The organism is Mesorhizobium sp. M0018 (assembly GCF_040323955.1).
Taxonomy (GTDB): domain Bacteria; phylum Pseudomonadota; class Alphaproteobacteria; order Rhizobiales; family Rhizobiaceae; genus Mesorhizobium.
Genome location: NZ_JAMYVL010000023.1, coordinates 57,237 through 111,675, shown reverse-complemented (window position 1 = coordinate 111,675; position 54,439 = coordinate 57,237). Strand labels below are relative to the sequence as shown.

Genomic DNA, 54,439 nt, shown 5'->3' with positions numbered 1-54,439 from the left:
GGGATGGTTCAAAAAGGGCGGCGATCCGGAAAAGGCCAGTCAGCTGTTGAAGGAGGCGGGATATGCTGGCGAGAAAGTCGTCATCCTGCAGTCCACAGACTGGACGGAGGCAAGCAATGCCTCTCAGGTTGTAGCAACCGCACTGCGGAAGATTGGGGTGAATGCCGAGCTTGCGCCGAGCGACTGGGGCGGGCTTGTCGCCCGCTTGGCGAAGAAGGACCCCGTTGAGAACGGCGGCTGGAGCATGTTCATAACCACCCAAGATGAAGCGATCACCGGCACTGTAATCTCTGATCCCACCCTCATGATGGGCGCAAAAGGTTGGCGCGGCTGGCCGCAGAACGACCAATATGAAGCTCTTCGGACTAAATGGGCAGACGTGGGAGCGCTCGAAGAGCGCAAGGCGCTGGCCCGCAAGATGCAGCGAATATGGTGGGACTATGTGCCCCAGGTTCCTTTAGGTCAACACGTCGTACCGATCGCGCGCCGTAAGACCCTCACAGGCCTTATCGGCATGCCACAGATCGTTCCGATGTGGAACATGCAGAAGGTCTCGGCTTAGTGGCTGCGTACATCCTTCGCAGATTGGTTTCGGCCATCGCCGTCATGGCGATGGTCGGAGTGTTCATCTTTCTGCTCCTTAGGCTCGCACCGGGCGACCCGGCGGCGATGATCGCCGGCAAGTCAGCCACGGTGGAGATGATCGCTGGCATCCGTGAACAGCTGGGCCTGAACGATTCTATGCCGGTTCAGTTCATGCGCTGGGGGCGGGACATGCTCGGCGGCGATTTCGGCATCTCGATCTTTTCCGGGCGACCGGTCCTCGAGCTCATCTCGCAGCGGCTTGAACCGACCCTTTCCCTGTCGATCCTGACCATAATCCTTTCGGTGATGGTCGGGGTCTCCTTCGGCATTCTCGCCGCGTGGCGAACTGGCGGGCTTGTCGACCGCCTCCTCGCGGCGTTTTCGGCACTTGGTTATTCCGTCCCAGTCTTTGTCATCGGCTATTTTCTCATATACTTCTTCGCCATCAGGACATTCTGGCTACCGGTCCAGGGATATGTGCCGATTGATGGTGGCCTCGGGCCTTGGTTTGTGCACCTGATCCTTCCCACCGTGGCTCTTAGTCTTGCCTACATTGCATTCATCGCCCGGGTTACGCGGGCGAGCATGCTCGAGGTCCTGTCGGAAGACTATATGCGAACGGCCGCGGCCAAGGGCGCGTCGTCCTATGCCATGCTTTTCCACCATGCGTTGAAGAATGCCGGCGTCCCGATCCTGACCGTTATCGGCACCAGCTTCGCCTATCTGATCGGCGGGGTCGTCCTCACGGAAACGGTGTTCAATATACCCGGTATCGGTCGTCTGGTCGTGGATGCGATCAACAACCGCGACTATCCCATCATTCAGAGCGTGCTCATCCTGACTTCGGGTCTGTACGTCCTTATCAACCTCACGGTCGATCTTGCCTATACGCTGATCGATCCCCGCATCCGGTACTGATATGACCCTCCTCTCCGCACCAGTTGAAGCCGTGCCGATGGGTCGGCTGCAGCTATCCGATGTTCCCCGTCTGGCAATTCGGCACCCGCTGGTCCTGATCGGCGGCGGCCTCCTGGTGCTCCTGATCATTCTGGCGATCGCCGCCCCGCTTTACGCCGGCGATCCGGTGAACATGGATCCGTTCAAGCGTCTCCAGCCGCCTTCCGCCGAGATATGGTTCGGGAGCGACAATCTGGGCCGGGACGTGTTTGCTCGAACGATCTTCGGCGCGCGGATCTCGCTCATGGTCGGATTGCTGTCGGCAGCGACCGCGGCTGCGAGCGGACTCCTGATCGGCATTATCGCCGGCCACAGCCGCAGCTTCGACAACATCGTCATGCGGGTCATGGACGGCCTGATGTCGATCCCGACGATTCTGCTGGCGATTGCGCTCATTTCTCTGACCGGCCCCGGCATCGGCATCCTCATCGTCGCCATCGCGATCCCCGAGACGCCAGCCGTCGCGCGGCTAGTTCGTTCGGTGGTTCTGGGTGTTCGCGAGCGTCCCTATGTGGAAGCCGCGCTCTGCGGCGGTGCGCGCCTGCCCAAGGTGCTATGGCGGCATATCCTGCCGAGTACCATTCCTGCGCTGATGGTCCAGGGTGCTACTGTCTGCGCCAGCGCGATCCTGACAGAAGCGGGGTTGAGTTTCCTCGGCGTAGGCGTGCCGCCGGAGATTCCCAGCTGGGGCAACATGATCGCCAGTTCGCGCCTGTATCTCGCCATCGCTCCGATGACGATCTTCGCGCCCGGCATCTGCCTTGCCGTCACGGTCCTGGCCGTCAACCTGCTCGGGGACGGCCTGCGCGACCTGTTCGATCCCCGCGTCAAGCGGAGGCGCTAACATGCAGATGCATCAAACCGCAGGGAACGACGTGCTTCTCGACGTCCGAAATCTGGAAACGCATTTTTACGGCGAAGAGAGCATCACCCGCGCCCTTGGCGGCATCAGTTTCCAGGTGAAGAAAGGCGAAACGCTTGGTGTCGTCGGCGAATCCGGATGCGGGAAGAGCGTCACTGCCCTCTCGATCCTTCGCCTGCTGCCGAAGCTTTCCGCCAAGACTGTCAACGGTGAGGTCCGCTTTCACGGACGCGACCTACTTGAGTTGTCTGATCGGGAGATGCGCCAGATCCGCGGCGACCAGATCGCCATGATCTTCCAGGAGCCGATGACGAGTCTGAACCCGGTCTATACGGTCGGCCACCAGATCGCCGAGGCGGTGCAGATCCACACGAAAGCTTCCCGCTCCGTGGCCATCAAGAAAGCAGAAGAGATGCTCCGTCTCGTCCGCATTGCGGACCCCGAGCGTCGCGTCAGCAACTATCCGCATGAAATGTCGGGCGGCATGCGCCAGCGCGCCATGATCGCCATGGCTCTTGCCTGCTCACCGGATCTTTTGATCGCCGACGAGCCAACCACTGCGCTCGACGTTACCATCCAGGCGCAGATCCTGCGGCTTATCGTCGATCTGAAAGAGCGCACGGGAACGGCCGTCATGTTCATCACGCATGACCTTGGCGTTGTGGCCGAGACATGCCAACGCGTGATTGTCATGTATGCTGGCCGGATCGTTGAGCAGGCGACCGTAATCGATCTGTTCGCGCGCCCCGCGCATCCCTACACCCAGGGCCTGATGCGATCGGTGCCTGATCCGCGGCGAGGCCGTCAGCGCCGCCTTCCGGAAATCCCCGGCATGGTCCCAAGTCTGCGCGAGCCCATTGTGGGCTGCAGCTTTGCGCCTCGCTGCCCGTTCGCCATCGATATTTGCCGCGAGAAGACACCCGCCCTGCGTGATGTCGGCTCGGCCCACGTCGCAGCTTGCTGGCGCGCCGAAGAGGTGATGGGCGCATGAGTGGTCCTTTGCTGAAAGCCGAGAATCTGACCAAGCATTATCCGCTCGGTGCGGGATTCCTGAAGAAGACAATTCCGGTGATCCGGGCGGTGGAGGATGTATCCTTTTCCGTTGAGGCCGGCGAGACACTGTGCATCGTCGGCGAATCCGGCTGCGGCAAGTCCACCGTCGCGCGGCTTCTGATGCGGCTCGTGGAGCCGACGGGCGGGCGCGTGCTGATCGACGGGACCGATATTGCGAGCCTCAAGAAGGACGCGCTTCAGGCCTGGCGCCGGCGGATGCAGATGGTCTTCCAGGATCCTTACTCGTCGCTAAATCCGCGCCTTACCGCCGAACAAATCATCACCGAACCAGTCGAGAATTTCGAGCGCCTCAGCCGGAAGCAGCGCCAGGCACTTGCTGCGGACCTTCTCCGAAAAGTCGGAATGTCACCTGACATGATGCACAGGCTCCCGTCCGAATTGTCGGGCGGTCAGCGCCAGCGGCTCGGCATTGCGCGCGCCCTGTCGCTCAACCCCTCTCTCATCATCGCCGATGAAGCAGTGTCAGCCCTTGACGTCTCCGTGCAGGCCCAGATTCTGAATCTGCTTCTCGATCTCCAGCAGCAGATGGGCATCGCCTTCGTCTTCATCTCGCATGACCTCGGCGTTGTGGAGCATATCGCGCATCGCGTTGCCGTCATGTACCTGGGGCGGATCGTGGAACTCGCCCCGAGCGAGGCGCTCTTTGCCAAGCCAGTCCACCCTTACACCGAGGCGCTGATCGCGGCAGCCCCAATCCCGGATCCGACGCGAGTTCGGCTGGAGGTACCCGTCGAGGGCGAGGTGCCAAGCCCGGTCAATCCGCCGAGCGGGTGCGCGTTTCATCCGCGCTGCCAACTCGCCGTCGAGCGTTGTCGCATCGAAGTGCCGCCATTGGTGCCGATGGCAGACGGGCGCGTTGTGGCCTGCCACGTGCGCAGTCCGGCCACAGACACTCCAGTGCAACGGGCTGTGCTGGGCGAACATTCGTCCGCCCGTGTTGGCTCAGCCGGATGATCCGTTCGTAGTGCATTAGGGCGCAAGTATAGGACCAGCTGAATACACACACTGGAAAGTAGGAAATAATATGGACTTTCAAAAAGATAGTGACCATGCGATCCAGCAGGATGGTGGCTTTGATAGGGTCGGTTCGATCGAAACAAACGTAGCAGACGGTTTCACGATGGCGGCCGTCAAAGACCTTCTCTTGGCGCGGCCAGGGACAAAAGGCCAATATCCCGGCTTGGCCGATGTCCTGAAAATCTTTTACGATGCCGATGTCACTTTCGGCAACTTGGACACCAACATTTTGGATGCTCGATCTCAAGGGTGTCCACAGGCTGAGTACGGCGGTGCGTATGCATCAGCGCTCCCGAGCTCGGACCTGACTTGAAGGCGATGGGCTTCAATATGGTTAGTCGCGCGAATAGCCATACGCTTGACTGGGGCGTCGAAGGTGTGCGCGAGACGGGCCGGGCGCTTGAGGACAACGGGATCGTCCATGCAGGTGCCGGCGAGAATCTCGCGCAGGCCGGCGCTGCTCACCGCTCGCGGCGGTGTCGCATTAATGTCATTCACCACAACGTTCGAGCCTATGTCCCGTGCCTGCGACCCCGCAGGGGAGGCGCCGGGTAGACCTGGAGTTAAAACGCGCTTCGTTTCACGAAGAACTTCGTGGTCCCGGCGGAGAGCTGGCGAACTTGAGGCGGGTGCGCAATGTCTTGCCTGACAGTATCGCCTGCGTACAGAATCCGAGCCGGGTAGTAGTAGCTGGGGTGGCATTTAAACCTCCTAGGAGAAGCTAACAAATGCCCGCCAAATCGCTTGCCGTGGAATTCAACGAGAAGAAGACCGACGCTCGTCTTTCCTAAGTAGACGTATCGCCTGCAGACTGGCTGACCGTCTCCGCGCCCCGCCACTTGAACCGAAAGGCTCCCCTGATGACCGAACCCGATCTCATCCCCGTCTTCGACGGCCATAGCGACACCCTGCTCAAGCTTTATCGGTCGAAAGACGCGGATGTCGAAAAGCTGTTCATCGAGGGGTTGCCGGGAAGCCACATCGACCTGCCGCGGGCGAAGAAGGGCGGCTTTGCCGGCGGCATGTTCGCGATCTGGCCGACGCCGGTCGAGGAACCCAAGCGCAGCGCGGTGCCGCCGCAGCCTAGCGACAACGAACCGTTGGCGCCCGAGCTTCCCCGCGCCGATGCACTCGCCTCCACCATCGCCATGGCCTCGATCCTGTTCAGGCTGGAACGGGCTTCGGCGCTCAGCGTCTGCCGCAATGCCGGCGACGTGAAGAATGCCATGGCGCGCGGCTCGATCGCGGCGGTGTTCCACATCGAAGGCGTCGAGGCGATCGACCCGGAGCTCACCATGCTCGACGTGCTGCACGCAGCCGGCCTGCGCTCGCTCGGCATCGTCTGGAGCCGTCCGAACGCTTTCGGCAATGGCGTGCCGTTCCGCTTTCCGTCGTCGCCTGATACCGGACCCGGCCTGACCGATGCCGGCAAGGCGCTGGTCAAGGAGTGCAACCAGCTGAAGATCATGATCGATCTCTCGCATCTCAACGAGAAGGGTTTCCGCGATGTCGCTGCAATCAGCGACACGCCGCTGGTCGCCACCCACTCCAACGTCCATGCAATCTGTGGTCATTCCCGCAACCTCACCGACTGGCAGCTCGGTGCGATTCGCGAAACGGGCGGCATGGTCGGGCTGAACTTCGCTACCGGCTTTCTGCGCGAAGACGGCAACATGAACGCCAACGCCGGTCTCGACATCATGGTCCGCCATGTCGATTCCCTGCTCCAGGCACTGGGCGAGGACGGTGTCGGGCTGGGCTCGGATTTCGACGGCGCCATGATCCCGTCCGCCATCGGCGATGTCGCCGGCCTGCCGAAACTGATTGATGCGTTCGCCGCGCATGGCTTCGGCCGCGCGCTGATCGAAAAGATCGCCTATCGCAACTGGATCAGCATGCTGGAAAAGACCATTGGCTAAATGCATGTCGGCCGGCATGTTGGCTAGCGACCGGCAGTACATCGATCGAGCAGGGTTTTGATGATCTCGAGAAATTCCTCGACAAGACTGGCGGCTCCGGAGCTCAAGCCGCGGATGATCGCGGAGTCGAGAACATCAAGGCTGGCTCTCGAAGCGCGGGATCGAACGAAACGATGTCGACATGGTCGGCGCAGGCTTCACCGGCCTGTAGGCCGCGCATGAACGATTTCGTACTGCTCGAGGGGCGCGACCGCGTCGGCGGACGGATCGAGTCCAGGCTGAACGGGCTTGGCGAGCGGGTCGATAGCGGGGGCCAGTTCCTGTGCGAGGACATGCCGGAGCTGATGACGCTGGTCGAGACCCCATGTCGACGGCGATTTCGGCACCCAGCTGGGGATGAGCGAGAAGGAAGCCGAGCGAACCTACCTCGCCTCGATGGCGATCCGGGAGCGCATGAACGCGATCGCACCCAACGATCCGGCCATTGCCGGCTTGACCGTCGCCGCATGGCTCGACCGCCAGAACCATCCCGACGACGCTAAGGCGGCCTTTCGTTCGATGATCGAGGGCCGTGGTGCGAGGCGATGGAAAAGCTGCCGTTGTGGCACCTGATCAACAATGATCGCCGCATCACCAACGAAGTTGTCGGAGCTGCAGTATTTCGTGCGCGAAACCATGCACTCGCTGGCGGATGACCTGGCTTGCGATCTCGGTGACCGCCTGCGGTTGAATACACCGTCGGAACGATAGAGCGCGGATCGGGAGGGGTTCGTCTCGTATCGACGACGATCGACGCGCGAGCCGCACTGGTCGCGCTGCCGCCGATGATGGCCTCGAAACTGGATTTCGCGCCGCCGTTGCCGGCCGACCTGGAAAGAGCCCTCGGCGTCTGGCAAAAGGGGCGACAGGCGCCGGCCATCTGAAAACGCGATGGCACCGTCCCGGACATTATATTGGCGAACTCGCTGCCAAGTGGACATACTTGGCAGCAGGCAGATTAAACTGCAACCGTCCGCCAAAGCAGGGCGAAAAAATTGAGCGAGTGAAGTGCAGATCAAAGACGTCCTTCTCGCGCCAGGCACAGGCGCATTTTTCTATGACGATCAGGAAGCCATTAGGTCCGGCGCAATCCAGGATGGCTTCATTTATGTTGGCGAACCGATAACGCCCGGGTTCACGTCAATTCGCATTCCAGCATCTTCGCTCAGCGTCGGGCTCGTTCTTACCGACGAGACCGTTGTTTGGGGCGACATGATGAACGTCCAGTACTCTGGTGCTGGCGGACGCGATCCGCTGTTCGACACGATTCAAATCTCCGATTCGACGTCGCGGGTGGTGGTGCCGCGGCTTCTCGATGTCGATGCGTCTCGCTATCTTGACGCGTGCGCGAAGGTGTTCGAGCCCTTCGAACACAAGCGATTACCTCTCGCGATTGAGTATGGCGTCAGCCATGCGCTCCTTCGCGCAGCGGCCCATCTTCACCGTACGACGATGGCAGAGATCGTATGCAGGGAATTTGACCTACCGCTGCCAATGCGTAGGGTCCCGATTTACTGCCAGAGCGGTGACGCGCGCGAAATCAACGTCGACAAGATGATCCTGAAAGCGGTGGATGTGCTCCCCCATGGCCTGATCAATTCGCGCAGCAAATTCGGCGTCGACGGCCAGACCTTCATGGAGTTCGTGAAGTGGGTTGCAACGCGTACGCGCCAGATCGGCCGGCCGGGGTATCATCCGGTGCTGCATTTCGATGTGTATGGCTGGATCGGCCAGGAAATCGGCCTGGAGCCGCAACGCATCGCCGACTTTATCTGCAAGGTTGCCGATACCGTTTCGGATTTCATGCTCAACATCGAGTGCCCGGCGGATTTTGGTTCGACGCAAACTCAAATTGAGAACTACGCCAAGATCGTATCGATCTTGGACAGCCGGGGTTCCAGCGCGCGCATTGTCGTGGATGAGAGATGCAATACGCTTGAAGATATTCGGCTCTTTGCCGAAGCAAAGGCCACGCATCTCGTTCAAATCAAGACGCCCGATGTCGGCTCAATTGCCGACACAGCGCGCGCCGTTCTCATCTGCAAAGCGAACAAAGTAGGCGCATATGTCGGGGGGAGCTGTACTGAGACGGATCTTTCCGCCAAGGCTTCAGTCCACATTTCAGTAGCGACCCAGGCCGACATGATGCTGGCAAAGCCCGGAATGGGTGTCGACGAGGCATTTTCCGTCGTCGGGAATGAACAGAACCGATTGCTCGCGATGCTGAACCGTCGTCGAGCTCAAGCCGAAAATGTTGGATGAAAAGCACGGTGTCGCATGCGGAACTCTCTTGAGGGGATCACTGTCGTAGCCGTGGAGCAGGCCGTCGCCGCGCCTTACGCATCGTCTCGTCTTGCGGATGCCGGCGCCCGGGTAATCAAGATCGAACGGCCGGAAGGGGACTTTGCCCGAAGCTACGACAAATTGGTCCGGGGGCAGAGCGCTTACTTCGTCTGGCTTAACCGGGGCAAGGAATCGGTTTGTCTGGACCTGAGGCTTGAGATGGATCGCGAGGTCCTCGACACGCTCATTGCCGATGCCGACGTCTTTATCCAGAATCTGAAGCCGGGCAGTATCGAAAAACTGGGTTTCGGGTCTGCTGATCTCCGTCGACGTTATCCGCGGCTGATCACCTGCGACATCTCGGGTTTCGGGGAGAAAGGGCCATATTCCCACTTGAAGGCTTATGATCTCATCGTCCAGGCCGAAACAGGTCTATGCGCGATCACCGGCAACCAACAAGGGCCCGCGCGTGTAGGGGTCTCGGTTTGCGACATCTCGGCGGGCATGACCGCGCATAGCGCCATTCTCCAGGCCCTGTATCACCGCGAGGTCACCGGCGAAGGCACCAGCATCCAGGTGTCACTGTTCGATGCCGTCGCCGACTGGATGAATGTTCCGGTTCTGCAACACGACTACAGCGGCTATCACACGGTACGCGCGGGCGTGAAACACCCGTCGCTGGCGCCGTATGGCGCCTATGGTTGTGCCGATGGCAAAGAGGTCATCTTTTCGGTTCAGAATGACCGCGAATGGGTGAATTTCTGCGAGAAATTCCTGAAGCAGCCGGCGCTTACACGCGCATCTGGTTTTGCTGATAACATGGGGCGCCTCGGTCACCGTGCGCAACTTGATGAGATCATTGAAAGGCGATTTTCCGAACTGTCCTGCCTCGAAGCAATGCTTGAGCTTGAGGCGGCCGGTCTGGCGTATGGCCGACTAAATGAAGTGGCCGATGTTTCAAAACATCCACACGTTCGCAGGGTTGAGGTTGGCACACCTGAAGGAGTTGTAGACACGATAGCGCCGGCGGCGATCTTCAACTCCGAGCGGCCGTCGTTACGCCCAGTTCCGGCTCTTGGCGCCCACACAGAGGCTGTCCGCGAAGAGGTTCTGGGGCGTTTGCGCGAAAGAGCCGCGTCAGCGTGAGCCCGCATCTTGTCGATAAGGTGAGCGCGCTCGCGGTTTATAGAAAGCGTGCACACTTCGGGTCACCTCAGCACATCGACCGCCCAACAAGCTCAATGCCAGCGCCCTCGCAAAAATCGACCGCAGAGGCGACTTCATGATCAAGCACACCTTTCCGGCCACTGAAAACGCGATGTCTGTACCCCGCTGGAGATCCCTGCTCTTCGTGCCCGCTCACGTTCCGCGCTTTGTGGAGGATGCCCATGAGCGCGGGGCAGATGGCGTCATACTCGACCTGGAGGATTCCGTTCCCCAGGATCAGAAGGGCGGAGCACGGCGGCAGCTTCCAGAAGCCGTGGCAAAGGTGGCGCGCAAGGGCGCAGCTGTTTTGGTCCGCGTGAATCGCGGTTTGCGTGCCTTGGCGGCTGATCTCGATGCAGCCGTGATGGCGGGTGTTGACGCACTTGTTCTTCCCAAGACGGATTCGGCAGAGTGGGTTTTGGAAATCGCGAATGCGGTTTCAGAACTTGAACGAGAAAGAAATCTTCCGCTGGGACGCATCCGGTTCCTTGCCCAGATTGAGACGCCGGGCGCCTTGCAAAACCTCGCGGCCATTGCGTCGGCGCATCCCAGGATGGTTGCAATGGCGCTTGGTCCAGAAGACTTCACTGCCGCTGTTGGCGGCGCCCCGGAATTCGACCTTCTCTTGACGCCGAACCTTTCCGTTCTCTTTGCCGCCCGTGCGGCCGGATTGCTCCCTCTGGGCTTTGTTGGAAGCATCGGCGAGTTCTCGGACACCCATAAACTTTGTGAAGCCGCAGCGCATGCGCGGCGGCTTGGCTTTGCCGGAGCTTTGGCGATCCATCCGACACAGGTAGCCATATTCAATGAGGCTTTCTCGCCAAGCGCAGGGGAACTCGAGTGGGCCCGTAGCGTCGTCGCTGCGGATAACGATGCCGCCACGCGTGGACTGTCTGCATTCTCGCTTAATGGTAAGATGGTTGATCCGCCAGTAGTTCGGCGCGCCCACGAGATCCTGGCTCTCGCCAGCAATAACTGACCTGCCTTTAATCAGTGGCCGGACAGGCGCTGGGTTTCGAGACATGGCCCGATGGTTTGTCTTGCCTGCCATCTCGTTTCGAGATATATAAGAGGCACTTGGGATCATGCCCCGGTTGGATTTAGTCATTGTGGACATCAGACAGCTAAGATACTTTGTCGGCGTCGTTGAAGCCGGCAGTTTCACAAAGGCGGCTGCGATCCTCAATATTGCTCAAAGCGCTCTAAGCCTGCATGTGCGTCAACTGGAGGAAGGATTCGGCACCCAGCTGCTAGTACGAGACAGGACCGGCGTCAGCGTCACCGTGTCCGGAGCAAAATTGCTTGAGCGCGGTCGGAGTATCCTTAAGGAAATTCAGCTCACTGAGGCGGAACTGACCAACTCGGTGGCTGCTCCTTCCGGAGAGGTGACTATTGGCATTCCGTCCGGAGCCGCTCGCGTCCTTAGCGGTCCCCTGCTTGAATCGATGAGAAGCGAATTGCCGAGGATCTCACTTAAGATGATCGAGGGCATGACTGGACCGCTGGAGGAGTGGATGGCTGCTGGCCGCTTCAATCTGGCAGTCCTGTACCGCACTGCGGAGAGCGTGGGGCAAATGACGGTGCTGGCCCGCGAAGAGTTTTGCCTGGTGGTGCCTCCGGGTGAACCGCCTTTCAAAGATTCGATACCGCTCGCCGACCTGCATGCGTTTCCGCTGGCGGTTCCGATGCGCAATAACAATGTCAGGCGTTCGGTGGCTGATGTCGTTGCGCAACACGGTTGTGTGCTCGACGTAAGATTCGAAGTCGACTCCCTTTCTACGATCATCAATATGGTCATGGAAGGAAAGGCGTATTCTATTCTTACCCCATCAGCCATTCAGAAAGAGGCGTCTCAAGGCCAAGTCCGGACCGTTAAAATCATTGATCCAGTGATCACCCGTTCCGTTGTGCTTGCCGTCAACCCGAAAGATGAGCGCTCTCCAGCCGTTTCTGCGGTCCGCAAGCTGATCCTCAAGGTCGTCAGGACATTGATCGAGAGCAGGCACTGGTCGGCCACGGCTCCGGACCGGGCTTAGGCACATCCTTCAAACCAAGTTCCAGGTGCTATTGCTCCTCCGCGACTGCCTGAGCCGTATCAATCTGTATTCGAGATGGTTTTGGTCGAGATTCCATATTTGACCGGGCGTGACGATCGCGATGAAACTGCAGAGAAGCGAGCCTAGGTCCGGATATCGGCTGCCCTCGCACTGGCAGGAATTCAGTCAAGCGGAGCATGCGATGTCCTACGCCACGAGCTATCAGCTTTTCATCAATGGCAGGTGGCGAGCCGGAAGTGACGGAACTACTCTGCCGGTGATCAACCCGGCGACAGAGAAGGTATTTGGCTCGGTGGCCGCGGCTTCAGCGCCGGACCTGGATGAGGCCCTTACTTCGGCAGAGCGGAGCCGCAAGGCTTGGTCCGCACGGCCTGCAAAATATCGTGGCGAGATCCTCGTAGCAGCCGCCAGGATCTTGGCAGCGAAGCTTGGAGCGGCAGCCAGCGACCTGTCGGCCGAACACGGAAAGACAATTGCCGAAGCGACAGGTGAATATGCGCGCGCTGTCGAAACACTGGAGTGGAACGGCACCCACGCCGAAGAGCTGTCGGCCCCTATTCCGATGGGCCCGAACCGGATGATCGTCCCGGAGCCCCTTGGAGTCGTTGCTGCCTTTACGCCTTGGAACTACCCGGCCGTTCTCATCGCCCGCAAGCTCGCCCCTGCTTTGGCGGCAGGCTGCCCGGTGATCCTAAAAGGGGCTGAAGAGACACCAAGCGCGGCTGTCCATTTCGTCGAAGCCTTGCGACAAGCGGGTATCCCGGACGGCGTGGTCAATCTCGTCTTTGGCGTTCCGGTGCAAATATCCCGGCACTTACTCAGCTCGCCGATCGTCAAGGTTCTAACTTTCACGGGCTCTACCGAGGTTGGAAAACAGCTCGCCAAGCTCGCCGCGAACAACTTGCAGCGGTGCATTCTTGAACTCGGTGGGCACTCCCCGGTCGTTGTATGCGAGGATGCCGACCTAGCAAAAGCCATACCGGCAATTTCGGAATACAAGTTCGAGTGCGCGGGCCAAAGCTGTAATGCGCCCAGCAGAATTCTCGTCGCGCGGCCTCTCTATGAGGAATTCCTGTCCCGGATGACGGAAGCTGCCCGCAAGATCAAGATCGGCCCACCGGGCGACCCGGCGACGGAGATGGGCCCAATGGCAAACGCGCGACGAATCGAGGCCATGCAGCGTCTGGTCATGGATGCGGTCGATCGCGGTGCCCGCATCGAAACCGGGGGCACCCGCCTCGACCAGCCCGGTTTTTACTGGCCACCAACCATCCTGACAAGGGTGCCAAAGGATGCGAAAGTGCTTCATGACGAGCCGTTCGGGCCGATCCTCACCGTGGCGCCGTTCGACACCGTCGAGGAGGCGATCGAAGAAGCCAACGCCACCGAGTATGGCCTGGCCGCCTACTTCTTCACCGGCGCCGCCGATACGAAACAGGCGCTGATTCGCGGTCTTTCGGCAGGCGCCCTCAGTGCAAATTACCTGAAAGGGGTTTCCGCAGATGCACCGTATGGAGGCGTCAAACAGAGCGGCTATGGATATGAGGGCGGCGAACAGGGTTTTCGGAGCTTCCAGAACCTGAAACTGGTCAACGGGTTCGGGTCATTCGGATGAGATTTCGTGAATAAGAAAACACGGACCATTGCCGGCAAGGATATCACAAAGAGCGTCGCCGACGCCCTTCAGTACATCTCGTACTACCATCCGCCCGACTATATCCGGTACCTTTCGCAGTCATACGCGCGCGAACAGAGCCCGGCGGCTAAGAACGCCATCGGGCAGATTCTGCTGAACTCTCGCATGGCGGCCTTCGGGCGGCGCCCGATCTGCCAGGACACCGGCCTCGTGGTGGTCTTCGCAAAGGTCGGCATGGACGCCCGCATCAGATCAACGGCCAGTTTCGCTGACCTCGTGAATGAGGGCGTCCGTCGGGCATATCTCGACCCGGACAACCCCCTTCGGGCATCGATCGTTGCCGATCCGCTCGCCGGGCGGGTCAACACGCGTGACAACACGCCGGCGGTCATCCACATCGACCTCGTGGCCGGCAACCAGATTGAGATCACGATCGCCGCAAAAGGCGGCGGGTCGGAAAACAAGGCGCGTTTCACAACCCTGAATCCCAGCGCGTCCGTTGCCGACTGGGTGGTCGATACTGTTTCGACCCTTGGCAGCGGATGGTGCCCGCCCGGCCTGATCTCGGTCGGGATCGGTGGTAGCGCTGAAAAGGCGATGCTGCTGGCGAAGGAGGCCATGAACGAGCCCATAGACATTTCGGAACTGCTTTCCAGGGGGTCTTCAAATGCGGAAGAGGAACTGCGGATTGAGCTTTATGAGCGAATTAACGCGCTCGGCATCGGCGCCCAGGGCCTTGGTGGCCTAACGACAGTCGTTGACGTCAAGGTTGGGACTTTTCCTACTCATGCGGCATCAAAGCCCGTGGCGCTCATTCCGCAATGCGCCGCCAACCGGCACTTGAAGTTTACCTTGGACGGCTCGGGACCCATCGGGCTTGAGCCGCCCGACCTTTCAGAATGGCCTCAGATCGGTCATGAGGATTTGCACACGACCGGCGTCCGTCGGGTCAATCTCGATGCGCTCACGAAGGAAGAGACGGCATCGTGGCGCTGCGGGGAAACCCTTCTTTTGTCCGGAAAGATGCTGACGGGTCGTGACGCCGCCCACCAGCGAATGGTCGATCTGATCGATGCCGGCAAGCCGCTCCCGGTCGACCTGCGGGGACGCGTGATCTACTACGTCGGACCAGTCAGCGCGGTGAGGGATGAGGTCGTCGGACCGGCTGGCCCGACGACCTCCAGCCGCATGGATGGTTTTACTGAAAAGATACTCGCGGAGACCGGGCTATATGCGATGGTCGGCAAAGCGGAGAGGGGTCCAGTGGCCATCGAGTCGATTGTCAGACACAAAACGCCCTATCTCGTCGCAGTGGGCGGCGCTGCGTACCTGATTTCAAAATCGATCAAAGCGGCGCGGCTGGTTGCCTTTGAAGACCTGGGCATGGAAGCCATCTATGAATTCGAGGTGCATGACATGCCGGTCATCATGGCTGTCGATGTTGAGGGAAATTCTATTCACAATTCCGGGCCTCTTGAGTGGCGTAAGCGCATGGCGGCCGACAGCATCGCACGCAACATCGGCGTTTGAGTCTTCCGGCTGGGCGATCCGGCCAGACTCCATGTCGCGACATCGGGCCAGGAGCCGTAGCGGTAACACGAGCGGCATTTGCGGTGCCCAGGCCCCTCGGCGAGCCAAAGAAGAAAGGCCTTCAATTCATTCGAAGCCAAACGCGCCGATGTAGACACTGCCTCGACCATGCCGTCCGCGCGATCGATGCTCGGGTGCTGTCGAGGGTGGCAATCAGGTAAAGCAGCGGAAATTCAAAAGTGCGTTATCTATTTACGACGAGGTCGCCGCCGAAAGGCGACTATACCTCTCCAGATGCATCATCCCCGTTATACGGGGGGATAGCCTAATGCTTCTACAGCCTTTCCATGGTTCGAACCATCTGGCGCATTGCGGGCCGAGAATGGGCCGTCCACTACATTCGATCACTTGAATTAATGACAGAATTGGTTGGCACTGATTGCGCTGTCGACCACGGCTTGAGAGCAAAGGTCATGAAGTCGAAACCCGACCCTGTGCGACTAGACGCTTGGGACGTCCGGATTCTCTCAGAGATTCAGTCAGACGGCCGGATTTCGAAAAGCGAGCTCGCAAAGCGTGTTCACCTTTCCGCTTCGGCCTGTTCGGAGCGGCTCCGTGTGCTTCAAGCCGCAGGGATCATTGAGGGGTTCTATGCGCGATTAAGTCCAGCCCTCGTCGGGGGCATTGTTTTTGTGATGGTCGAGGTGGTGTTGGATCGCCACCGTCTCGAGGATCAACGACACTTCGAGGCTGCGATCCAAGACTTCCCGGAAATCCTTGACTGCTGGGCTATCGGGGGGCGGATCGATTATCTGATGCGCGTTTCAACTCCTTCTATGGCTGCGTATCAGGATTTCATGGAGGGACTGCTGCAGGCAGGCTTGGGTATCGATCAATACTACAGCCTTGTCGTGACAAAACCAGTGAAATCCAATTCACCGATCCCCTTGTCCGCCCTGAGGCTAAGATAAACTCCGAAGCCGTGATTTCCCCGGCGATCAGTGCCGATTCCGCGAATTCGTCGGCAAGAGACGTGTATTCCCGCGAAATTCGTCAGCTGTTTGCCGGTATGCTGACTGCTAGGGAGTCGGCTGAGTGTCCTCCGCCGACTAATCGCGAGGAGAGGAACGATGAGCGTGAGCAATCTGGGAACCGAGCAACTCCGGGAGAAGGATCGAAGCTTCGTCTTTCATCCGTCCACGCACTTAGCCAAGCACAGCCGTGGCGAGACGCCAAACCGGATTATGGCCGCCGCAGAAGGCGTCTACATCTGGGATACTGAAGGCCGAAAAAGCCTCGATGGTTTTGGCGGGCTCTATTGCGTCAATATGGGCTATGGCTGCACCGAGATAGCCGACGCCATTGCCAGGCAAGCACATGAACTGCCGTTCGCGCATGTCTATGCCAGCCAGGGCACGGCGCCGGTTGCCCTCTTGGCGGAGGCGGTCGTCCAATACTTTGGCCAGAACATGCGAAGGATCTATTTCGGTCTTTCCGGCTCTGACGCCAACGAAACCAACATCAAGCTGGTCTGGTACTACAACAACATCCTCGGCCGCCCTGAAAAGAAGAAGATCATCTCGCGGAATCGCGGATATCATGGGTCCGGACTTGTCACTGGTAGCCTGACAGGCCTGCCCTTCTTTCACGATTTCTTCGACCTGCCTCTGAATTTGGTGCGCCATACGACGACGCCGCACCATTACCGGCAGGCGCATGATGGTGAAAGTGAGGAAGCGTTCTCCAGGCGCTGTGCCAACGAACTTGAGGCCCTTATCCTGGCTGAAGGCCCGGAAACGGTTGCAGCTTTCATCGGAGAGCCGGTACTTGGGACCGGCGGCATCGTTCCGCCCCCGAAGGGATACTGGACCGCGATTCAGAGGGTGCTTGACAAGTACGATATCCTTCTTATCGCCGATGAAGTGGTCTGCGGGTTCGCGCGAACCGGTGAGAAATTCGGTTCCCATCTCTATGGCATGCGTCCGGATTTCGTAACGATCGCCAAGGGCTTGAGTTCAGCCTACCTGCCCATCTCCGGGTCAATTATCGGTGACCGCGTCTGGTCGGTGTTGGAACAAGGAACGGAAAAGCACGGCCCGCTCGGCCATGGCTGGACATATTCCGGTCACACGCTTTGCGCGGCGGCCGCGCTTGCCAATATTAAATTGATAAAGGAAAGAAACATTTTGGAACATGTTCGGGATGTCGGACCGTACTGGCAGGCCCGCATGAAAGCCGAACTCGAGGGACATCCCATTGTTGGCGAGGTTCGCGGCGTCGGCATCCTGTGCGCCGTGGAGCTGATGCTGGATCCTAAAGAACGGGTGCCATTCGAGCCCGGACTTCAGGTCGGCGTGCGCGCCGCCGCTGCTCTGTTTGAAAATGGTGTCATAGGCCGCGCGATGCCGCATGGCGATATCCTCGGCTTCGCCCCACCTCTGATCATTACCCGAAAAGAGATCGACATCATCGTCGACGCAACCGCGAAATCAGTCGATACGACCTATCGCGCGCTGAAGGCGGAAGGCGCGATATGATCTGACGTAACCGATGACGCCTCCCACTCGCATCGACCAGGATATCACCTCCGGGAGCCCAGTGGCGTCATGAGTTGGTGCGCGCAAAGCCACGCTCTTCGCTCTCAAAGGCAACTTGCGCGGAGGCTGTCCGAGCCGGTGCCGGAATGCACCCCAGTCCAAAAGCACAGTGCCGCCTTGGCGTCCGAGACGGCGTCGTAGGGCTGCTGCAGAATTGTAGAGGTGAGACTCTCACAGAGCGCAGACCGCAATCTACCGTGAGCCTGAGCTCTTCCAGGGAGGCAGCCTCAACAGCCTGCAAACAGACACCCCGACCCTGAAGTGCAAACCACCCAAGAGGACAACTGTCACGAGCACATATCGCCCTCCCAAGGCGCACAGGCCCGGCACGGAGCTCAGTCTCCGGCCGGGCCTTCTACTCTGAATGGTTGCGCTTTGGCCGGCCCGTCTTGGCTCGTATGTGAGGGGCGAGAACTCACTGCAGTTTAGCTATGCAAGACGCTTTTCATAGATTTGTAGAGCAGATCGCAGACAGCGCTGACGCGACGGACCTGCGCAACGCTCTGGGCGAGATTGCCTCTTCGCTCGATTTGCCGTCTTTTGCCTATCTTTTCCCGTCGCCTGGCAAGGGCCGCAAGGTGCGCCTGATTTCCACCTACCCTCAATCCTGGATATCTCACTACCTTCACAGTCGGTATGAAAAGATTGACCCGGTTATCCATCAGGCGCGTGGTGGTCAGGAACCATTCAACTGGGATGCGCACGGTGCTGATCTCGAACTGTCGACGCAGCAGCGACAATTGATGGATGAGGCGACGCAATTTGGCATTCACTGCGGCTTCACGATCCCGATCCATGACAGCACCGGTACGTTTGCAGCACTGACCTTCGCCTCGGATGAAAGGCGACCACTGTTCTTCCGCCTGATTGACCGATATGACCGCGTGCTGCAGCTCATCGCGGTCTTCTTCCATCTTCATGCCTGTCGCAAGTTGGCCGACGGCAGGATCGTGGATGGCGTTGCCCTATCGCGAAGGGAAATCGAGTGTCTGAAGTGGGCGGCTCGCGGAAAGACGGCGTGGGAGATCGGCCGCATCTTGGGAATCAGTCGGCACACCGCAGCCTATCATCGGGATAACGCCAGGAACAAGCTTGGCGTGAAGACGGCTATTCAGGCAGCCGTTCGGCTTGCACTATCCAGGCCATCTCTCTTCACCTGATCTCCGAAACCTAGGCACATGCACAGGTTGTATCAACTCCGGCCTTTACCTTCAATCGCAGGTGTTATCCATGCGAGGGAGAAAGGCCATCATGATGCAGTTGATCACGCCGGATTGCTACGCTGAGTTCAGCGACGAGCTCGAGCAGATGCACCGCTTGCGGTATCGCGTCTTCAGGGATCGACTTGATTGGGACGTTTCGTTCAGCGGCGGCTATGAGGTCGATCCGTTCGACGCGCTTCGTCCCCACTACCTGTTGGTGCGTGCGCCCACCGGGCGCATCGACGGTTGCGTGCGCCTGTTGCCGACCACCGGACCGACGATGCTGCGCGACAGCTTCTGCGCTCTCCTTGCAGACCGTTCGGCGCCGGAAGATCCGCGGGTTTGGGAAAGCAGCCGTTTTGCGCTTGATCTGCCGCCTTCCGCGCCGAAACAGGCGGGCATCGCTATTGGCACCTACGAGCTGTTTGCCGGGATGGTCGAGTTTGGGTTGTCACGTGGTCTGCGCAGCATCGTTACCGTAACGGATCTGCGCATAGAGCGGATCTTGCGTCGCGCCGGCTGGCCACTCGAACGGCTGTCTGATCCGCAAACAATAGGCAACACGCGCGCCGTTGCCGGATATCTCGACGTCTCAACAGAGAGCTTGGAAGCCCTCCATCGCAATGGCGGACTCAAGGGTCCGGTAATGTGGACACCGGTCATGAAGATCGCCTGAGCCTGGAATCCAACCTTTTCTTGGAAACGATGCAATGGACGAAATAATACCTGGCCCTGCCTGGCCGGACAGGCAAGATGATGGTGACTATGGCTATGTCGAGCGGCTGACCAGCCGAGGCTGGGCCTGGGAATTCCTCAGGCGCAATCCGGACTTCCAGAAGGATCTGGCGAACGCGCTGCGCGGTGCCGAACGCACGAACGCCCGGTCCGTGGATATTATCAGCCTGCCGTCGAACACTGTTGATCTCTCGCGGTGGGGCCTTCTTTTTTGCAAGCTCGAAAGGAACTGATGCGAGCGTCTTTTGGTGCCCCTGGCAATGTCCGCATGTTTTGCCGGTTGCTGCCGAAATGGCGGCGCGGCCGTGCGGGGTCGACGTGCTCGATCTCGCCGCTCGCTCCTGCCGCATCTCCATACTCGTCACGCAGGATGGGCATCAGCACGTCCTTGTTGAGGACAATGGCAGGAGCTTCCAGTTGGCTGCTTCAGGCGTCAGCCTCCTCGAACCTGTGCGATTGACTTCCTCCGTCCTCTGGTCGCCAGAGGAGCTGAAGCAACGCCTGAACGCGCTGGAATGTCTGAACAGCCTCCGTTCGACCGGCAGGCTGCAATCGGGATTCTTTCCGACCGAGCCCCGTCGCGCGCGGTTGCGCCGAGTCTTGCGTGCGCTCGACGGCTCCATCGCTGGCGCGCCACACCGCGAGATCGGCCTCGCCCTCTTCGGTAGACTCCGCGTCGAACGCGACTGGGCCGATCCCGGTGACCATCTTCGTGACAGCGTCCGTCGTGCAGTCAGACGCGGGCGCTCGCTTATGAACGGTGGTTATAAGCGGTTTCTTCTATAGCCATCGTCACCATCAGGCCTCTTGGCCAGAGAACAGCTCTTTGTACCCCGCGATCACCAGCCAGTGGGCGCGCGCGAGATGGCTGCGAACCGCCTTTTGGGCGCGAGCTGGCTCTTGCACTGGATCGATGCCCAATATCGCCTGGGCCATCTCTTCTTCGCTTGCATTGCCGGCGCATGCGTCTAAGAGCTTCAAATAAATCGTAAAGTGCTCATCGTCGTAAGCCGTCAGGCTCTCCGCCCATGGGACCTCGTCGGCAACAGCAGGTTTGAGCAATCTGTCTACCATTTCATGTCTCGCCGTAAGACCTATCCCGCACCCGCGCAGATCTTGACGGCACAATATCCTAAAATGGGATAATCCGAAACTGGGATTAGTCCATGAGCCGGTTCCTTCTTGGCCGGTTCGTCTGATGCCGAAATCCCTTCGATCAGCTCGCCAGCGCAGGCTGCTACAACGGCTGATTGCGGCGCGCAAAACCAAAGGGGTCACCCAGACCCAGGTTGCTGATATGCTGGGCCGCCCACAATCCTTCGTGGCCAAGTACGAGGGTGGTGAACGTCGGCTGGACGTAATTGAGTTTCTCGACGTTACCGAGGCTCTCGATATCGATCCTTGCGAGCTTCTGGCACAAATGCGTCGCTGCTCGTGACCTGTAGTTGGTGTTGCGCTTGGATTGCTCAACAAAAGCCCTCAACAGGGCCTCGTCCGCGATCTGCGCATTCGGTTCAGAGGTAACACCCTGTCCTATCTCCGAAAAATCGGTTCCGCGCAGCCGCCTGCTGGCGGATTGAGACCTCCAGTGTGGAATAGATATTATAGTTGATAAACTCAAGATGCCTAACCCGCTGACTTAGGCGGATGGACATGCGCCAGTTGGTCAGAGGGGAATGTGCAGTGGTTCAGGCAGGAGAACCATCTGACGCAGGAGCAGCTTGACGAGATCTCCGGCTTCAGTCAGCAGTACATAAGCGGTTTGGAGAAAGGCCGCAGAAATCCGACGATCGTCACAATCTACGAGTTGGCATAAGCCCTCGGCGTGAGCACATGGAACTCGTGCGGCCCGACAAACAGGCCTGAGAATTTCGCAGAGACCGGGTCTTTTTCGATCAAGATGACGGCGCACCCCGATCCCGCATGCGGGGGCGTAGAATTCCGACGATGCGCCGCTTCATACCGGTCAAGACAGACGACAACCAGCCGGCATTGCTGCTGGTTGACCTGCGCAATCCGCAATCGCACGCCACTCGCCAATGGCCATCCGCAACTATCCGACAGTATATGGGCTGATCGCCGCCAAAGAATGTGCAGATCGAACCGCTGCTCGAGCGTATCTTAGCAGATGGGGCGCTGCGCACACTACACGACAGTGGTGGCTGAAAGGTCGGGAATCAGCTGGAATGAAGGATTCATCTCGCCAAAGAAGGATCTTCCGAATGCCGTGCCGTCCCGACACTCTCCCTTCGACGCTATCGCGCCATGTTCCTCTGAGCAATCGCCGGCTTGAGACGCTAGTGGTTCTCGTTCTTGGCCTTGTTTGCGGGCGCACGGTGAACCTGATGTCATATTGCCGGTCATTTCCGCGGTCCGGCTCAGCTGAAGTCGAATTATCGGCGCCTTCAGCACTTCTTTCAGATCGTTCGGCTCGACGGAGACTGGTTGGCGCGCACGCTGCTGGCGCTGTTGAATCTGCGCCCACCCTTCCAGCTGTGCCTTGACCGGACCAACTGGAAGCCAGGCGTCAAGGACGTCAATCTGCTGGTTCTATGCATCGCGGCGCGTCGTGTTCGCATCCCCATCTTGTGGACATCGCATGACGCTGATGGAGCGCTATCTGGCGATCTTCGGCGTCGCCTCAATCGGGATGCTGCTCGCCGATCGCGAGTTCATCGGGAACGAGAAGGGGAAGTATTCGGTCGGTGCGGCCCGGCAGTATTGCCGCCAACTTGGCAAGCAGAACAACCGCCAGGTCGCGGTCAGTCTCCACCGACCAGGCGAGCCTGCCAGAGTAAGCGCTTGTCCGGCAAGATGGCGGACGATCCGGCTTTAAGCCGTAACGCGACGCCATGGCCTTTTAGGCGGTAGTGCATTCACTGCAGAAAACAAAAAGGCAACCTTTCGAGCTGCCTTCTTTAATCCAACCGTAAGTGGTAACTAACTGGCCGTCTCTGGGGATTCAGTCTCTCATCGTTCCAATGGTCTCTTACGTTCCCGATGCCAATTGCACGGCACGTTCAATGTGAGTAGAGATCGTGTCGATCACCACGCATTGATTAAGACGTTTCTTTATACCTAACAACGATAATTCAGTGCATCCCAATATAATGCTGTCAAGGTTAGGAAACGTCGACGTGTACGAGTAGAGCATATCAGTAAACAACTTTACTGATTTGTTGTGCAGTTTGCCCATACAAAGTTCGTTGTATATCATATCGTGAATTATTATTCGATCTTCTTCTTCTGGTGTGCGTATAACTCTGCCTTGACCAAGTAGCGCTGAGCGATAGAAATCTCGTTCCATTGTATATCTTGTCCCAACAAGAAGGCACTCCTTGAAATGGTTGCGATTTATGTATTCGGAAACACAATCAATCACATTAACGATGTTGCACGCCAAGTTACGGCCAATCGATTTTAATGTGCGGCTCGTCGTATTCGAGCACACCAATATAATCTCGCCGCCCGCGTTCACCGTACGACTAATTCCATCGCTAACTAGCTCGAGCTCTCTATCGACCAGATTTAGCTCTTGTGCTTCAAGTACCTGCTTGAAATTTAAATCCACTAAAACAATTCCCGGGTGTTCAGAACCAGCAAAAGTCAAGTGGAGGCGACGATAGTACTCAGCCGTTGAGGTCCAACTTACCCCGCCGACAAGACCGATTCGTAAAGGATTTTTACTTTTGATGTTAACCATTATTCCTGCCTCCTGTCCTCTACGTGGCAAAGAAACCTAGTCATACGTATCGAAACTCAAATGGTGATCTTTTCTGCGAAATTGGCTGGACTTCGATGAAGTCCATGAAATTAGGTCAATCACGGTCATGCCGTGGCCGATAAGCATCTTTGGGTAAATACTATTTTTCATTAGACCGGGAATATAGTTGCACTCTAAGAAATAGATTTGGTTGTCTGGCGATACCATGAAGTCGAAACGGCCCATATTATATAGAGGGATGGTAGAAGATATTGATACTGCTATCGATTGTAGCCGTCTTGCAATATCGTTGTCGCAATCAACTAAATGTTTATCTGCCTGGCCGGGATAGTGTTTTTCGTGATGACCGAAAAATTGTTCGCTTGTCTCGATTCTAACGACTGGAAGAGGTATAGTGGCGGATGAGCTCACCAGGCAACCGCAAGAATACTCGTCGCCATCAATAAATTCTTGAATTAGAGCAGCGCTATCATATCTAAATATGGTACGAAGGAGACTGGCAATGTCCGACTCCGACACCGCGGGGTCGCGAAATCGCTTCGCAAAAAGGGACGCCCCAAGCGAATTTGGTTTGACGACAATCGAGCCTTGAACTGACTTTGCAAATTGAATTGCATCGTCGATAAAGTCGGCCTTCACAAGCGTTGTCTTTGGCATCCTCACCAAGTCGTTAGGAAATAGCGAGCAAACGACCGTGGAGAGTGCGAACTTGTTCATGGTCAGTGACGCAGCGTGGGGGTCGCCAAACGTTCCGCTCAAACCCCAAAGCGCTGCGAGTGTCTGTATGCCCCCGTCTTCGCCAAACTGTCCGTGTAGCAAGTTCACGACGTATTGGTTTCGAGATGCGATTAAGTCTAATGCGACATGTATGCTGTGCCCGGAGCCAACGTCTGGACTGGAAATACGGGCCCTCAGGTCTGCCGAAGTAAATTGATCGTGGAAATCTATTATGCGTACGAGCCCGTCATCGCGGCTAAGGTGATACATGCATGCGATGGTAAAGGGGCGCTCATTTTCGGCGATAGACAGGTATGCAGAAATAATATTGGATAGCGAGGAAATCGATGCGTCGTACTCCGTCGATAATCCTCCGAATAGAAATGAAACGCTAAGGGACATTTATCCGCTCCGTTCTCGTCGCTGGAAAACCCATAAACTATTTTGGAACATGCCAGGAGCTACCTGATCTGGCAGCTTGACGGCGATGCGATTGCAGCACTTCTTGAACTTGAGGCCGTCAGCGCAAAGCATGGATAGTGGCGCCGGTATTTCGCGGCAGGTCGGCCAGTAGGTGCGCTGCGATCCAAGCGCGTAGTCCAGATATCTGAATAAAGTGGGCCGGACGCTTCCAGTCACTGACATTCCTCAGGCGGGGGCGGCATAGGGCACGACCTGATGCACGGCGGTATCTTCGGTCTTACTTGTTCGGGCTGATTTGGGGCTGCTGACCTGGAGTGCTCCCCGTTTCACCGGACAGTCGGCTAGGTTGAGATTCCCCTGATGAACTCCCGAGGAGAAGCCATTTTGAGCGCGGAGTGAGGGGTGGGATTCATTGTAATCTGTCATCCATCCATCGATCTGCCGGAGCGCGGTTTCGGCGTCCTGAAGGTTTGAGATGCGGACGTAGTCCCGCTTCAAGGTTTTGACGAACGCTTCGGACATGCCGTTGGACTGCGGGCTGGCGACGGGTGTGAAGCAGGGCGTCAGATTAAGTGCCTGAGCAAATAACCTGGTTTCCCGCGCCGTGTAGGGCGAGCCGTGATCGGACAAGTGCTCGATGGCATGCGGCGCTCGGGTCGCGCCGAAGCGTTTCTCGACAGCCTCCAGCATCATGTCGCGGACATTGGAGCCCGATATCCCGGCATTGGCGACAGCCGCCCAGGCGAGGCTTCGACTTGCCGTTCAGTCGCTCGACGAGGTTGGAGCGGGAGACACCCAAGGTATCGGCTACCGTCTTCATCGGGAACCGTCCTTCGACAACAAGAGCGGCCGCGAGATCGGTTTTTTTGACTGGGCTTTGGAAAGGGCCTCGCGCAGTATCTCGGCTTCCAGCGTCTTGCGGCCGAGCATGCGCTCCAGCTCGCGCACGCGTTCTTCGAGCTTCTTGACTTCGGAATTGCCGACGACAGGTTCGTCTGAATCCACGGCGGCTGCCCCTCCCTCGCTCAACAATCTGCGCCACCGATAAAGGAGATTTGGCGCAACCCCATGCCGGCGGGCGGTAGACGATACCGTCTCGCCCGCCTCAAAGCTCTCCTCGATGATCTGCAGCTTTTGCTCGGTTGTCCACCGCCTGCGGCGGACGTCGCCTGTTATCACTTCAATGCGTCGATACTCGTTGACATAAGCTTATCCCCAAGCCTGTGCTTGAGCCTTTCTGCTTATGCCGACTGTCCGGTCGAAATGGGGGGCACTTCAAACGGTAACGTTTGGCTCGATCAAAGTTGGCTGGAAGACAGGCGGAATTAGGAAATCAATTTGGCGAAAGGCTTAAAATGGCTTGTGGCCTGTGACCAAAATACGTTCCAACAACCCGAACACACGGCTGCCTGTCTCCGCCATGTCCACATGGGGATAGGTACGATAGGCGACCAATACGTCTGCTATCTCCACCATGTCTTTCGAGATGTTCCCGTGAGGGTCCAGTGCCGCGACAATCGGCACATTGGAGCCGACTGTCTGCCGCACGCGGCGCAAGATTTCTCCCTCTCCGTCCGGATAGTCCTCGCTGAACATCGCACCGTGTAAATCAAGAAAGACGGCGTTAAGCGGCGCCGCATCGGCGATGTGTTGGATGAGTTCGCCCACAATTGCTTCAAATACGGACCTGGGCACCGTGCCGGAAGGATAGGCGCCCGCACAAAGTGTAGGGACAGGTTGCCAATCAGGCAGGGATGAAGCTAAGCTGACAAGAAGCCGGCAAATGCATTATTGCCTTCACTCATGTGAGCGAAGATTTGCTCGCCGCGAAGCATACCATGCGCTCCGTTGTCTTCAACGAAGTCCGCCATCGTAGTAGGCGTTGATGAAAAGCTATTTGTCTCATGGCTGAAGCTTGCCACCGCAATTCGTAGTGCTGTCGATTTCATGCATTTAACCCCGCCAAATAGATGATTTTCTTGCTACAGATGAACTCGTTCAGAGCGACGTCGCCTTCATGTTTTCGATATAATCGGCCACTAGCGCGTCAATTGAAGCATCGGCTTTCAACCCAATATGTGTCGCTTTCTCCAGCGAAAACTGCGTCGGCCAAGTGGTGATTATGCCTCTCACGAACGGATCCGGCTGCCATCTTACCCGTTGCGCAACTTGAGCGCCCGCGACCCTTTCAAGGGCATCGACGAGCTCCCGCGCTGTGCAACTCAGCCCTGCCATCATAAGCGATCGATTCCGGCCCCAGGCTTCATCGGGAGCCTCATGTCCTACAATCAACCCCTCGATGGCCTTCGAAGGGGACAACAGGAAGCCTCGATCCTCGGGCGCAACTGGGCAATCATAGTCGACACCTTTAAGGGGCTCTCGTATTATGGCGCTTGCCCAGGATGAAGCGGCACTATTGGCTCCTCCTGGACGGACGGCGATGATTGGAAGTCGGAACGAGCGGCCGTTGACAAAACCCTTTCGGGTGTAGTCCTTCACAAGGAGCTCACCGATTGCCTTCTGGACGCCGTAGGAGCTTTCCGGTGTTAAGTGGTATTCGTCTGATACGACCTCCGGCAGGTCTCCCCCATAGGTTGCAATCGAGCTCGTAAAGACAAATCGCGGGCAAACGCCGGTACGCCTTGCCGCTTCGAGCAAGTGAAGCGTACCGGTCAGATTTGCCTTCATGCCAGCGTCGAAGTCCTGCTCGGCCCCGCCACTAACCAGAGCGGCCAAATGGAATACGCTCCCGGGATTGTTCGCAAACAGCAAAGCAACGAACTTCGGATCAGATATGTCGCCAGGGTGGTAGGATATTCTCTCGTCTGTAGGTAGATCGTGTGGCTCTGAAAGAATATCGGTGGCAACAATCCGCGAAACTGGAGTGGTCTCACCCATCGATCCAACTAAGTATCCCCGGATCAAGAGCGCTTCAATCAATTTTCTCCCGAGGAAACCGCAGGCGCCGGTTACAAGAACGTGCATTGTAAAATTACTCCTCAGTTCTGATTTGTCGCCGCATGGATTGTGGCCTGGGCTAACGCGAGACAGGGATCGACCAGCGGCACGTCGCTCTCCGCAATTGACCCGACCAGAGCGATTTCGGAGCAGCCGAGAACGACGGTTTCAGCTCCGCGCTTCGCCAGAGCACTGATCGTCGAGAGGATTTCGGTGCGGACCTTATTGCCTAGATCGCCGGACTTAATCCGAGTGAGCGCGCGCATCAGTTGTCCTTGCTCATCTGCTGTCTGCAACACTGGCGTGAGACCGCGGCGTAGAAATGCGTCCTGATAGAGCTGGGAGTGCAAGCAGCCGTTGGTTGCCAATAGGCCCACCTGCCTGCACTGCGGGAAATCGGACTGGATTCTCGTCACCGCTTCCTCAATCATGCTAATGAAGGGAACAGAAACCGACTGCTTCAACTCGCGTTCATAGACATGGACCGCATTGCAAACCATCACGATGAAGTTTGCTCCAGCAGTTTCGAGCCGCTTCGCGCTTTCAACAAGCGCAACCGCCGCGCTTGGACCTCTCCCGAGTATCGCGGCGTTGATGTCCGGAACTTTTGGATTGCAATCGACGATCATGTGGAGATGATCGCGTTCCCTCTTAGCAGGCGTGTGCTCCAGGACGGAGTTCATGAACGCAACGGTAGCCAAGGGGCCTAGCCCACCAATGATTCCGACCGTCTTTTGCGGCATGTCACCCTCCCCGGTGTAAGCGATCGGAAGGCAAAGGAGCGCACTCAGTTGCCGAGCACGTCCTGCAACCCTGCGGACGATCTGGGCTGATGGTAAACGGGGAAGATCAGTCGCGTCTAATTATCTTAGATGATGGCGGTCATTAGCCGATTTAATATTTTTAGCTAAGATCGCTCGTTAGTCTGTTTCGAAGCCATGTGATAAATTCCCGGACGTGCGGCGGCGGGTCCGACTGCGTTGAGACGAAATACTTCACGATATCAAGCGTCTGGTTTTCCACCAAAGGCACGAGCAAGCCCGATTCCAGGTAAGATTTGACGAGCAACGACCGCCCCAGAGCAACGCCCTCGCTGTTTATTGCTGATTGGTAGGCAAGATACGCGAGGTTAAAGAAGCGATCGCGCGTCGGTATTTCCCAAGGTATGCCGTATTTATGCTGCCACAATGACCACTCCTCAGCCGGGGCCAAGCAGTTTGGCCAAGGCGTCGCGTCATGTAAAAGAACGAGTTCACGTAATTCACCACGATCGAGACTACGTTTAAGATCCGGTGAAATCACCGGAAAAGACGGCTCCGCGCACTCAAAGACAACGTTTGTTCCTGCCAATGGAGAGGGACCATAGCGGATTACTATATCGAAATCCTCTGAGATCATGCGTGCTTTATCCAGCTGGCGCATCTCCACAAACATCTTGACATCGATATCGGGGCGCTCGTTGGTAAACTCGGCTAGCCGTGTCGTCAGCCAACCGAGTGTGAGCGATGGCGTACAGTTTATGCTGAGAGTCGGAAGCGACACGGATATCGCCAGTTCAGCAAGGCATTTCTCCATGTTTTCGAAGCCCGAGCTGCAGGCGCGAAAAAGCAGGGTCCCCAGATGCGTCGTCCGTATACCGCCTCGCTCCCGCTCAAACAGCTTGACGTTTAAGCGTGCCTCTAGGCGCTGAATGCGCTGAGTCACGGCACTTTGCGTGATCGCCAACGCGTCGCCGGTACGACTGAAATTCGCCGTTTCCGCGGCAATCCTAAACACCCAAAGGTCAGCAACGAGGCTGGCATCAAGTTTCTTCAACAATTCCTGCCCTCCAGCGAACCACCGGCGTGTTGACGCGAACCAACGCATCAAATCCTATGATACTAGGTGTGCTAATGCTGAGAAACGGGAATAGTAATTCGACCCACTTTTTCACGACGGTAATAGTCGACCAGTCTGGGACCCACTGCTGAATCCTGAACCCCAAGCTCTCCGTGCAAGGACGCCGATCACTGGTTGGTTCTGCATCACACGCTTGGGCTGATCCTTTACGAAAGGAATATGATGACTATAGCCTTCCTGCCATACCTTAGAAGGAAATTGGCTGCTCTCAAGGAGGCCGGACTCTACAAATCCGAGCGGGTCGTCACCTCGAAGCAGGCCGGCGAGGTTGCTATCGCTTCGGGCGAGCGGGTGCTCAACTTCCACACTAACAACTATCTGGGACTTGCCGACAACGAAGAATTGGCCGAAGACGGCAAGAAAGCGCTGGATCGGTACGGCTATGGCATGGCCTCCGTCCGCTTTATCTGTGGTACGCAGGAGGAGCACAAGCAGCTCGAAGCCCGCATTTCCTCCTTCCTGCGAATGGAAGACACGATCCTCTATTCTTCCTGTTTCGATGCCAATGGCGGGCTCTTCGAAACGCTGCTTTCCGAAGACGATGCGATTATTTCCGACGCGTGGAACCATGCCTCTATCATCGACGGGGTGCGGCTCTCCAAAACGAAACGCTTCCGCGACGGCAACAACGATATGAAAGCGCTGGAAGAAGAGCTGAAGAAGGCCGAAGGCAGCCGCTTCAAGATGATCGCCACCGACGGCGTCTTCTCGATGGACGGCATCATCGCCAACCTGCAAGGTGTCTGCGACGTCGCCGAAAAGTATGGTGCCCTGGTGATGGTTGACGACAGCCATGCCGTCGGCTTTGTCGGTAAGCATGGGCGCGGTTCGGCGGAATATTGCGGAAGGCCGCGTCGATGTCATCACCGGCTCGCTCGGCAAAGCGCTTGGAGGCGCTTCGGGCGACCGCCGAAGTCGTTGACTGGCTGCGCCAGCGCTTGCGACCCTATCTCCTCTCCAACACGCTGGCGCCAGTGATCGCGGCGGCCTCGCTAAAGGTCCTCGAACTGATCGAGAACGGCGGTGCGCTACGCGAACGCCTGGCGGCCAATGCGATGCTGTTCCGCTCCGAAATGACGAAGCTCGGTTTCAGTTTGGCTGGCGAGTATCATCCGATCATTCCGGTCATGCTCGGCGACTGGCAAGCTGGCGCAGGACATGGCGAAACTGCTTTATGTATCGGCTTCTCGTTCCCGGTCGTGCCAAAGCGCCAGGCCCGGATCCGCACGCAGATGTCGGCCGCCCATTTTAGGGGCGATGTAGAGCGCGCGATCGCAGCCTTTGCGGAAGCGGGACGAGAACTCGGAGTCATCTAGATGCCGTAATGGGCCCGGCCTTCGCGAGCATAGCCAGGTTGGGTGGCTGTCCCTCAGAATGATGGTGTTGAAACGGAGTCCGAGCGATCGGCTCCAGCATCATGAGAGGAACAGCCATGGAACACTATGTGGGAGTCGATGTCTCTCTGGAAGAGAGCAGCGTGTGCATTGTGGACGCGAGCGGAGCGATCGTGCGCGAGGTCAAGATCGCCAGCGAGCCGGAGACACTGGTCCGCTATTTCGACGAACTAGAATTGTCTGTCATCCGCATTGGGCTCGAGGCCGGGCCATTATCGCAGTGGCTCCATGCCAAGCTTGTTGCCGCCGGACGCGATGCGGTTTTGCTCGAGACACGGCACGTGAAGGCGGCGCTCTCGGCGATGCCGGTGAAGACCGACCGGAAAGATGCACGCGGGATCGCCCAACTGCTGCGGATGGGATGGTACCCCCCGGCATGCCTGAAATCCGCTATCTCCTGAGCACGGCTCCTGTTCCGGCCGCCGATCAGTACATCCTTTGTCATGAGCTGGTCGCTCTGGCGCAGACAATACTAGGCCGACGCCCTACAGTTGCGCATTTGACCATCGCTTGTAGTGCGCGATGGCGGCGTTCACTGTAGGACCGCCAAGGCGCCAGATGGCGCACAACCACCGGATTATATGGCGCCGATTCCGCGGACCGGTCGAGCTGCCAACTCGAGGAATGATTCGAGCTCAAGGTGTGGGGGCCGGCCTTTGATGCGCGACGAAGACTTTGAACCGAAGCCCCGTAAAAATGCGCGTCACCCGCGGCCGGAAATACCTCGAACGCTGCCGTCAGCCAATCTTGCTCGTGGTTGGGAAAGTCGCGGCAAGGGAACCTTCCATGGCACCGGGATCGGGCGCGGTGCCGGCGTCTGCAGCGAGCTTGCGTCGCGGACCGCTTCGCCGCCTTCCAGCCGCGCCTCGTCATCAAGTCCCGTGTCGTCAAGCTGGATGGAAAGGGACTTCAGTCGGCGCGCGCTCATCTGCGCTATATCCAGCGCGCTGGCATTCGATAGCAAGCCCGAGGAACTCTATGAATCCGGAGGATGGCACGACCAGCGACCGTCATCAGTTCAGCTTCATCTTTTCGGCCGAGGGACGGTGATCAGGATCTGGGCGTTTCGAGCCGAGGCCGGTCGCGACAGCCTCGTCCGCCCGGGCAAGGAAATGTTCGAGCAAGTGGAGTGTGTGTCTGAGCAGCGCAAGGCGCAGACGACGCGCATAGTTTGCAAAAGCTGACGCCTCACGAGCGCGCGACGAGGATCCGCCGGACGGAACCGGCTGTGAAAGGGCAGACCGCTATATTTTACATGCGGCTCGGGTGATCAGGCTTGCCTCCGTAACCGATGCACGGCTAGCCAAGTCAATACCCAGTCGGCGGTGGTATCAGAGCGGATGTCATAGGATTCGCCCGCAGGTAATTCCCCGCAAAGGGTTTGTGTTAGGTGCAGCCGCAAGCATCCGTTCGCAGGGGGCGTCCGTAGTTCAGCACAGTCGAACCCAAAAAAGCGCCGCACCACCGGGTAGAGTCCTTTGAAAAGTGTCTCCTTTGCCGAAAAGAGCAGCGTTGCCAGCCGATCTGGAGGGAGCGCCGTCTGTCGTGCAATCAAGGCACGTTCACGCTGGTTAGCCGTCATACTCAGGATCGATTCCAACGCGTGGCCGCTGGCTATTGCCTCGATGTCGACACCGGCTTGCCAGCCTGGATCGCCTTTGGCGAAACAGGCGCAATGCCCCGCGCATGGGTGATTGAACCAACTGAGCCTTTTGGCCAGACTGGGGCGCGGTCGGGACCGATGGGAATCTCAGTAGTAAGTTGGCCCAGCGCCTGCAACGCCGCGTCTGCCATCGCGCGACCGGCCAGAAATTCGGCACCGCGTAACGGTAGTGCCGTGCACAAGCTGGGAGGGAAGGGCAAGGCGAGCTTATGAAACAGATCTTCCGTGTAGCACTCGAAATCGAACCGGCCGTGCACAAGAACCGCATCGACGTATCCCGTGTCGTGCAAGGTCACGTCTTTAAGAAATCCAAGCGGACGGGCAGAAAGAGCAATGAGGTGCCTGAGGGCTGAGGCGCGGATGCTGGAGGCCGCGCTCACCGCCACAGGGCCCAGCCTAGACCCCATCGCCGTAGACAAACGCAAGGTTCTCCTTCGGCTCGGGAAAGCTCAGTTTTCGCGGTGGCGACCGCATGTTCGGCGAGCGTGATCATGGATGATTTCTCCTCAGTCCGTGCCGCAGCGCGTTTGGGGATAGCCCGAGCATGGGTCGTGCCAACTAGGAAAATCATTTCAGAACAGTGCGATCATTCTAATAGCACTGTCTCATGTCCGACATCGTCGAAGATCCGACAACGAGTCTAACCGTGACCGCCTGTCGGTCCCCTGTGCGAGCTCGGTGTGCGCCGCGGAAAACTCAACTCACCGCGAACTGGTCGAGTTGCATCCGAGGAATGACTCGATTGCAAGGTGTGGGCCGACCATTGCTGTGCGACGACGACTTTGAACCGAAACCCCTGAAACATGCGCGCCACCCGCAGCCGCAGATACTTGGATCGGGCGCTACCGTCAGTCAATCTTGCTCGTAAGAGGGGCGGTGAGAAAGTGGCGGCACAACCAACCTTCCATGCACCTGAATTTGGCCCGGCGCCGTCGTGTCCGAGTGCGTACGACCGCCGTTGCGGTCGTGTCGTTCTCGTTGCTAATGGGTACGTCGCCAACTTTGAGAAGTGTTGAAGGGTTGAAACCGCATTGAGGCGGCGATGCTGAACATCTATATCTTCGTGGGTCAATAGTATTTGCCCAACGCCAAAACTACAGCGTTTAAAACTCTGTTCATAGGCACGCATGAGTTGAACCTGATAACGGCGGCCGTTTGTTTCTCCTCAACTCACAGAGATCTGTCCAGATGGTTGAAGTGACTTGAGCCGACCGCGGCAGCACCAGACGTGACGATGATCACCTGCTGCCCGCGAGCGAAAAATCGGACGACATCCTCTATTAGTGTCTCAAGCCAAGAACCGCGTATTTATCCGGTTTCTGGATCGCCGATCAGTGCTGAGCCAATCTTCACTATCAGCCGGCGAGCCGAAACCAATCGGATCGAGCTTGTTGGTGCTGCCGCTGAGTGTTGCTGCACTGGAAGTGAAGACACGTCTCTCCAATCTCACCTGTCCTGAGCGTCACGGCTTTCGAGGGTATAAGGGCGCAGGAGGCGCCCTTGATTTCAGATCGGTTGTCAGCAAGCCGCGTCGCCTTTGGTATCAGAAACGGTAGGTGACGCCTGCGCCTATCAACCACGGATCGAGCGCAGCCTTCCCCGTCAGCTTCGCGCCGTCGACCGTGACGTCGAAGTCTGGCTTGAGGAAAAGCTTCTTCACGTCGAAGTTGGCCCCCCAGTGCTGATCCACCATGTAGTCGAACCCCACCTGCAGCGCGGTGCCGAACGTGTTCTTAACCTTGAGAGCATCGGCGCTGCCGGCATCCTGGTTATAGAAGATCGTGTAGTTCACGCCGGCGCCGACATAGGGCTTGAAAGCGCCGAAATTGGTAAAATGATACTGCAATGTGAGCGTGGGCGGCAGCAGCCAAACCTTGCCGATATTGCCTAGCCCGCCGATCGCTCCTTGGCCCTCGATGTTGGCATAGGTGGTGCCGAGTATGAGTTCGGCGGCGATGTTGTCCGTGAAGAAATAGGAGATATCGAGTTCCGGCGGCACCGTGTCCGAAAAGGAAAGACCGGAGCCGGGCACCGTATTAACGTTGCCCGAATCCTCAGTGATGACGCCCAACGCGCGCAGGCGGATCTGCCAAGGGCTTGGCGCTTCCGTGACCGAGGCTCCCGCCTGCGGGACGCTCCCCGCTTGCGCAAGGTCCGCCGCGACGGCCTGCTGTCCCACCACCATGAGGATGACGGCCGCTGTTACTCCCCGCGCCACGCGCATTTGGTTTCTCGCCATGATATTCTCTCCTTGCTCTTCAGAAAATGTGGACTGAATTACGGAAAATCTTGCTCGAATTGCTTGGGATTGGCGGAGCGCTCATGCGCGGTTTGTGTGGGACCGCGCACACATTATGCTCGCAATCATCGACCTGTACTCACTTATTGAAACATTGCCCTTTGTCTCCGCCCACCTATCGAACGCCATCGGGTTGCCAGCCGATCGCACTGCGAAGGAAATTGTTGCCCAGAGCAATGAATGCGGCCCGCTCCCGATTGTCCTTGCCGTAGCCGTGCCCGCCCGCGCCGGGCTCGTAGAAGTAAGCGGGATAGCCAAGAGCCTGCAGCTTTGCGGCCATCTTACGCGCGTGGCCCGGGCGGATACGGTTGTCCCGGCGTTGCGGCGTGATAAGTGGAGATTTCCTTTAGGAAAATCCATTCCTCCGGCTTGTCGGGATCGCCATATTCGTCAATCCAGCTCGCGCCCGCCAAAAGCTTGGTGTAGCGGCGCATGTCGACAAGCGGCATTTTGCAGAACAGCGCGCCGAAATTTTCAGGATAGCGGGTCAGCATATTGGCCATCAGGAGGCCGCCATTTGAGCCGCCCTCGGCGGCAATCCGCCTCGGCAGCGTAATGCCCCTTCGCACGAGGTCGGCGGCAACGGCGGCGAAATCGTCATGGGCGAGGCGCTTGCCCTCCCTGCGCCCGGCCTCGTGCCAACGGTGCAGAACTCGCCGCCGCCCCGGATGTTCGCCACCACGCACGTGCCGCCGCGTTCGAGCCACAGCTTGCCGAGCGAGGAGTTGTAGTGGGGCAGGAGCGATTTGCCGTACCCGCCGTAGGCGGTGAGGCGAACCGGGGCATCCCCGTTCCCGTTCGCCGGACCGGCCTGCATATAGGGGATCATCTCACCATCGGTCGAGACTGCCTCGTGGCGCGTGACCATCAGCCCGGATGCGTCGAAATTCTCCGGGTCGCGCTTCACGATTACTGGAGCGCCGAGAGGCGCCGCGGCATTGAGGTCCAATAGGAGACGCTTCGGCGGCGTGATCGGGTCCTGAGCCGAAATGAGGACCTCTCCATTGGTCTCGTGACGTTCAGCATCGAGCGACCGAAGGTGAACAGTCCCTTCGGTGGGCACGGTGTCCAGCGCTCGGCGCGTCCATTCCTGGCCCTCGGGGGTGAACATCTCGAAACGTGGATCGAGGTTGACGAGGTAGGAGATAACGAGCTTCCCGTTACTCCAGAAGAATGATTGGAGGGAGCGCCTGTCGCCTGGTTCAAAGAGGATGGCAAAACTGCGCTCGCCAGCGATGAAGGAGGAAACCGAGATGCCGATCAGCGCGTCCGCGGCAAGGGTCATCCCTCCCACTGTCCATAGCTTGCGCGGCTTTATCGCCATCCAGTCGCCGAAGCCGCTCCACCAGGCGTCCTGAGGAAGGTCGATCCGCATCTTCGGCCCGCTCCTGTCGCCGATTCGGACGATCTTCTCAAAGTAGGTCGACCGCTCGATGAACCAGAGGCGCTCGCTCTCGGCGGTGCGGTCCAGATGGCAGAACACGCCCATGGAGGGGGAACCGGTTTCGAATATTACCGGCGCGGTGAGCGGATCCGCGCCACGCTTCCACAGCCGCACGGTGCGCGCGTAACCGGAGCGGGTGGCCATGCCATCACCAAGCACACTAGAAAGCAGAAGCGTGTCAGGGTCGAGCCAATTAACCTCGCCCTTGGCCTCCGCGAGGTTGAAACCATCAGCGACAAAGCTAAGACATCCCAGATCGAATTCGCGATGCACGACCGCGTCGCTGCCGCCGCGCGACAGGCGCAGAACGGCTCTTTCCCGTCTCTCCGGCTCAAGGGACGCGCCGCCCCAGATCCAGTCCTCTCCGTCGCTAGCGGCGAGGGCGTCCAGATCGAGCAGTAGCTCCCACTGGGGAGCAACTTTCATGTAGGCGGCAAGGGTGGTCCGGCGCCACAGTCCGCGCGGATTTCCGGCATCTTGCCAGAAATTGTAGAGGTACGGGCCGCGGCGGGTGATCAAGGCAATCTTGTCAGGACGGTCGAAGATCGCTGTCAGGGGGTCACGGTCGCGATCGAACTGCGTTACACCGAAGTGCCCCAGGGTTCTGGCCGACTGGCTGGCGGCCCAGGCAAGTGCCCGCTCGCCTTCAACATTTTCTAGCCAAAGATAGGGATCACCGTCGGGAGCATTCAGCGTTGGGCGGAAATCGAACGCGGTCATGTCCGGATAACGTGAAGAATGATGTCGACTGGAAAACAATTTCAATGTTCTCCTTAGCCTCGGGAGAGCTCTGTTTTCGCGGCGGCGACCGCATGTTCGGCGCGCATGATCATGGGATGATTTCTCCTCTGTCCGTGCCGCAGCGCGTTTTGCGGACTGCGTTGCAGGTGTCGTGCCAAACGAGAAAATCATTTAACAACAATGACATGGCTCTGATCGCGGTTGTCTCATGTCCGACTTTGTCGGAGACCCGACAACGAATGCAGCCGTGACCGCCTGATAGAACCTCCCGTGCCAGATCGGTGGGCACTGCGGAATAAGCAGTGAAGCTCACCGCGAAACTGGCCGAGCTTCGGATCGACATCGGCGACGGGGCGATCGACGACCACTACGTCGCCGGTGTCGGGCGCGGCACAGCCTGAGGACTCCGCGGCGCGATCATCGAATAACTGCGTTTACGATGGCTCCATCCTGGCCCACCGGTGGGCGCGCAAAAGACTGCTTTGCGGCCTCATCCCTCCGCCTGGATTGAGTCGCAGGGACCGAATGGCGCACGTGCTTTTGAGACCGGCAGAGTGGTCATAACGCAATTGTCTTCCGGCTATCTTTACAGAGATTCGACAATCCAGTTGGTGAAGGTCCCATATCGCGCAATGATTGATGCGCTTAGGTCTGGGCATGCGCCCATCCGCAACCATCTGATCAAGAGCATCGATCCGACACCAACATAGAGAATTGCTTTCCCATGAGAGAGGCCTCGCGGCGGACATGAGATTGCGTCACTCTTCATGATCGCGGCCTCCGAGGATGTCGGGATCGAGCCAGCGCAACGGCACGATAGGGCGAAGGATCTGGCAGCTCTTGCAACTGTCGACCTCGATGGGAGAAGGCATATCGCGATCTGTCCGGCAGAGACCAGGTTCTGCACTGTCGGTGCATGAAGACTTCGTGCTGGTCTCCACGAGAGAAGTATTCTGGTGCAGAAGGTGCCCGACTAGCTATTCGGAAAAGACGACAGGGACGTGCAAATCGGGCGTCGCCGTGAGGCGTTCCCCTCAATGTCGGATTTCCGACAGGATCGCAAATCGGCCAACCTATTGCTTAATAAAAACTTTTCTTCTCTGGCACGGCCCATGCATGGGACTCTGCGAACGCATCAGCGAGACGTCGTCCATGATCATGCGCACCGAAAATGCCGTCGCCGCAGAAAAACCGCGCTCTCGCCTGCCATCAAGCCGCCGAAAGGCCGGCGAGTCATGGTTGAGGCGGGCGATTGCGCCGGCCTCAAACACCTTAATGGGCCTGGAAAGCGTCTCGCGTGACCGCGACGCGGGCATCCAGACGGGCGGAAAGGACATACGTCGTTGCCCCACGTCGCCGGCATAACCCGTCGATTGTCACAGCGCTGCAATGCTCGGGTTTACATTCGACCCGAGCGCGCTGGACAAATTCTCCAAACCCGGTCGGGACCGGGGCTCGAACGTCCGCGAGGGGGCCCAAGGCTATGGCCGATATTCGCCACGAACAAGCCGCCCAGTGGGAAGACTCTATAGGAGGAAAGCAAGTGGAGTTATCTTGCGTTGGGGTCGGTGCTGGGCCGTCCAATTTGAGCCTTGCGTGTCAGATACACGAGCAAGTTGGGCAAGGGGCACTGTTCCTGGATCGGCAGGTCGACTTCCGCTGGCATCCAGGCATCGCATTCGATTCCTCGGAGCTCCAGGTGAGCCACTTCAAGGATCTGGTCACACTGGTGAGTCCGCGATCAGCGTACACTTTCGTAAACTTCCTGCACGAGAACGGGCGTTTGTACCACTTCCTGAACGCACAGTTCGAGGCTGTGTTCAGAGCTGAGTTTGAGCAGTACCTGAACTGGGCCTTCCACAGGAACCCACTTGTCCATGGCGGCGAGACCGTGCACGAAATCCGCTTTGACGGCGCGTTTCGGGTGCGGACCGATAACGCGGTTCTCGGCGCCAGAAACGTCGTGGTCGGCATTGGCAAGCAGGCGCAAATTCCGCCTCAGTTTCAGGGCTGGACTGGACGCAACCTGTTCCACTCATCTGTTTTATTGCACGTCCATCCTGAGGTGCGGAGAAAGCATGTCTGCGTGGTTGGCGGAGGCCAGTCCGGAGCCGAGGTGATGTTGCACCTTGTCGGCCTGCCGAAAGAACGGCGGCCTGCCTCGATCACTTGGGTCTCGCAGCGTGAGAACTACCTGCCTCTCGACGACAGCCCGTTCACAAACGAGTTGTTCATGCCCTGCTTTTCGGATCGTTTCGCAGCGATGAGCGAGTCGCAGCGTAAGCTGCTCCTGCGGCGTTTCGTGCTTGCCTCGGACGGCATTTCGGAAAGCACGTTGCGCGCGATCTATCAGGCGCTGTACCGCCACGCATTTGTCGAGCCAAACCGATGCGACATCACACTGCGGCCAGGCTGCACCGTCTCGCACTGCATCAACGCCGGCGCGGGTCACAGGCTGACCCTGCAGCACGGCATGGACGAAGTCGAAGAAGTCACGGCTGACATCGTCATCCTGGCCACCGGCTACGAGAACGCGGTGCCAGACTTCTTGGAACCCATCGCGCACCGGCTGGAGCAGATCGACAATGAATTAGCTATTCGCGAGGATTTTTCGGTGAGCTGGGACGGACCGCGTGACAGACGCATCTTCGTACAAAACGCGAGCCTCGGGCAGCGCGGCCTGGCCGATCCGAACCTAAGCCTGCTGGCCTGGCGCGCGCGCCGCATCCTCGATAGCCTTCTTGGGCGCGCGCCATGCGCGAACCCCGAGCATCCTGGCTTCATCAGCCATACCTCGATCGAGAGCTGGCCCGCCCCCGCAGCCGAAGAAATGGGCAGCGGGATATGACTCGTAGACTTTTGATCATCGGCGGTGGCATCCTAGGAATGATGTCCGCCTCCGCTGCGGCGAAGGCCGGAGGCTTCTCCGAAATCATCGTGACCGAACAAGCCCTTGGACCAAGCGGCGCATCGCATTATTCCGGGGGCGTGTATTTCCCCTACGGTTGTCAAGACCGTACCAGGTCGCTCACTCGAAAGAGCGCCGTGGTCTTGGCGGCCATGGCTGGGTCGGCGGTCAGCGGATGGTGCCGGCCTTTAGCGATGCGTGTCGTGGCTGGACCGGGTGAAGCGATTGATCCGGCCCAGTTTGCGGAACCCCTGGACCCGGCTGAGCCTGACATAGGCAGTCTCGCGCCGAGCTTCTGCGGACAATATCCGCCGGAGCGGAACGCACTTAGCATCGCCGTCCCACATGACGTGAGTCCGTCTCCGTGGACCCGCAACTTGACCAGCGCCCGACTGCCCTAATCGGGATGTCCGACCAACCAGTCTTTCCAACAGGAGGCTTTTCGCATGTTGACTGATGCACAAAGAGAAAAGTGGCAGAAAGACGGATACGTCAGGCTCGAAAGCTTCTTCGCTCCAGCGGCTCAGAAAGATATCTCCAGTTTTGTCGAAGATATGTCACGCTGGGATGTCAGCAATGATAAATGGCTCATGTGGTTCGAGAAGACGACGGACAATCGAAAGATCACCTCCAAGATCGAGAATTTTCTCGACTTCCATGATCCATTGCGTCGTTTGCTCTTAGAAGATCAGCGTATAAAATCAGCGGTCGAGGATTTGCTTGGCGAAGATTCGCGCAGGCTCAAGGAGTTGCTGATTTTCCACTACCCCGACAGCGGCGGCTATCTCCCGCATCAGGACATTTATCACATTCCACACAAACTCCCCGACCGGATGGTCCATGCGGTGGTTGCCATAGGCATCGACGACTCCGACCCGGAAAACGGCGGGCTTTTTTTCAGCCCCGGCAACCACAAGAAGGGGGTGTTTCCCATGGATGCCGGTGGGGTGATCGATCCTCAAGTCGCCGAAATGTTTTCTTGGGAACCCGTAGTATGGAAGGCTGGCGACATCTTCATCTTCGACGATTACGCACCGCACTACTCACGACCGAACAAAAGCAATCGTTCTCGGCGGACACTCTACTTGGTGTTCCAGCGTGCTTCAACCGGTGGACCGACCCGCGCTGAATATAACGTGCTTAAGCGCGCCCTTAACCCGCCCGAGGGCAAAGTGGCCGATCTCGACAAACTCAAGCCCCCAAATGGCATTTTCTATCGCGATTGAGCTCACGCAGCCAGGCGGAGGCATGCACACGAAACTGATCGGCCGCTCAAAAATGCGCGGAGAGTATGGCGTTCTGATTTGCGGGCTCGCGGAGCATCGACCGCAGCCCGTTACGACGCTTCGGCACGTGGATTGTGGAGGTGGTCGCAGGGCGGTCTTCTATGACGCCTACAGCCCGACTGGCGCCCCCCTCGTTGCCCGCCTGGCGGCCCAGAGCCGCATTATTCTGGCCGGGGCCGCCAACGGGTTGGGCTGCCGCTTCTCAGCGCAACTTGCACAAGAGGCTGTTGCGTTGGCAGCCGAAGATCCCACTGCTTCAACAGCTTAGGTTCGTCATGCGCAAATACACGTTTTCTCGAACGGAGCTGTCGCGGGCGTTCGGTATCGACATGGCCACGCTTGGAACGGGAAGCGTCGGCACGGGTTTTTCGTTCGGTAGGCTGGCACCAGGCGTTACATCCGAGCCCCATCGGCACGACGAAATCGAGGCCTTCGTGGTCCTGTCTGGCGCGGGCAAGGTCACGACCGACCGTGGGGAAATCTCGGTCGAGGCGGGCGATGTCGTTCTGTTCCACCCTTTTGAAGCGCATGTGCTGCGCAACGACGGAAACGAAGACCTAGATTTCGTCGATGTCTACTGGCGAGACGGCGAGGCCGCCCTTGATGCCGCTGCAAAGACCACGGCTCCACGCGGGCCGATCTTCGTCTTCTCCACGCCGCCAACGCCAAATGGCGATCTGCATCTGGGGCATCTTTCTGGCCCCTATTTCGGCGCCGACGTCTATACTCGTTTCCTGCGCATGAAAGGAGTCGAAGCATATCACCTCACTGGAAGCGATGACAACCAGAGCTACGTCACGACACGCGCCGATGCCGATCAATCGACGCCTGCAAACGTGGCGCGCTACTACGCCGACGAGATTCGCGCCACGCTTGCACTTCTCGATTGTGACGTCCACAGCTTCCAACCCACAATGGGCGATGACGGTTACGGCGAGTTTCAAGCCGCGTGTTTCCGCAGTCTTCTGAGCAGCACGGCGGTAGATCTGCGCCAGAGCCCTGCGCTTTTCGATGCTGTGACAGGCCACTATCTTTACGAGCCGGATGTTAGCGGCCTCTGCCCCGATTGTGGCGGCTCCGCCGGTGGCAACATCTGCGAGGAATGCGGCGCCCCAAACCTTTGCCACGACTTGGGTGCAGCCCGGTCACGGCAGTCTGCCGAGGCGCCGCTGGTCGGCTCCGTCCGCCGCCCGGAACTTGCCTTGGACCGATGCTACGACAATATCGACCGGCATCTAAGGGCGTCGGGCGTCCCGCTACGGATCTTGGATCTCTTCGCGCGCCTACGCCGACGCGGCAACTTTTCAGTGCCCATTACCCACCCCTCGGACTGGGGCCTGCCGGCCGAAGGGTTCCCGGGCCAAGTGATCTGGGTCTGGCCGGAAATGGCCTTCGGTTTTCTTTACAACATTCAGGCGCTCGGCCGCTTGCTGGGTCGCGACTGGAAGGCGGAGATGCCCGGCAACGACTGGCAGATTGTCCATTTCTTCGGCTTCGACAATTCGTTCTACCACGCGCTACTCTACCCCGCTCTTTACGCCGAGGTCTTCTCCCACTGGACGCCACGCATCCACTATCACGTCAACGAGTTCTACCTGCTCGACGGCAAGAAGTTCTCAACCAGCTGCCGCCATGCGGTCTGGGGCAAGGAGGTTCTGAGCCCAAAGACAGTCGACGTCGTGCGCCTCCATTTGGGCCTGACGCGCCCGGAAGGTGAGCGGACGGATTTCACGCTGGACGCGCTGCGCCGCACCGAGAACGAGGTGTTCCAAGGGATTTGGCTGAACTGGCTTGATGCGTTGAACCAGGAAATCAAGCAGGATTTTGCCGGCCGTGTACCCGATGCAGGCGACTGGAGCCCGGCCGACCGCGCCTTCTTTGCTCGGATAGAGATCTATCGCGCGGCGATGGAGCGCGCCTATTCGGACGAAGGCTTCTCGGTCCGGCGCGCGGCCGCTCAGGTCTGCGATTTCGTGCGCGATTGCGTGATCTACCGTCGGGCGCAAGACTATGCAGCGGCGCGACGTTTCTATCCCGCCCGCAATCGGACTTCGCTAGCCCTTCAGACGACGGCCGCTGCGATCCTGGCAGCGACACTCGCTCCGCTGATGCCCCGATTCGCCAGAACGCTGGCGCGAGGCATCGATGGCGTCTCAACCGAAACATGGCCCCGGTCCGTCCAGCGCCTTGCGCCCGGGACGCGCTTTGATCTCGGACCCGTGTTGGTGTTCTACGCCAAATCCGGCAATCCTCATCTCGATGAGGAGGAAGCACTGTGAGCCCAAAGGTGCATCAGTGAGCTATCCCAATCTCGACCAGATCTGCGCGGCAATCAAAGCCGATGATGCCAAATATCTTTATTCGCTGTCACTGGCGACCGAACCCGCTATCAGACGGTAGAGACCAGATTGGCGGACCTGAACCAACGCATCGTCGACACCCTGGCCCGCGCCTTCGAGAACCGCTCGGCCGATCGCTTCCCAGCCCTTGCTGTTTCGTGCCGCAAATGCCGTGTGGGCTCGATTGCGCTGACCAACCTCTTCGGCATCGCGGGATTTCCGTCCTCCAGCCGGTCAAGACTGTCATGCGGTTCGAGGCGCTTGGTCAACCTGGCGCGCCCTGGATCGTTCGCCGATCACCGGAAATGTCGAATGCGCACGCCTGCCTGATGCTATCTTCGATTCTGTCCGAGCCTGTACCGGCGCGTCAGTCGGCCGAAGAACAAGTGAGCTACTGACAATCGGAAGGTAGCAGGTTCAAAATTCTGCCCCAGAAACCGGATATTGCGCACAACCAGCGTTCACGATCGCGATGGTGCACAAGCTTCCAACCATACCCGCGCAACGACAGCCCGTCGCCTGAAGATAGTCGGCGAGGGCCGCCAAATCCCTCGCAAGCGTATCCTCCGTCACATGCACGCCGTCTTCGCCGACAAAGCAGACGCTTGTCTCGTCGAGAGATAAGTCCAGCCAGGGTGCTCCTTCAGGAGCGTGTTTGCTCGGGTACGGAGCCGCCCCTCAGTTCCCAATCGAGGAGCGATCCTACAATTCACATATTTGGAGATCGCTCGCTAGGTTACCCGGTCTGTGAACCCTGCAAGCCGAAAATTCAGACGCCGCCCATGCAGAGATATTTCATTTCGAGGTAGTCCTCGAGGCCATGGCGGGATCCCTCCCGCCCGATGCCGGACTGTTTTATCCCACCGAACGGCGCCGCTTCTGAAGACATCCGGCCGGTATTTACCCCGACCATTCCATATTCCAAGGCCTCGGCCACACGCCAGACACGCTTCAGGTTGGAGGCATAAAAGTAGGCCGCGAGGCCGTAGATCGTGTCGTTGGCCTCACGCACGACCTGATCCGCATCTTTGAAGCGAATAATCGGTGCCAGCGGCCCGAATGTCTCTTCTTGCGCGACGGTCATCTCGCTGGAGACACCGGTCAGGACTGTCGGTTGGAAAAACGTGCCATTCGTGCCGATGCGTTTGCCCCCGCATCGAATTGCGCCGCCTTTGGCGACGGCATCGGCAATATGGGATTCGATCTTGGCCAAAGCGTGCTTGTCGATGAGCGGTCCAATGTCCACTCCGGGAGCGAAACCGTCACCAATTTGAAGTTGGCGAGCCCGTTGCACGAATTTCTCGACGAACTCGTCGTGAACGCCCGACTGGACGTAAAGGCGGTTCGCCGAAACGCAGGTCTGGCCGGCATTGCGGAACTTCGCCTGGATCGCACCGTCAACCGCGGCATCGATATCGGCATCATCGAAGACGATGAAAGGTGCATTGCCGCCGAGCTCAAGGCTGACTTTTTTAATCTGGTCCGAGCACTGGCGCATGAGAAGGCGCCCGATCTCAGTCGACCCGGTGAAGCTGATCTTGCGGACCTTAGGATTGGTACAAAGTTCGCGGCCGACCGCGTCACCTTCGGACGCATAGATCAGGTTGACGACGCCTTCGGGAAAGCCAGCCTGATGGGCGAGGGCGAACATTGCTCCCGCCACGAGCGGCGTCTGTTCAGCGGGCTTGAGGACGATCGTGCAGCCCGCCGCCAAGGCTGGCGAGATTTTGCGCGCCACCATCGAGGCCGGGAAATTCCATGGTGTTATCGTGCCAACAACTCCGATGGGCTGCTTGATTACCAGCATTCGGCGGTCCATCGATGGTGCGGAGATCGTCTCGCCATAGACGCGATTGGCCTCCTCGGCGTACCATTGCAGATACGCCGCAGCATGCCATATCTCCGACTTGGCTTCGGCAAGCGGCTTGCCCATCTCCGCGGTGAGAATCGCGGCGAGATCGTCGGCGTGGTCGATGATCAACTGATGCCATCGCCATAGAACGTCGCTGCGCTCACGTGCGGTCAGCCCTGCCCATCCAGGCTGCGCGACATAGGCCTTGTCGATCGCAGCGCATGTCTCCTCGACACCCATGTCGGGTAGTTCTGCCAGCACTTCGCCAGTCGACGGGTTGAGGACCTCGAATGTCCGCTCGCTAATCCGCGTGCCAAGTGCCGGCAGGCGATCAATGGGTCCAAACAGGTCGGGGGATCTCAGGTGACGGATCATCGGCAGGCACAGGGGCAATACCGGATTCCTCCTCAACGCAGCAGGTATATATAGCAGGTGCGGTGTGTACTCCGCGACGTCCGGGTTCCTTATAGGGCCTCGGCCAGACAGCTGGTAGACCACGGTACCCGACTGGAAAGGGAGAATACCTGAATACGCTAGGAGATGCCTCGCGGTTCTACTGGTCGAACGATTGAACAACGGACATCGGCTTCGCCAACCGCGCGGAGTGGATGCTGGTGGCCTGCGCCTACAATCTGCGGACCACGAATCGGCGACTCTATCCACTCGAAGAGAGGCTGGCCTGAGGAGGAGCACACCCCAATAATGACGCCTGAACCGGCAAATGCCTGGCAAGGCCCGCGAAAACCGCTCCTCGCGGCTTTAGACAGATCCCGTTTACCGGGCGAGCGCCCGCAAGATGAGAAAGAGGATGGAGAGGAACAGGGTGGCGAAGGCGCGCCGGGGGAAGACCGGCCGGCGCGTTTGCATGGGGATGGAGCTCATGATCAATTCCCCGCCTGTTGCTGCGGCAAAAGATAGCCTGTCGTCGAATGGTCGAGCACCAGATAACGCGCGGCGACCGCCTTGACCTCGTCGGTGGTGACCTTGCGGACGCGGTCCGGCCTCTCGAGCACGTCCTTCACATTGCCACCGGTGGTGAGCGTCTTGCCATAAATGTTGGCGATGTGGTCCAGCTCGTCGTGCGCAAAAATCACCGAGCGGATATAGCGGTCTTTGGCCTTGTCCAGCTCGTCGCTGGTGACGCCATCCTTGGCGATCCGGGCGACTTCGGCAACGGCTGCCGCTTCGAGATCGACGAGCTTTGCATCGCCGCGCGGCGAGCCGGAGATGGTGAAATTGGTGTCGTCTAGCATGGTGCCCTGGAAGGAGGCGCCGGCCGCCGAGGCTATGCCTTGCTTGACGACAAGTTCCTGATAGAGCCGGCTGCGGTTACCGCCGCCGAGGATCTCGGCCAGCAGGTCGAGCGCCTCGGCCTCGCCGGGCTCTGCCGTATGATAGGACGGCACAACCCATTGAGTGGAAAAGCTCGGCACCGAAACGCGCGCATCGGTCAGCGTCACTGTGCGCCTGGTGTTCTGCTCCGGCTCGATCGGACGGTTGCGCGGGGGCAGGTCCGGCCCGCGCACAACCTTGCCATAGGTCTTCTCGGCCAGCGCCTTCACCGTCTCAGGCTCTACGTCGCCGGCCACCACCAGCACGGCGTTGTTCGGTCGGTAGTATTTGTTGTAGATGGTGAATGCGTCGGTGCCGTTCAGCTTCTCCATCTCCTGCATCCAGCCGATGACCGGAATGCGGTAAGGCTGGTTCTGCCGCAACGTCGCGTTGACCTCCTCGTCCAGCAGAGCATGCGGGTTCGTCTCTCTGTGCCAACGGCGCTCCTCCAGGATCACGTCGCGCTCGGTCTTGATATCATCCTCGTTGAGGATGAGGTTGAACATGCGATCGGCCTCGAAGCCCATCATCTCACCCAACGCCGAGGGCGCCACCGTCTCGAGGAAGGTGGTGTAGTCATAGGCGGTGAAGGCGTTATTGTAGCCGCCGATGGCTGAGACGGCTCGGTCGAACTCGCCGGCGGCGTGGTTGGTCGTCGCCTTGGACATCAGATGCTTGAGGAAATGGGCAAGGCCTGATTTGCCGGGTGGCTCGTCGGCGCTGCCGATCTTGTACCACACCATATGAGTGACGATCGGCGCGCGGTGATCGGGGATGACGACCACTTCCATGCCGTTGTCGAGCAGAAAATCCGTCACCTTGCCGCCGGCGGTGGCGGCCAGAGCCGGAGCGGTCGTCACCAGGGCCAGCGCGGTGGCAATGAACGCCCTGCGCAGCCAGGCGGACGATCGATGGCTCCGGTTGTGGTGGCTGGTCGAAAGGCAAGGTTCGAGGCAAAGTGATTTGTTCCTAATTTTGACGAAGGCGCTGCGTCCCCGTCTCCCCGCGTGGGAGGATCGGCGGGTAGCGCCGAGCCAGATAAATAAGCTCTTCATGGAGCCAGGCCTTACCCGAGCCTCATCTTTGGATGGACCCAGGTGACCTGCGGCGGTATTTCTTGGTGAGGTGATCATGGGACGGATTCTCCTTGGTCCGCGACGCCTTGCGGATGACCAAGCATGCACCGTGCCAGATCAGAAAACCGTTCGAGGCAGTGGACAAATCGGGCTCTGCCATGTTGCGCATCCGACATTGTCGGACATCGGACAGGGCCGAACGCGACGCGCGCGGCTGAGAATATCTTCTTCGTTCGGAAGAGATTGGGCGCGCTGCCGGAGAGGGGTATAGGATGCGCTTCGAATGGCCGCTGCACTGACGGTGAGAATGGAGATGTTGGTCGCCGCGGCGGAACCCTGTCCTCGACAGCCAGACCGGGTCGATGCTGAAGGGCAGAGGCGTGAGCAGCCCAGCCAACTCGAGCGCGGAGCCTGCTCGCGCTAGGACGGATCTGATCCAAAAATCGGCAACTTGGGCGATATCGGCGAGGCGCTGGAAAACGAAGATCGTAGGACTCGGGCGGGAAAAAACGATGCGGTAGCGCGCTTCTGGCGTAATGCGCCTGCCGCGAGGCCGTTGAGCCTGATGAGTTGCTGCGCGAAAGGAAAGGGGAGTGTTTGCGTGGGACCTTGGTCAAACGTAAGAAACAACCGTCGAGCTCGCCGTGGAGGGGCATGCAGGCACGTCGGTCGCTGGAGGACAGCAGCACGGAAGCTGTCCGCGCTTGCCGTCGTCGCTGGGTACCAAACAGGAGAATTTGGCGGTCGCGATCGAATTCATCTGCGTAAATACCGCCTGGCTGTGCTCGGTTTGCCGGCGAACAGATTTTGCCTTCTTTGCGGCTGCAAACGCATCCCTGGCGGCGTGGTCCCTTAGGTCAAGAGCATCGGGTGAGTAACAGCCTGATCCTGCTCAATCTGATGCGCGCCAACCGCCTCGCCGGATTGTGGAACCGCTCGCGGGTAGCTTCTACCACAAACAGCAAGGTCATGAAATCAAGTAGGAAGTCGTCGATCGCTTGGGCGATTGTTTCAGACCTGCCCTTGAACTGGTCCAGCAAAACGCGCGCGTTATCGATCGCTTCCACGCTGGTGGCATCGATTAACCCCTCGACCGTCTTGAAACAATCCAATTCGAAACTCCTTCAAGCGCTTGTCGAGCCGTTATGCACGAAGGTAGCTCCGTGAACTACCCGGCCTTTGACCTGGCGGCACGAGCAGCGGTCGGCCTTACGTCCCGTGCCTCCAAGCACCAGCCATAGACGTGGCGCTGAGGAGCGTTGGAAGGATCGGGCGCTCGCGGCCATGCTCGAGCGGTACCGTAGGACAGTGCTTGCTGGCGACCCCGGCCACAATTGAGTGCGCCAGCTGATCGGGGCTTAACAATTTTTCGCTTTTTGCTGCGCCCAAGTCTCGGCTATGAGTCGGGCAGGCCTGATGGCCTGCCCACGTGGCAATTGTTAAGGAGGAACACGTATATGCCTACTGGAACGGTAAAGTGGTTCAACAGCACCAAGGGGTTTGGATTTATCCAGCCCGACAATGGCGGTCCGGATGTTTTCGTCCACATTTCCGCTGTCGAACGCGCGGGCCTCTCGACCCTCGCTGACGGCCAGAAGATCAACTATGAGATCGAGCAGGATCGCCGCACTGGCAAATCCTCCGCTGGCAGCCTCAGCAAAGCTGGTTGAAATTTCTGCGTCCTGGCAAGAGTGGGTGCGTAGGTCCGGAGGTCCTCACGGCCGCTCGATAGGAGCGAGCAACTGAGGGCAGCAGATTGCTGCAGGCGTCGCGAATTCCTCATGAAACAAAGTTGTTTGAAAGGAAGGCGGGGTTGGCCCCGCCTTTTTATATGACGAGCAGATTAAGCCGATGGCTGCAACGCTCCAGAACGAATCTCGATTGCCGAAATCAAGCCGCAACCTTCTTGCGGGTTCGCTTCGTCGGCTCCGGCTCCGGCGCTTCCGGCGCTTTCGGTTTGCGGCCGAGCCCCATCGTCTTGGCCAATGACGAGCGCGCCGCGGCGTAGTTCGGCGCGACCATGGGATAATCCGCCGGCAGGCCCCATTTGGCCCGATATCCATCCGGCGTCAGCCCATAGTGGGTCGACAGATGGCGCTTTAGCGATTTGAATTTCTTCCCGTCCTCAAGGGAGATGATGTAGTCCGGTGTCACCGACTTCCTGATCGGGACTGCAGGCGTAAGGGCAACCGGCTCTTTTGCAGAGACACCTCCGGCCGTCCCTTTCAGAGCCGCGTGCACTTGGCCGATGAGGGCAGGGAGATCCCCCACCGGGATCGGATTGTTGGAGACATAGGCTGAGACGACATCGGCCGTGAGCTCGATGAGGGTGTCGATGTTTTTTTCGGCTTCTTCTGTCATGAAACTCTCCAGGCGGCGTGAAACACAGTCGGCGAAGCGTCGCTTCATAGTGGCGGTCGCCGCTGAAAGCAACAAAGGTCTCGACACGATTGTCTCGACACGATTATTGCGATGCTCGTCCAGCGAGATCTATGGCGCGGTATCCCGCCGTCGTGATCGTTGATCCGTCCGTTGTTGGTGACCTGCCGCGGTGCTTGCGCATTTTCAGGCGCGTCTCGGCCGTAAGCTTTGCGCCGAAATGACCAGTAATCTCGAAACGAAGCCGGCTGTTTCTGTTTCGCCATCCTCTCTTTGGCTGTGAAATCCATGGCAGAGCAGTGGCCGCTTCCTGGTGGCGCGTGGAGGAACTATCAAGCGTGGATTCGCAATGGTCGCAACGATGTAGATTCATCCGGTGAGCCGCTCTCGCAGCAGGATGTTAGGGATTGGACCGCTGGTAAACCGAGGACATCACGCCGCTGCTTTGCTATTGAACCGCTATCGCTGTGACAACACATTCCGCAATGGTGGGCGGGTGTAGAGGAGGCGCCTGTTCACGCAAACGAGCGGTTCAGCAGGTCGGTAGGAACGAATGAGCTCAGGAACTTTCAGCAGCCCACTTTCGTAAGGCGTGCAGCGCACATCGTGCAAGAGATTGCCCGTCCTGCGGATGCTATCGATTTTCTCAACGAATGGCCAGAAGATCGCAGAGACCGGATCCACGAAGCCGCCCTCAGGGCGTGCTTTGATGCATACAACGGACGAAAACCTGCGAGCGCAGCGCGCAAGAGTTTTTTCCGCTTTGCGAAACAGGTCGTCATATTGGAAGATGCAACCTCCGCGATGCAATGGCTCGCTGCCTGCATGTCGGACAGTGGAAAAGCGCAAGTATAGGCGTCGCAGTCGTGTGTGAGGCTGGAGCGGGTACGCCGACGAGGTTATTGTATCCAGATTTCGCCGGCATCTAGAGCGTGGTATAAACAAACAATATTTTGCGCGCTAGAGCTTCTCGCGACAGGACTGCAACGCTTCCGGTGTGAAAATCACTGCGTGGGACTTGGTTCTCTCAAATTCATGACGGTAAATTGCCCTGTTATTATCGCAAAGCAGTTGTCCCATTGAAGCTGATAAACGAGGCCAAAATTGTGCTCCGTCGTCTGCCAATATTCGCTCGATGGAGGCTATAGGCGTCACAAGCCAATCAAAACAGCTACTCGGGCGCCCTTTGAAATTCGTGTAATTTTGCTCACCCGAAACGGCCCTCTACAGTCGAAATAAGATCGTCCCGCAAAGGTGCTACAAGACACTATCGCGGATCGATTTGGGCCCACGTCGATCTGGCGAAGGCAGGCGGAAGTCGAGCAGGACCTGCTGCGGAACAGATAACCGGCCCCAAACCGAATCGGACACGGTGGCCCCGATTTCTTCATAGTTGAAGGCGCAGAGAGAACCGAAGCACGGCTCCGGGCTCCGGCGCCGCCGCTTGCCGAGCAGCGATCCTCCGCCTCCCTGAAATCCAATCGAGAAGAGCGTTCAATTCCGGGACGGTCCAAGCTCTGCCGCGAAAACAGGTGTCAGACCACCCGGTCCTCTCCCGCAACTGATCTAGCGCAGGGCGTTCATGAGCCGCATATCCCAGAGTGGCTGCGTGCACCACGCAGCGAGATCATTTATGAAAATCCTATTCAGTACGATGGCTGTCCCCTTGCTGACAGCCACCGCTTTTGCTGCGGATTCGATCCCCGCAGACCTCAGAGAAACGGCAATGGCCACTTTCAAGGCTTTGCCACCCACCACGCCGGCAGTCGCCAACAACCCGATCACCCCGGAAAAGATCGCTCTCGGCAAGGCACTGTTCTTCGATCCACGCGTCTCTGCGTCAGGCGTCTTGTCGTGCAACTCGTGCCACAACCTGGCCACCGGCGGCGACGACAATCACGAAACCTCGATCGGCCATGGTTGGCAGAAGGGACAGCGCAACGCGCCGACTGTACTGAACGCTGTCTTCAACATCGCCCAGTTCTGGGATGGTCGTGCCGAAGACCTGAAGGCTCAGGCGAAGGGACCGGTCCAAGCCGGGATCGAAATGGCCAATACACCGGGCCAAGTCATCACCACGCTCAAGTCCATGCCGCAATATGTCGAGTGGTTCGATGCAGCTTTTCCGGCTGAAGCCGATCGGGTCACCTTCGACAACCTCGCCAAGGCAATCGAAGCCTTCGAGGCGACACTGGTCACGCCGGCCCCCTTCGACAGTTTCCTGAATGGCGATGACGCCGCCATGACTTCCGAACAGAAACAGGGCCTGGCGCTTTTCATGGACAAAGGCTGCTCGTCCTGCCATGCCGGCATCAACGTTGGTGGGGAAGCCTATTACCCATTCGGCCTCGTGGAACAGCCCAGCGCCGAGGTCCTGCCGGAAAAAGACAAGGGCCGATTTGCGGTCACCAATACTGCCGACGATTCCTATGTTTTCCGCGTGGCGCCGCTGCGCAACGTTGCACTCACCGCGCCATACTTTCATTCGGGCAAGGTTTGGGATCTGAAACAGGCCGTTGCCATCATGGGAACCACCCAGCTTGGCGTGGTACTGGCGGACGAAGAAGTCGACCTGCTTGTTGCCTTCCTCAACTCGCTGACCGGAAAGGCACCCGAGCTCGCCTATCCCATTTTACCCGCCGAAACGGCGACAACGCCCCGGCCTGTAACGCAGATCTTAGGAAAATAAACGGCCAGCTGGCACGGAACGTCGCATCGACAATGATTGCGACTTTTACTGGGACGAGACGATCGCGACGTCCATGAGGACGCAAAGGCCTGGCTCGTTTCAAAGTGCAGACACTGCTTCCGTCACCATCTCGTTGCGGTGGAACCATGTTTGGGATCTGGCGTGCGACATGCCAAGGAAGGCGTCGGACGTTTGAGGCTTGCGCGCTGTCGATACCGCGCGGCGGCCGGCTGTCGCGCTGGCGGCCGAATAGCCGCGCGCCGGAGTGACCGGCCCCTCAGGTTGATGGGGCAGCCACTCCGTCCTCCATGTCCAGCGATTCTTCGATTGCTTCCGGATTCCGGGCGATGGTCCAAAGGAGAGTATTCGGCGCTACATCCGGTTTCGAGCGACCTTGCTCCCAGTTTCGAAGCGTTGCCAGATCGAGCCCATACCTCACGGAGAATGCCTCCTGAGAGAGCTTTGTGCGATCCCGGACTTCGCGAACACTTATCGGCCGCGGCGCATGAACCTTCGCGATCACGCCTGCGGACGACAGTTCATTCTTCAGTGCCAACAGGTCGTCGACGCAAGGAACCGTCACGAACGCCTTGCCGTGATCGACCACCTCCGTGAGTATCGCGTGGGCCGTCCTGAGCGGCAGCTGTCTCTTAACGAGAATGCGGGCGGCCTCAGGAGTATTCGCGCCGTGAAGAAAACCGAGGCTCAGTCGGACGGGAGAGCCTGACGACACCGGCACGACGTCCCGGGTTCGCACCCGTTGTCCGAACCGCTCCATGAATTTCGTTTAGTCGACATTAAGCTTCTCCGCGATCACTCGACCGAGCTTGCGTAATTTGGACCATCCAACACTGGAGGGCATCGCGATAAAAGTACGCCAAACAACGCTAAGGGAGAACAAGCGGTGATCTGATGTCGTTCGACGCTCGTTTTCGAGAGCCGTTCTGGGTCGTTCGCAATCAACTGTGTAGGCCAGCGGAGCGAGCAAGGAGCGCCAGATCCGGACAGGGCTGAGTGGGGTGTTTCTCCGAAAGGTGGGGCCATACCCTAAGGAACACGAGATGTAGTGGACTCGTCGATTCGCGCGGTTTCGATTCGCGCACCCGGGCACAACGCTTGGATAAGTCCCATCAGATGCTCTCCGGTGGCCGTCATCTGTTTAGCTGACATTGGGCCGAGGGCTTCCAGCACGAGCCACATGGCGCGGGTATCGACCGTGACCATGGTGCGCCGCCCCTGCCGCCAGTTCCAACGGCGGCACGTGACACCGGCATCATCGCACCAGATGACTTCGCCCGGTTCGGGATGCTCGGTTACCATTTCACCTTGCTGGATCGTGTCGAATGGCTCCGCTCCCTTCGCAATTAAAAGTCTCGGGACCCCCTGGTAAAGATCGAGATCTTCCCCGCCAATCGGAACGCCATACAGCACGCTGACGGCATTGTAGGCATCAACCAGTGCGGAAATCCGCGGGAGAGAGCCATCTTTCCGCACCCGCTTGAGAAGCGCGGCGGCCGAGCACGGCGTTCGATTGGCCTTTGTGCCGAAAGCCTCGTAGGCAACGGCCCACGCCGCAAGATGCGCGTCCCTTTGGGCGTCATCGCGAAGCGCCGCCTG

47 protein-coding genes and 8 pseudogenes (1 of these 55 running past the window's edge) are annotated in these 54,439 nt (G+C 58.6%); 34 read left to right on the top strand and 21 right to left on the bottom strand.

All coding sequences use genetic code 11. From position 1 onward, the window contains the following. The 21 genes and pseudogenes from NKJ81_RS26360 to NKJ81_RS26255 form a co-directional block, all read left to right on the top strand. The coding region (locus tag NKJ81_RS26360; protein ID WP_352542186.1) for an ABC transporter substrate-binding protein at positions 1-562 on the top strand (562 nt) is incomplete at its 5' end. Beyond that, the gene (locus tag NKJ81_RS26355; protein WP_352542200.1) at positions 562-1,503 is read left to right on the top strand and encodes an ABC transporter permease; all 942 of its coding nucleotides are present in this window, start codon (positions 562-564) and stop codon (positions 1,501-1,503) included. The genes NKJ81_RS26360 and NKJ81_RS26355, both read left to right, overlap by 1 nt. Before the next feature lies 1 nt (position 1,504). After that, positions 1,505-2,386 (top strand): ABC transporter permease, encoded by an 882-nt coding sequence (locus tag NKJ81_RS26350; RefSeq protein ID WP_352542185.1) that lies wholly within the window; start codon positions 1,505-1,507, stop codon positions 2,384-2,386. A gap of 1 nt (position 2,387) precedes the next feature. Next, entirely contained in the window at positions 2,388-3,395 is a 1,008-nt protein-coding gene (locus NKJ81_RS26345) for an ABC transporter ATP-binding protein (protein WP_352542184.1), read from the top strand. Then, the gene (locus tag NKJ81_RS26340) at positions 3,392-4,432 is read left to right on the top strand and encodes an ABC transporter ATP-binding protein (RefSeq protein WP_352542199.1); all 1,041 of its coding nucleotides are present in this window, start codon (positions 3,392-3,394) and stop codon (positions 4,430-4,432) included. Before NKJ81_RS26345 ends, NKJ81_RS26340 begins: the two co-directional genes overlap by 4 nt. Positions 4,433-4,502: 70 nt before the next feature. Further along, positions 4,503-5,187: pseudogene (locus NKJ81_RS32730) on the top strand (CapA family protein); the annotation flags it as partial. Between the two features lie 168 nt (positions 5,188-5,355). Next, the gene (locus NKJ81_RS26325) at positions 5,356-6,414 is read left to right on the top strand and encodes a dipeptidase (protein ID WP_352542182.1); all 1,059 of its coding nucleotides are present in this window, start codon (positions 5,356-5,358) and stop codon (positions 6,412-6,414) included. Positions 6,415-6,587: 173 nt separating this feature from the next. After that, positions 6,588-6,716: pseudogene (locus tag NKJ81_RS26320) on the top strand (hypothetical protein); the annotation flags it as partial. Between the two features lie 94 nt (positions 6,717-6,810). Continuing rightward, a complete protein-coding gene (locus tag NKJ81_RS26315; RefSeq protein WP_352542202.1) occupies positions 6,811-7,026 on the top strand; it encodes a hypothetical protein in 216 nt (71 codons plus the stop codon). Between the two features lie 435 nt (positions 7,027-7,461). Continuing rightward, positions 7,462-8,715 carry a methylaspartate ammonia-lyase gene (locus NKJ81_RS26310; protein WP_352542181.1) on the top strand — a complete coding sequence of 418 codons (1,254 nt, stop codon included), beginning with the start codon at positions 7,462-7,464 and terminating at the stop codon, positions 8,713-8,715. A 15-nt stretch (positions 8,716-8,730) separates the two neighbouring features. After that, complete coding sequence (locus NKJ81_RS26305) at positions 8,731-9,882, top strand: CaiB/BaiF CoA transferase family protein (protein ID WP_352542180.1); 1,152 nt, start codon at positions 8,731-8,733, stop codon at positions 9,880-9,882. 136 nt (positions 9,883-10,018) lie between these two features. Next, positions 10,019-10,921 (top strand): HpcH/HpaI aldolase/citrate lyase family protein, encoded by a 903-nt coding sequence (locus NKJ81_RS26300; RefSeq protein ID WP_352542179.1) that lies wholly within the window; start codon positions 10,019-10,021, stop codon positions 10,919-10,921. A gap of 130 nt (positions 10,922-11,051) precedes the next feature. Then, positions 11,052-11,978: a LysR family transcriptional regulator gene (locus tag NKJ81_RS26295; RefSeq protein WP_352542197.1), complete on the top strand. Its 927-nt coding sequence runs from the start codon at positions 11,052-11,054 to the stop codon at positions 11,976-11,978. 202 nt (positions 11,979-12,180) lie between these two features. Continuing rightward, positions 12,181-13,614, top strand: coding sequence for an NAD-dependent succinate-semialdehyde dehydrogenase (locus NKJ81_RS26290; RefSeq protein ID WP_352542178.1), 1,434 nt, complete (start codon positions 12,181-12,183; stop codon positions 13,612-13,614). A gap of 6 nt (positions 13,615-13,620) precedes the next feature. Continuing rightward, positions 13,621-15,165 carry a fumarate hydratase gene (locus tag NKJ81_RS26285; RefSeq protein ID WP_352542177.1) on the top strand — a complete coding sequence of 515 codons (1,545 nt, stop codon included), beginning with the start codon at positions 13,621-13,623 and terminating at the stop codon, positions 15,163-15,165. Between the two features lie 473 nt (positions 15,166-15,638). After that, positions 15,639-16,136: an Lrp/AsnC family transcriptional regulator gene (locus tag NKJ81_RS26280; protein WP_352542176.1), complete on the top strand. Its 498-nt coding sequence runs from the start codon at positions 15,639-15,641 to the stop codon at positions 16,134-16,136. A 159-nt stretch (positions 16,137-16,295) separates the two neighbouring features. After that, a complete protein-coding gene (locus tag NKJ81_RS26275) occupies positions 16,296-17,702 on the top strand; it encodes an aminotransferase (protein WP_352542175.1) in 1,407 nt (468 codons plus the stop codon). A 491-nt stretch (positions 17,703-18,193) separates the two neighbouring features. After that, on the top strand, positions 18,194-18,922 hold the full coding sequence (locus NKJ81_RS26270) for a LuxR family transcriptional regulator (protein WP_352542174.1): 729 nt from the start codon (positions 18,194-18,196) through the stop codon (positions 18,920-18,922). 91 nt (positions 18,923-19,013) lie between these two features. After that, complete coding sequence (locus NKJ81_RS26265; protein ID WP_352542173.1) at positions 19,014-19,640, top strand: acyl-homoserine-lactone synthase; 627 nt, start codon at positions 19,014-19,016, stop codon at positions 19,638-19,640. A gap of 34 nt (positions 19,641-19,674) precedes the next feature. Then, entirely contained in the window at positions 19,675-19,932 is a 258-nt protein-coding gene (locus NKJ81_RS26260; RefSeq protein WP_352542172.1) for a transcriptional regulator domain-containing protein, read from the top strand. Positions 19,933-20,017: 85 nt separating this feature from the next. Beyond that, positions 20,018-20,485 (top strand): DNA -binding domain-containing protein, encoded by a 468-nt coding sequence (locus tag NKJ81_RS26255; RefSeq protein ID WP_352542171.1) that lies wholly within the window; start codon positions 20,018-20,020, stop codon positions 20,483-20,485. 12 nt (positions 20,486-20,497) lie between these two features. Here NKJ81_RS26255 and NKJ81_RS26250 read toward each other — a convergent pair whose 3' ends face one another. Beyond that, complete coding sequence (locus NKJ81_RS26250; RefSeq protein ID WP_502904333.1) at positions 20,498-20,773, bottom strand: DNA -binding domain-containing protein; 276 nt, start codon at positions 20,771-20,773, stop codon at positions 20,498-20,500. Between the two features lie 124 nt (positions 20,774-20,897). On the opposite strand from NKJ81_RS26250, the gene NKJ81_RS26245 reads away from it, so the two are divergent. The 3 genes and pseudogenes from NKJ81_RS26245 to NKJ81_RS32725 form a co-directional block, all read left to right on the top strand. Further along, on the top strand, positions 20,898-21,137 hold the full coding sequence (locus NKJ81_RS26245; protein WP_352542170.1) for a helix-turn-helix domain-containing protein: 240 nt from the start codon (positions 20,898-20,900) through the stop codon (positions 21,135-21,137). A 209-nt stretch (positions 21,138-21,346) separates the two neighbouring features. After that, a pseudogene (locus tag NKJ81_RS26240) lies at positions 21,347-21,565 on the top strand (helix-turn-helix transcriptional regulator). 817 nt (positions 21,566-22,382) lie between these two features. After that, positions 22,383-22,469: pseudogene (locus tag NKJ81_RS32725) on the top strand (transposase); the annotation flags it as partial. A gap of 219 nt (positions 22,470-22,688) precedes the next feature. On the opposite strand, the gene NKJ81_RS26230 reads toward NKJ81_RS32725, so the two are convergent. The 8 genes and pseudogenes from NKJ81_RS26230 to NKJ81_RS26195 form a co-directional block, all read right to left on the bottom strand. Continuing rightward, a complete protein-coding gene (locus NKJ81_RS26230) occupies positions 22,689-23,402 on the bottom strand; it encodes an aspartate/glutamate racemase family protein (RefSeq protein ID WP_352542169.1) in 714 nt (237 codons plus the stop codon). Between the two features lie 36 nt (positions 23,403-23,438). Next, the gene (locus NKJ81_RS26225; RefSeq protein ID WP_352542168.1) at positions 23,439-24,542 is read right to left on the bottom strand and encodes an ATP-grasp domain-containing protein; all 1,104 of its coding nucleotides are present in this window, start codon (positions 24,540-24,542) and stop codon (positions 23,439-23,441) included. A 380-nt stretch (positions 24,543-24,922) separates the two neighbouring features. Continuing rightward, positions 24,923-25,748 (bottom strand): annotated as a pseudogene (locus NKJ81_RS26220) (transposase); the annotation flags it as partial. A 165-nt stretch (positions 25,749-25,913) separates the two neighbouring features. After that, positions 25,914-26,258: a M81 family metallopeptidase gene (locus NKJ81_RS26215; RefSeq protein ID WP_352542167.1), complete on the bottom strand. Its 345-nt coding sequence runs from the start codon at positions 26,256-26,258 to the stop codon at positions 25,914-25,916. Between the two features lie 65 nt (positions 26,259-26,323). Next, on the bottom strand, positions 26,324-26,512 hold the full coding sequence (locus NKJ81_RS26210) for a M81 family metallopeptidase (protein WP_352542166.1): 189 nt from the start codon (positions 26,510-26,512) through the stop codon (positions 26,324-26,326). Between the two features lie 49 nt (positions 26,513-26,561). Beyond that, complete coding sequence (denD, locus tag NKJ81_RS26205) at positions 26,562-27,548, bottom strand: D-erythronate dehydrogenase (protein ID WP_352542165.1); 987 nt, start codon at positions 27,546-27,548, stop codon at positions 26,562-26,564. A 14-nt stretch (positions 27,549-27,562) separates the two neighbouring features. Continuing rightward, entirely contained in the window at positions 27,563-28,264 is a 702-nt protein-coding gene (gene cuyB / locus NKJ81_RS26200) for a cysteate racemase (protein WP_352542164.1), read from the bottom strand. A gap of 160 nt (positions 28,265-28,424) precedes the next feature. Then, positions 28,425-29,339, bottom strand: coding sequence for a LysR substrate-binding domain-containing protein (locus NKJ81_RS26195; protein ID WP_352542163.1), 915 nt, complete (start codon positions 29,337-29,339; stop codon positions 28,425-28,427). 243 nt (positions 29,340-29,582) lie between these two features. Between NKJ81_RS26195 and NKJ81_RS26190 the strand changes: the two are divergent. The 3 genes and pseudogenes from NKJ81_RS26190 to NKJ81_RS26180 all read left to right on the top strand — a co-directional run bounded on the left by NKJ81_RS26190 (position 29,583) and on the right by NKJ81_RS26180 (position 31,998). After that, positions 29,583-30,736, top strand: a pseudogene (locus tag NKJ81_RS26190) (glycine C-acetyltransferase). A 116-nt stretch (positions 30,737-30,852) separates the two neighbouring features. Further along, positions 30,853-31,203, top strand: a pseudogene (locus NKJ81_RS26185) (IS110 family transposase); the annotation flags it as partial. A gap of 270 nt (positions 31,204-31,473) precedes the next feature. After that, a complete protein-coding gene (locus NKJ81_RS26180) occupies positions 31,474-31,998 on the top strand; it encodes a hypothetical protein (protein WP_352542162.1) in 525 nt (174 codons plus the stop codon). An 86-nt stretch (positions 31,999-32,084) separates the two neighbouring features. On the opposite strand, the gene NKJ81_RS26175 is transcribed toward NKJ81_RS26180, so the two are convergent. Together NKJ81_RS26175 and NKJ81_RS26170 are read right to left on the bottom strand one after the other, a co-directional pair. Next, positions 32,085-32,441, bottom strand: coding sequence for a 4'-phosphopantetheinyl transferase family protein (locus tag NKJ81_RS26175; RefSeq protein WP_352542195.1), 357 nt, complete (start codon positions 32,439-32,441; stop codon positions 32,085-32,087). Then, positions 32,429-32,734 (bottom strand): hypothetical protein, encoded by a 306-nt coding sequence (locus NKJ81_RS26170; protein ID WP_352542194.1) that lies wholly within the window; start codon positions 32,732-32,734, stop codon positions 32,429-32,431. Before NKJ81_RS26170 ends, NKJ81_RS26175 begins: the two co-directional genes overlap by 13 nt. On the opposite strand from NKJ81_RS26170, the gene NKJ81_RS26165 reads away from it, so the two are divergent. Further along, positions 32,687-32,830, top strand: coding sequence for a hypothetical protein (locus NKJ81_RS26165; RefSeq protein ID WP_352542201.1), 144 nt, complete (start codon positions 32,687-32,689; stop codon positions 32,828-32,830). The genes NKJ81_RS26170 and NKJ81_RS26165 overlap by 48 nt on opposite strands. 1,190 nt (positions 32,831-34,020) lie before the next feature. Here NKJ81_RS26165 and NKJ81_RS26160 read toward each other — a convergent pair. From NKJ81_RS26160 to NKJ81_RS26145, 4 genes and pseudogenes are all read right to left on the bottom strand, one after another. Next, the gene (locus NKJ81_RS26160; protein ID WP_502904331.1) at positions 34,021-34,716 is read right to left on the bottom strand and encodes an OmpW/AlkL family protein; all 696 of its coding nucleotides are present in this window, start codon (positions 34,714-34,716) and stop codon (positions 34,021-34,023) included. 175 nt (positions 34,717-34,891) lie between these two features. Beyond that, positions 34,892-35,056 carry a hypothetical protein gene (locus NKJ81_RS26155; protein ID WP_352542161.1) on the bottom strand — a complete coding sequence of 55 codons (165 nt, stop codon included), beginning with the start codon at positions 35,054-35,056 and terminating at the stop codon, positions 34,892-34,894. Position 35,057: 1 nt separating this feature from the next. Continuing rightward, a complete protein-coding gene (locus NKJ81_RS26150) occupies positions 35,058-35,462 on the bottom strand; it encodes a prolyl oligopeptidase family serine peptidase (protein WP_352542160.1) in 405 nt (134 codons plus the stop codon). Between the two features lie 791 nt (positions 35,463-36,253). Further along, positions 36,254-36,940, bottom strand: a pseudogene (locus NKJ81_RS26145) (prolyl oligopeptidase family serine peptidase); the annotation flags it as partial. Positions 36,941-38,444: 1,504 nt separating this feature from the next. On the opposite strand from NKJ81_RS26145, the gene NKJ81_RS26140 reads away from it, so the two are divergent. The 3 genes from NKJ81_RS26140 to NKJ81_RS26130 all read left to right on the top strand — a co-directional run bounded on the left by NKJ81_RS26140 (position 38,445) and on the right by NKJ81_RS26130 (position 43,434). Continuing rightward, entirely contained in the window at positions 38,445-39,809 is a 1,365-nt protein-coding gene (locus NKJ81_RS26140) for a lysine N(6)-hydroxylase/L-ornithine N(5)-oxygenase family protein (protein ID WP_352542159.1), read from the top strand. 506 nt (positions 39,810-40,315) lie between these two features. Next, positions 40,316-41,095 (top strand): phytanoyl-CoA dioxygenase family protein, encoded by a 780-nt coding sequence (locus NKJ81_RS26135; protein WP_352542158.1) that lies wholly within the window; start codon positions 40,316-40,318, stop codon positions 41,093-41,095. Between the two features lie 335 nt (positions 41,096-41,430). Then, complete coding sequence (locus tag NKJ81_RS26130) at positions 41,431-43,434, top strand: class I tRNA ligase family protein (protein ID WP_352542157.1); 2,004 nt, start codon at positions 41,431-41,433, stop codon at positions 43,432-43,434. 829 nt (positions 43,435-44,263) lie between these two features. On the opposite strand, the gene NKJ81_RS26125 is transcribed toward NKJ81_RS26130, so the two are convergent. The 3 genes from NKJ81_RS26125 to NKJ81_RS26115 form a co-directional block, all read right to left on the bottom strand. Next, the gene (locus NKJ81_RS26125) at positions 44,264-45,721 is read right to left on the bottom strand and encodes an NAD-dependent succinate-semialdehyde dehydrogenase (RefSeq protein ID WP_502904337.1); all 1,458 of its coding nucleotides are present in this window, start codon (positions 45,719-45,721) and stop codon (positions 44,264-44,266) included. Between the two features lie 509 nt (positions 45,722-46,230). Further along, entirely contained in the window at positions 46,231-47,547 is a 1,317-nt protein-coding gene (locus tag NKJ81_RS26120; RefSeq protein WP_502904335.1) for a M16 family metallopeptidase, read from the bottom strand. 1,064 nt (positions 47,548-48,611) lie between these two features. Further along, a complete protein-coding gene (locus NKJ81_RS26115) occupies positions 48,612-48,866 on the bottom strand; it encodes a hypothetical protein (RefSeq protein WP_352542155.1) in 255 nt (84 codons plus the stop codon). Positions 48,867-49,211: 345 nt separating this feature from the next. On the opposite strand from NKJ81_RS26115, the gene NKJ81_RS26110 reads away from it, so the two are divergent. Next, on the top strand, positions 49,212-49,424 hold the full coding sequence (locus NKJ81_RS26110) for a cold-shock protein (RefSeq protein WP_023679670.1): 213 nt from the start codon (positions 49,212-49,214) through the stop codon (positions 49,422-49,424). 220 nt (positions 49,425-49,644) lie between these two features. Here NKJ81_RS26110 and NKJ81_RS26105 read toward each other — a convergent pair whose 3' ends face one another. After that, complete coding sequence (locus NKJ81_RS26105) at positions 49,645-50,115, bottom strand: Ros/MucR family transcriptional regulator (RefSeq protein WP_352542154.1); 471 nt, start codon at positions 50,113-50,115, stop codon at positions 49,645-49,647. A 624-nt stretch (positions 50,116-50,739) separates the two neighbouring features. Here NKJ81_RS26105 and NKJ81_RS26100 point away from each other — a divergent pair. Beyond that, positions 50,740-50,988 (top strand): DUF982 domain-containing protein, encoded by a 249-nt coding sequence (locus NKJ81_RS26100; protein ID WP_352542153.1) that lies wholly within the window; start codon positions 50,740-50,742, stop codon positions 50,986-50,988. Between the two features lie 778 nt (positions 50,989-51,766). Then, complete coding sequence (locus NKJ81_RS26095; RefSeq protein WP_352542152.1) at positions 51,767-52,822, top strand: cytochrome-c peroxidase; 1,056 nt, start codon at positions 51,767-51,769, stop codon at positions 52,820-52,822. 277 nt (positions 52,823-53,099) lie between these two features. Here NKJ81_RS26095 and NKJ81_RS26090 read toward each other — a convergent pair whose 3' ends face one another. Both NKJ81_RS26090 and NKJ81_RS26085 read right to left on the bottom strand, forming a co-directional pair. Then, positions 53,100-53,600: a helix-turn-helix domain-containing protein gene (locus tag NKJ81_RS26090; protein ID WP_352542151.1), complete on the bottom strand. Its 501-nt coding sequence runs from the start codon at positions 53,598-53,600 to the stop codon at positions 53,100-53,102. A 269-nt stretch (positions 53,601-53,869) separates the two neighbouring features. Next, positions 53,870-54,439, bottom strand: partial view of a B3/B4 domain-containing protein gene (locus NKJ81_RS26085; protein ID WP_352542150.1) — the 3' portion only. 138 nt of this gene lie beyond the right edge of the window; 570 of the gene's 708 nt are visible here — the last part of the coding sequence; its start codon lies beyond the right edge, outside the window; it ends in the stop codon at positions 53,870-53,872.

What these genes read in the sequence shown, in the direction of transcription:
- NKJ81_RS26350 (WP_352542185.1), top strand. Translation starts at nt 1,505, where the DNA reads ATGACCCTCCTCTCCGCACCAGTTGAAGCCGTGCCGATGGGTCGGCTG.
- NKJ81_RS26345 (WP_352542184.1), top strand. Translation starts at nt 2,388, where the DNA reads ATGCAGATGCATCAAACCGCAGGGAACGACGTGCTTCTCGACGTCCGA.
- NKJ81_RS26340 (WP_352542199.1), top strand. Translation starts at nt 3,392, where the DNA reads ATGAGTGGTCCTTTGCTGAAAGCCGAGAATCTGACCAAGCATTATCCG.
- NKJ81_RS26325 (WP_352542182.1), top strand. Translation starts at nt 5,356, where the DNA reads ATGACCGAACCCGATCTCATCCCCGTCTTCGACGGCCATAGCGACACC.
- NKJ81_RS26315 (WP_352542202.1), top strand. Translation starts at nt 6,811, where the DNA reads ATGAGCGAGAAGGAAGCCGAGCGAACCTACCTCGCCTCGATGGCGATC.
- NKJ81_RS26305 (WP_352542180.1), top strand. Translation starts at nt 8,731, where the DNA reads ATGCGGAACTCTCTTGAGGGGATCACTGTCGTAGCCGTGGAGCAGGCC.
- NKJ81_RS26300 (WP_352542179.1), top strand. Translation starts at nt 10,019, where the DNA reads ATGATCAAGCACACCTTTCCGGCCACTGAAAACGCGATGTCTGTACCC.
- NKJ81_RS26290 (WP_352542178.1), top strand. Translation starts at nt 12,181, where the DNA reads ATGTCCTACGCCACGAGCTATCAGCTTTTCATCAATGGCAGGTGGCGA.
- NKJ81_RS26280 (WP_352542176.1), top strand. Translation starts at nt 15,639, where the DNA reads ATGAAGTCGAAACCCGACCCTGTGCGACTAGACGCTTGGGACGTCCGG.
- NKJ81_RS26275 (WP_352542175.1), top strand. Translation starts at nt 16,296, where the DNA reads ATGAGCGTGAGCAATCTGGGAACCGAGCAACTCCGGGAGAAGGATCGA.
- NKJ81_RS26270 (WP_352542174.1), top strand. Translation starts at nt 18,194, where the DNA reads ATGCAAGACGCTTTTCATAGATTTGTAGAGCAGATCGCAGACAGCGCT.
- NKJ81_RS26265 (WP_352542173.1), top strand. Translation starts at nt 19,014, where the DNA reads ATGATGCAGTTGATCACGCCGGATTGCTACGCTGAGTTCAGCGACGAG.
- NKJ81_RS26260 (WP_352542172.1), top strand. Translation starts at nt 19,675, where the DNA reads ATGGACGAAATAATACCTGGCCCTGCCTGGCCGGACAGGCAAGATGAT.
- NKJ81_RS26250 (WP_502904333.1), bottom strand. Translation starts at nt 20,773, where the DNA reads ATGGTAGACAGATTGCTCAAACCTGCTGTTGCCGACGAGGTCCCATGG.
- NKJ81_RS26245 (WP_352542170.1), top strand. Translation starts at nt 20,898, where the DNA reads ATGCCGAAATCCCTTCGATCAGCTCGCCAGCGCAGGCTGCTACAACGG.
- NKJ81_RS26230 (WP_352542169.1), bottom strand. Translation starts at nt 23,402, where the DNA reads ATGGTTAACATCAAAAGTAAAAATCCTTTACGAATCGGTCTTGTCGGC.
- NKJ81_RS26225 (WP_352542168.1), bottom strand. Translation starts at nt 24,542, where the DNA reads ATGTCCCTTAGCGTTTCATTTCTATTCGGAGGATTATCGACGGAGTAC.
- NKJ81_RS26210 (WP_352542166.1), bottom strand. Translation starts at nt 26,512, where the DNA reads ATGAAATCGACAGCACTACGAATTGCGGTGGCAAGCTTCAGCCATGAG.
- denD (WP_352542165.1), bottom strand. Translation starts at nt 27,548, where the DNA reads ATGCACGTTCTTGTAACCGGCGCCTGCGGTTTCCTCGGGAGAAAATTG.
- cuyB (WP_352542164.1), bottom strand. Translation starts at nt 28,264, where the DNA reads ATGCCGCAAAAGACGGTCGGAATCATTGGTGGGCTAGGCCCCTTGGCT.
- NKJ81_RS26180 (WP_352542162.1), top strand. Translation starts at nt 31,474, where the DNA reads ATGCGCGACGAAGACTTTGAACCGAAGCCCCGTAAAAATGCGCGTCAC.
- NKJ81_RS26165 (WP_352542201.1), top strand. Translation starts at nt 32,687, where the DNA reads ATGAAACAGATCTTCCGTGTAGCACTCGAAATCGAACCGGCCGTGCAC.
- NKJ81_RS26160 (WP_502904331.1), bottom strand. Translation starts at nt 34,716, where the DNA reads ATGGCGAGAAACCAAATGCGCGTGGCGCGGGGAGTAACAGCGGCCGTC.
- NKJ81_RS26155 (WP_352542161.1), bottom strand. Translation starts at nt 35,056, where the DNA reads ATGGCCGCAAAGCTGCAGGCTCTTGGCTATCCCGCTTACTTCTACGAG.
- NKJ81_RS26140 (WP_352542159.1), top strand. Translation starts at nt 38,445, where the DNA reads ATGGCCGATATTCGCCACGAACAAGCCGCCCAGTGGGAAGACTCTATA.
- NKJ81_RS26135 (WP_352542158.1), top strand. Translation starts at nt 40,316, where the DNA reads ATGTTGACTGATGCACAAAGAGAAAAGTGGCAGAAAGACGGATACGTC.
- NKJ81_RS26130 (WP_352542157.1), top strand. Translation starts at nt 41,431, where the DNA reads ATGCGCAAATACACGTTTTCTCGAACGGAGCTGTCGCGGGCGTTCGGT.
- NKJ81_RS26125 (WP_502904337.1), bottom strand. Translation starts at nt 45,721, where the DNA reads ATGATCCGTCACCTGAGATCCCCCGACCTGTTTGGACCCATTGATCGC.
- NKJ81_RS26110 (WP_023679670.1), top strand. Translation starts at nt 49,212, where the DNA reads ATGCCTACTGGAACGGTAAAGTGGTTCAACAGCACCAAGGGGTTTGGA.
- NKJ81_RS26105 (WP_352542154.1), bottom strand. Translation starts at nt 50,115, where the DNA reads ATGACAGAAGAAGCCGAAAAAAACATCGACACCCTCATCGAGCTCACG.
- NKJ81_RS26095 (WP_352542152.1), top strand. Translation starts at nt 51,767, where the DNA reads ATGAAAATCCTATTCAGTACGATGGCTGTCCCCTTGCTGACAGCCACC.
- NKJ81_RS26090 (WP_352542151.1), bottom strand. Translation starts at nt 53,600, where the DNA reads ATGGAGCGGTTCGGACAACGGGTGCGAACCCGGGACGTCGTGCCGGTG.